Below are 56,762 nucleotides of genomic sequence, written 5' to 3'. Positions count from 1 at the left end.
GTCTCCAACTTCCGAGGTTTCGGGCGCGCCAGCTTCTTCCGTGCCCGACGATCGGCCGCCATCGCCCGATACCCATCCCGTCCGCCGTTCCGGGCCACCTCACGAGCGATCACTGAATGATGCCGTCCCAGCATCAACGCGACCGACCGAAAAGAGCGACCCGCCCGCAACTCCCGCGAAATCACTTCCCGATCGCCCGGACCCAACACGACACCACGCACAGAAACAATCTCCGATCACTCCGACACGAAGATCATCCCACACATGGCGCATCCACCGATTGAGACCAAGGGGCCCCTGAATAACCCGTGGCAGGACCGCAAGCAGGGGCCGAAAAGCGTGGCCCTGTCCGCGAACGACGCTACGGGTCATTCTCCCCCACGCAAAACAAGTCCGCCCCATCGAGCTGGGTTGGTACCAGCGACTCCGAGGAGCGTTGTTCGGCCAACGCCTCAGGGGGCGTACGAGGGCCAATGACTGTGTGGGGCGCGTTGGGGGCAACGTTGCTGGGGGCGTGTGGGGTGGGCTGGCGGTCGGTGGTGCGCTGGGGGTGAGGACTGGCGACCTGGCGGTTCTGGGTTGGGGATGGTCGCGGTTGTCGGGGGGCGGTGGGATGATCATTGGTATGAGCGAGGGGGAGGAGTTGACCGTCGGGCAGTTGGCGCAGCGCAGTGGGACGTCGGTGTCGGCGTTGCACTTCTATGAGCGGCAGCGGCTCATCAGCAGCAGGCGGACGCCGGGTAACCAGCGGCGCTACCACCGGGACACGCTGCGCCGGGTCGCGCTGATCCGGATCGCGCAGCGGGTGGGGATACCGCTGGTGGAGATCAGGGCGGCGCTGGAGCGGTTGCCCGAGGGGCGGGTGCCCAACCGGCGGGACTGGAAGCGGATGTCGCAGGGCTGGCAGGACGAACTCAGCGAACGGATCCGGCTGCTCGTGCACCTGCGCGACAGCTTCGCCAACTGCGTCGGCTGCGGCTGCCTGTCGATGAGCCACTGCTCCCTGGCCAACCCCGACGACCACCTCGGCGGCAGCGGTTCCGGGCCCCGCGTCCTGCTGCCCGGCGGAACCGGAACTGAAACCGGGACCGGAACCGGGACCGGGATCAGAACCGGCACCAGGACCGGAGCCGAGACCGGCATCGGCATCGAACCCGGCGAGGGGTGAGGGGGCGCCCCGGACAAGGCGCCCCCTCCGGCCCCCACGCGGGCGGACGAGGGACCGCCGCGTGAGCTTGTCGGGCAGGGCACCCGCCTGGCACCCGCCGTCGAACCGGTCGCCGCCGTCGCGTTAGGACACTGGCGGCGCGCACCCAGAACGGTAGGACCTCAACCCAGCTTGAGGTCAACCCGGCTCGCGTACTCCGGCAGCAGATCTGCCGCAAGCGCTTGTGCCAGCGTCGGCGCGGCCTGGTCGCGATCGGTGATCGCCAGCGTCAGCCCGCGCGGGATCGGCAGGTCCAGCCCCGCGTCGACCGGGCACAGCGCGTCGGCGCGGTCGTCGTCGTAGGGGGTGGAGCTCAGCAGGGTCAGCGTGGTCTCCCCGGCCAGCGTGACCGACAGGTGACCGACCCCGGCGGGCAGGTACAGCGCGCGGAAGTGCCGGTCGTCGAGCATCACCGAGTCCCAGCGGCCGAAGGTGGGGGACCCGACGCGGGTGTCGACGACGAAGTCGAGTGACTTGCCGCGCAGGCAGTACGCGTACTTCGCGGTGTGGCGCTGGTAGTGGATCCCGCGCACGACACCCTTGCGGGACCGCGTGGTGGTCGACTGCGCGACCGGGAACAACGGGTGGCCGACGGCGGCCGTGAACGCCTCTTCCTGGTAGGTCGACACCGATAAACCACGCCGGTCGCCCACCGCCTCGGTGGTGAACTCGACGGCACCGTCGACCCGCAGACCCCTCGATAACATGACCCCTCCTCACTGATGCCCCCACCTGATGCTCGAACCTGAACTCGGGTTCAGGTCAAGTCGGTTGACCCCGGTGGCCCAGCCCGGGTGTCGGTCCCGGATGGTCCAATGGGCGCGCACGGGCGGCGGGACGACGGAGGCGGCGTGGACGGGTTCGCGGTGGTCGACACCGAGACGACCGGGATCGATGCGACCCACCGGCACCGGATCGCCGAGGTCGCGGTGGTGCACCTCGACCCGGGCGGCGCGGTGACCGGCGAGTGGTCGACGCTGCTCAACCCGGAGCGCGACCTCGGCCCCCAGGCCATCCACCGGATCACCGCCGCGGAGGCCAGGCTGGCGCCCCGGTTCGCCGACATCGCGGGCGACCTGGTCGACCGGTTGCGCGGCCGCGTGGTCGTCGCGCACAACTGGCCGTTCGACGCGATGCACCTGCGCGCGGAGTTCACCAGGATCGGCCTGGACACGCCGTTCGACGAAGTGGCGGGTTTGTGCACGATGCGCGCGGCGAGTGTGGTCATGCCGCAGTCGAGGCGGTCGCTGATCGCGTGTTGCGCCACCGCGGGCTTACCGGCGATGCGGTGGCACACGGCGCGCGACGACGCGATGGCGGCGGGCGCGTTGCTGGGCCACATGCTCGCCACCGCACCGGGCGTGGTCCAGCCGACCGCCGAGCACCTGCGGGCCGCCGCGTGGGCCTGGCCCGAGTTACCCCGCGGCGTGGTCGCCCCGGCCCAGCGGCGCCCGGCCGACCACATCGAGCCGCACTTCCTGGCCAGGCTGGTCGAGCGGCTGCCCCGGGACGAGGAGCCGGTCGTCGACGCCTACTTCGCGGTCCTCGACGACGCGCTGCTCGACCGCCGGATCTCCGCCTCGGACGCCGACGCCCTGGTCGGGGTGGCCACGCGGCTGGGGCTGCGGCGCGACGACGTGCTGGCGATCCACCACACGTACCTGCGCGCGCTGGCCCAGGTGGCCGCGGCGGCGGGGGAGCGGGACCGCTCCGACATCGACCTGGTCGCCCGCCTGCTGGGACTCGACCCGGTCGCCGCCGCGGGCGACCCGGTGCACCTGGACCCGGCGCCGACGGTGGGTGGTCTGGTGCTGCGGCCCGGTGACAAGGTCGTGCTGACGGGGATGATGACCGCCGACCGCGACGAGCTGACGGCCCGGGCCGCCGCCGCGGGGCTGCGGGTGATGACGGCGGTGAGCAGGCAGACCAGGGTGGTGGCCGCCGCCGACCCGGACACGATGTCGGTGAAGGCGCGCGAGGCCAGGGCGCTGGGGGTGCCGGTGGTCGACGAGGCCGCGTTCGTCCGCGCGCTGGACGTCCTGGCTCCTTAGTGGACCGTCCGGGATGTGGGACGTGGGCCCACCTGGGCCGGATCGGCTTACCCTCGGCAGGGTGAGCGCCGCCGAGACCGCCCTGCCGCTGATCGACATCTCCCGGTTCCGCGACCCCGCCGCCGACCGGGACGCGTTCCTCGCCGACATCCGCCGGGCCGCGCACGAGGCCGGGTTCTTCTACGTGGTCGGCCACGGCGTCCCCGAGGAGTTGACCAGCGGCATCTTCGAGGTCGCCCGCCGGTTCTTCGCGCTGCCCGAGGCCGAGCGGCTGGCCATCGAGAACGTCAACACCCCGCACTTCCGCGGCTACACCCGCACCGGCCACGAGTACACCGGCGGCAGGCGCGACTGGCGCGAGCAGATCGACGTCGGCCCCGAGCGCGAGGCGCTGGACCTGGGCCCGGACGACCCGGTGTGGCTGCGGCTGATCGGCCCGAACCAGTGGCCCGCCGCGCTGCCGGAACTGCGCGAGGTGGCGCTGGCCTGGCAGGCGGAGGCACAGCGGGTCTGCCTGGAGGTCCTGCGCGCCCTGTCCGCCGCCCTCGGCCAACCCGAGGACTACTTCGACGCCTGGTTCGACGCCGAGGCCGCCACCCACGCCAAGATCGTCCGCTATCCCGGCCGCCCCGCCGATGGCACCGACCAGGGCGTCGGCGCGCACAAGGACTACGGCTTCCTGGCCCTACTCCAGCAGGACAACATCGGCGGCCTCCAGGTAGAACTACCGGACGGCGGTTGGGTTGACGCCACCCCGATCCCGGGCAGCTTCATCCTCAACATCGGCGAGATGCTCGAAATCGCCACCCAGGGCTACCTGATCGCCACCAAGCACCGCGTCATCTCACCCCCAGACGGCGTAGACCGCTACTCGGTCCCCTTCTTCCTAGGCCCCCGCCTCGACGCCGTAGTAGAACCCATCGCCCTCCCAGCCGACCTCGCCGCCGCGGCCCGGGGCATCAGCCAAGACGCCAACAACCCCCTCCTCTCCGCCTACGGCGCCAACGCCCTCCTCGGCTGGCTCCGCTCCCACCCCAAGGTCGCCGAACGCTGGTGGTCCGACGCCGTCTGAGTCCACAAGGGACTCACTCTCCAGGCGAGTCGCCGGGGCCGTTCGACGTGCCGCAGGCCCACCTCAGCACAAGGGCAGGCCCCGGCGCCCGTGGGGGACGTCGGGGCCTGCGGTTCGTGGGTTAGCGGATTTGGTAGGCGCGGATGACTGTTTGGTCGACCGTGTTGCCGGTGGTGTCCGTGGCCTTGGCTCGGAGCGAGGCGAAGCCGGTGGGCGGGTGGGTGACGGTGGCCTTCCAGGCCGTGCCGTCGCGGGTCAGGCGGGTTGGGGTCCAGGTGGCGCCGTCGTCGTAGGAGATGTCGACGGTGAGGGTGGTGATGGTGGGGGCGGCGTCCTGGCGGGTGACGGTGACCGGGAACGTGAACTCGCCGCCGCCGGGGGTGGTGTTCGCCAAGTTGACCTGGGGGCGGTAGCCGACGGTCAGCAGAGGTGCCTTCGCGTCACGGGTCTGGGGCAGCTTGAAGGTCCAGTCGGCGGTGATCTTGGTCGAGGTGGGCCACCACGGCTGGTCGCGGGTGACGTCGGTGGTCAGCCGGAAGGTGCTGTTGTCGATGGGGGCGACGAACACGCCGCGGCCCGGACTGTTCTGCGTGCCGACGAGCTTGCCGTCGCGGTACAGCGTCGTCGTGCCGGTGTCGGAGCCGTTCCAGGTGTCCGCGCCCCTGGTGTGCCCGGACGGGTCGGTGAAGAACGGCACCGTGACGTCGAGCAGCTCGTACTGGCGCCACACCCACGCGTGGTCGTTGCCCAGCTCGTTGCTGGTAACCCCAGGGAACGCGGGCGCGAGCACTGATGCACCCCACTCGACGCGGTAGCTCTTACCCCGCTCCAGCGTCAGCCGCTCTTGGCCCTCACCGGCGATACCCCACCAGCTGCCGACCGTGAGCCGCCACTTGCCCGGCGTGTAGTACTCGACCCGCTCGGCCTTCGCGACGGTCGGTAGACCCCACTGGGTGCCGATCTCGGTGCCGAGCGCCTCGACCCACGCGGAGCTGATCGGTGGCTCGGCCTCGGTGCCCTCGTAGTACGCCATCCGCACGGCCGCGAGGTTGGCGGTCTTCTCCTGCCGGACCAGCGTCGCGGGCACCTTGCCCTCGGCAGGGTAAGACAGCTCGTAGCGGTGCTTGCTGGAGCTACGAGTGACGAACCGCGCGAAAAGCCCGCCCGCCTTCGCCGCGGCCGCGAACCGCTTACCCGGCTCGTCATAGAGCTGCACACTTGGCAACGCCGCTAGAGGCTCCTCGTCGTCATCCAGCGCCGAGAGCGAGGCTGACTCCACCGCGAGGAGACCCACGAACTTCCCGCCTGCCTGCTTGACCGCCGCGATCCGCTGGTACACCTCCTCGAAGGTCAGGTCACCGGACAGCTCCAGCACCACGAACGTGCCCTTGGCGTCGATCTTGGCCAGGTCCTCCGCCGTGCCCGCGCCGCCGTGCACGACCGGCAGCCGCTCGTCCAGCACAGGCTCCGCCGAGCCGCGCAGCCAGAACGCGACCGCCTCGAACGACTGGCTGCCCTCGCCGAACAGCTCCAGTCCCGGCTGCTCCAGCCGCACGTTGTCCGCGTAGCCGAAGCCCGCCGAGGTCACGCCGCGGGTGGAGAACGCGAACACCTCGTTGAAGCGCGGGTCGAATCCCCAGCTCTGGGTGTACGGGTACGCGGTCGTCTTGACCTTGTACTGGAACCGGGACGTCCACACGCCGCCGCGCGCCTCGGGCTGGTCGACGCCGATCGCGACCCGCTTGCCCTCCTTGGCCTCGAACGTCACCGACTTGTTCGCCTTGCCCAGCTTGAACGCCTGGTTCGTGAACAGCGTGTACGACGGCACCTGGCCCGCGCGCGGGGTCTCGATGTGACCGCCGAGGGCGTAGTTGCCCGGGGGCAGCCGCAGCTTCTCGCCGGGGGCGCCGAACTCCCAGGCGCCGGTGTCGAGGTTGATGGCGCTGAACTGGCCCCGGGTCGTGGCCGCGCCGGTGCGGTCCTTGAGGTTGATGGTCAGGTCGTAGCGCTCCGACTCGTCCTGCACCGCGACCGGCGTGCGGACCTTCACCGCGTTGTCCGCCGTGGTTGCCGACAAGAGGCCGCTGTAGACGCCAGGTGTGCCTGAGCGCGGAGTCAGCGTAAGCGTCACGTCCGCCTTGCCCTTGGCCGGAACGGTGACCGTGGCAGCCGACAGCTTGGCCAGCTTCGCTGGGGCAACCGCACCCGTCTTATCCCGCAGCGCGAGGTCGAGCTTCAGCGTCACCGGCGTCGAGGAGTCGTTGGTGTAAGTGACCTTCCGCTGGTCCGCGGCGGTCGACGGCCACCTAAGGTAGCTGTTGACCGTGGCCTGCTCGGCCCGCACGGCCTGCGTGGTCGCACGGACCAGGTCGACGCGACCGCCACCGACAGCGTTGACGCCGTTGTCGCCCACCGCGGCGGCAGTACCGACCAGAGCGGCCTTCAGCTTGGCCGCCTGCCAGTCCGGGTGTTGCTGCGCCAACAGGGCGGCTGCGCCCGCGGTGTGCGGGGTCGCCATCGACGTCCCGGACAGCCGCGCGTAGTTCTCGTCTACGTTGCCGCCGAGGTTGGTGTCCTTGGCCTTGGCCGCGACGATGTCGCTCCCGGGCGCGGCGATCTCCGGCTTGACCGCGCCGTCGATCACCCGGGGGCCGCGGCTGGAGAACTCGGAGAGCTCGTTGCCCTTGGTGATGCTGCCGACCGCCAGCGCGGCGTCCGCGGCCGCGGGGCTGCTCACGGCCTCGTCGGACCCGTAGTTGCCCGCGGCGATGACGAACAGCGTGCCGTCGCGCGCGGTGAGCGTGTTGACCACCTGCGACGCCGGGTCGGTCCCGTCGGTCGGGTAGCTGCCCAGGCTCAGGTTCACGACCTTCGCCTTGGCCTCCCCGGACGCCCACTCCATCCCGGCCAGGATGTCGTCGAGCGACCCCGATCCGCCGTCGTCGAGCACCTTGCCGACCGCGAGCGACGCGTCCGGCGCGACCCCCTTGTACTTGCCGCCCGACGCGGCCCCGGAGCCCGCGACCGTCGAGGCGACGTGCGTGCCGTGCCCGTGGCCGTCCTGGACGTTGCCCTTGCCGGAGAAGTCCTTGCTCTGCGTGACCTTCCCGGCCAGGTCGGGGTGGTCGGTGTCGTAACCGGTGTCGAGCACCGCGACCGTCACGCCCTTGCCGGTGTGCCCCGCATGCCACGCCGTGGGCGCGCCGATCTGCGGCACGCTCTGGTCGAGGTTCGCGGTGAACCGTGCGTTCAGCCAGACCTTCTTAGGCCCACCGGACAAGGCGGACCCGTTCCTGGCGATCGACGCCCAGAACCGGCCCGCGTTAGCCTTGTCCTCGGCTACTGCGGTGAACCCGAGCGTTGGCATTGCCCGCTCGACCTTCGCGCCCTCCGGCGCGGCCGCCGCGACGCCTTGCCCGTACTCCACCAGCAGCGGCACGGTCTTGGTGTGCTTGTCGTCGAACTGCTGCCGGACCAAACCGGTGACGTTGAACAGCTCCCGGTCCACCACCCCGGCCTGCACTAGCGCCGCTGCTTCCCGTGGCACCAAGTAGACGTCGGTAGTCTTACCGCGCTGCCTGCTGAAGGTGTTGTACTGCGTGGCGGGCCCGGAAGGCGCCAACCCCACGCTCCACCGTCCCCCGGCGTCACGCACGGCCTCGACCTGGTGTCCTGTCACCAACGTGACCTGGAACCGGCTCGCACCGCCACCATCCGCGTGCGGTCCTTGCGCTACCTGTGCGGGCGGCGCTGCCGAAGCAGGCACCCCCATCCCCACCGAGGCAACCAGAACGGCCACCCCGGCGAGGATCCCTCGCCCGTGTCCTCGCATGCACCCTCTCCTCACGACGACTCTTTGCCCATCCAACGCCGTTTCGGTACCGCGAGGTTGCTCAACTCCCCAAACCTGCCGCCTCTACCCCGAATGTCCCCGTCCTGTTGTCGGGCAAGCGAAACAGTGCGTCGTGTGGCCTCCTACACCGGCCATTCCTCTAGGCGCCACGCCGCGTCCCAGAACAGGTACTCGTACCGAGCCGCCCCCAGGCTCCGCTGCCGCATCAGGATCTCCATCCCGGCCGAGGACTCCCACGCCACCCGCGCGGCAGCCGTCAGCACCTCGTTCGTCACGTCCTGGAACGAGGGATCCGCGTAGGCCTCAATCCACCGCGCGTACAACGGATCCGGTGACCCTGCCGCCCGCAGATGAGTCCCCACCCGCGCATAGAGCCAATAGCAGGGCAGGACAGCCCCTACCGCTTCCGCGTAAGAACCACGGTAAGCCGAAGCCATCAGATAGCTCGTGTAAGCCAACGTGGTGGGCATGACCGGCACATCAGCGGCGTCGTCAGCCGTAGTGCCCAGCTCGGCGAGCAGCCACGCGTGCAATTCCTGTTCAGCGGCGACCGCGCCAGCGCTGTGGGACGCGAACATCGCCACGTCCTCCTCGTGCGCGGCTTTCGTGGCACACAGGGTAAGAACCCGGGCGTAGTCGCGGAGGTAGTGGGCGTCCTGAGTGATGAAGTGCTGAAAGGCGGGGCGGGGGAGGGTGCCGTCGGCCAGGCCGGTGATGAAGGGGTGGGCGAGGATGGCCTGGTAGATGTGTTCGATGTCGGACCACAGGGCGGCTTTAAATTGGTTCCCGTCAGTCATGGGGCAAGACTAGCCTGCGCGGATGGGCGACAAGCGGGACAAGTTCCTGTTCTTCTGGGGGCACCAACCCGAGCGGGACGGGACGATCGGGCGCGGGTGCCTGAGCCAGTGGTGGCTCGCGGCCTTTGAAGTCGACGGCGTCCGGTTCACCACCGCCGAGCACTACATGATGTGGCGGAAGGCCGAGCTCTTCGAGGACGACGACCGCGCGGAGCAGATCCTCCGAGCCGCCCACCCCGCGCAGGCGAAAGACCTGGGGCGGACGGTGCGCGGCTTCGACGCCGCGCAGTGGGCGGCGCACCGGTACGACATCGTGCTGGCGGGCAGCGTCGCCAAGTTCGAGCAGAACCCGGACCTGCGCGCCTACCTGCTCGGCACCGGTCAGCGCGTCCTGGTGGAGGCCAGCCCGCTCGACGCCGTCTGGGGCATCGGCCTGACCGCCGACGACCCGCGCGCCGAGGACCCCACTCAGTGGCCCGGCCTGAACCTGCTCGGCCGCGCCCTCGGCCAGGCCCGCGACATCCTCAGCATCTGACACCTGACCAGCGACGACGCCGGTGAGATACTGGCTCGTCGCCGCCGACCACGGGAGCACGCATGTCCGCCTACCTCGACCAGCTGTTCAGCCTCGCGGGTCGTCGCGCCGTCGTCACCGGGGGCAACTCCGGCATTGGCCGCGGCATGGCTCTCGCGCTGGGGCGGGCAGGGGCCGAGGTGGTCGTGGTGGCCCGCCGCGAGGACACGCTGCGCGAGACCGTCGACGAGCTGCTCGTCACCGGCAAGGCCGACTGGATCAGCGCCGACCTGTCCGACCGGGCCGAGGTCCACCGGGTCGCCGACGAGGTCATCGGCCGCCACGGGGCGCCGGACATCCTGGTCAACGCCGCCGCGGTCAACCTGCGCCCGCCGATGGACGAGCTCACCGAGGCCGACTGGGACCTGACCCTGCGCGCGAACCTGGAGGCGCCGTTCGTGCTCGGCCAGCGGTTCGGCCCGCTGATGGCCGCGGCGGGCTGGGGGCGGATCATCAACGTCACCTCCCAGCAGGCGATCCGCGCGTTCGGCAACAGCGGCGCGTACGGGGCGGCGAAGGCGGGCCTGGCCGGGTTGACCCGCTCGCAGGCCGAGGCGTGGTCTCCGCGCGGGGTGTGCGTCAACTCCGTCGCCCCCGGGTTCGTGCGCACCCCGCTCACCGAGAACGTCTACAGCAGCCCGGCGCAGATCGAGGGCCTCGCCGCGCGCACCATGGTCGGGCGCAACGGCGAGGTGTCCGACTTCCTCGGTGCCGTGGTCTTCCTTGCCTCGCCCGCCGCGGCCTACGTCACCGGCCAGACGCTGTTCGTCGACGGTGGTTTCTCGGCGAAATGACCGTTCAGCCTCCGACTGTTGACCTAAAACTCCACTCCGGCACCGGAATCCGAAACCGTTGCTGGCGCTTGTTATTCCCAGTTGGTGGCCCGCGGTGCCCGCCGGGTGGACCGCCCGCCTTGGCGCCCGGACCGGGTTCGCCAGTTGGTCACCGGGATGGCCGTCACCCGGAGGGCCGATAGCACCCGGCCATCCCCGCGCCGTGATTGGTCTCCCCGCGCGGCCCGGTCCGAGACTGGACCGACTGGTGGCCGTGCAGCGGCCATGACCGCCGAGCCTCCCGAGGTCGAGTCGGCCCCACCGGCGGCTCACGAACCCAGAGGAGTGCCTGTGTCGCACCGAAAACGCCGCGCGCTGGCGTTGACCGCCCTCGCGGTGCTGCTGGTCGGCGGCCAGACCGCCGCCGCGGGCGAGGAGACCGGCGGTCACCGCCCCGGTGACTGGCCGAGCTGGACGGGGGACAAGGGCGGGTCCCGGTTCGCCGCGGCTGAGCACCGGATCACCCAGCGCACCGCGGGGAAGCTCTCGCTCAAGTGGGCGTTCGCCTACCCCAAAAACGGGTTCCCGGCCAAGAGCCAGCCCGCTGTCGTCGGCGACGCCATCTACTTCGGCAGCCCTGACGGCAAGTTCCACTCGCTCGACGCCCGAACCGGTGCCGCCCGGTGGAGTTTCGACCTGGGCACAGTGGTTCCCGGGGCGGTCGTCATCGACGGACCGTCCGTGGCCAGGGGCAAGGTGTACTTCGGCGACACCAACGGTTACGTCTACGCGCTCGACCAGCGAACCGGCAAACTGGTGTGGGCCAAGGACACCGAGCCGCACGTGGCGGGCCAGCACACCAGCTCCCCGCTCTACCACGACGGGCGTGTCTACATCGGATCGTCCAGCGGCGAGAACATCAACCCGGACCGCAACTACCCGTGCTGCACCTTCCGCGGCCACATCGACTCCCTCGACGCGGACACCGGTGAACTGGCCTGGCGCTACTTCACCGTGCCCGAGCCCAAGGCGGTCGGCACCTGGCCCAGCGGCGCCACCCGCTACGAGCCGTCCGGCGCGGGCGTGTGGAGCAGCCCGGTCATCGACGAGCGCACCGGCACCCTCTACGTCGGCACCGGCAACCTCTACTCCGGCACGACCGGCGACTTCGACACGCTGCTCGCGCTCAACGCCCGCTCCGGCGCGGTCAAGTGGAAGCAGCAGGTCACCAAGGCCGACACCTGGCGGTTGCTGTGCGGGTTCCCCGACGCCGATGGCTACTGCCCGGGCCAGAAGGAGGGGACCGCGCTGGACTACGACCTCGGCGCCACCCCCACCCTGTTCCAGGTTCGCGGCCGCACCTACGTCGGGATCGGCCAGAAGAGCGGCGTCTTCCACACCTTCGACGCCCGCACCGGCGAGCCCTCTTGGCGCCGTCAACTGTCCGTGCCCATGCCGGGAGGTGGGCTCTCCGGCGTTCAGTGGGGTACCAGCTTCGATGGGCGCAACATCTACGTAGCCACCAACTGGGCCAACCCGGGCACTCTGTTCGCTCTTAACCCGGCCAACGGCGACGTCGTGTGGCAGACCGAGAGCCCTGCCGATGGATGCACGACAGGCGGCGCTGCCCAGCACCCCACGGTCTGCAAGCGCGCCCACACGCCAGCCGTGACGTCCAGCCCCGGCCTTGTCTACGAAGGCAGCGTCGACGGCAAGATGCGCGTATACGACTCCAAGGACGGCAAGGTCCTGTGGACCTTCGACACGATCCGCGACTTCCAGGGCGTGAACGGATTGACGGGTCGAGGTAGCGCTATCTCCGGCAACGGAGGGGCCGTAGTGGCCAACGGGATGCTTTATATCCAGTCCGGCTACTGGCCCTCTTACCCGTCCGACTACGGCAACGTCCTGCTCGCCTTCGGCCTCTGACCTAGTCGCTCCGGCGCCGGGGGACTGCCCTGGCGCCGGAGCGCGCCATGGAGCGACATGACCTCACCGACCTTCCGCAGGGTCGGGGGCGCGGCACTGGCGTTCACCCTCGCCGTGCTGCCGACGTCCACGGCCCGCGCAAGCCAACCCGAACCCGTGTCAGTTGACGTCACCGTCACCGAGGGCACCAACCTGGCCGTGGCTACCTCACCTCGCGACGGCACCATTCTCTTCGACCTTCAAGGCCAACTGTTCACCGTGCCCCGCGACGGCGGTACAGCTACCGCGATCGGTGGCACCAACCTTGACCCGTACTGGCCGTCGTTCTCGCCGGACGGCAAGCTCATCGCCGTCCAGTCCCTCGCGGACGGAATGTTCCGCATCCGTCTCGTCACCGCTGACGGCCGATCGTCCTGGCCGCTGACCCGGGGCGAGCACGACGACACCTACCCCGCGTGGTCGCCGGACGGCACGAAGATCGCGTTCAGCTCCGACCGGGCGGGCGGGGAGGACATCTGGAGCGTGGACGTGCGGGGCGGCGAGCCCCGGCGGATCACGACCGCGACCACCGCCGAGAACCAGCCCACGTGGTCCGCTGACGGGCGCAGCATCGCCTACGTGCAAGGCAACACCATCGAGAGCATCGATGTGGCCACCGGGGTGGTGACGACGCTCGTTCCCGCCGGGCAAGGCACCGTTGCGGCACCATCCTGGTCACCGGACGGCAAGTTGTCCTTCCTGCGCACCGGACAGGGTGGCCGAACGGTGCAGGTCTGGCAGGCCGGAGTGGTACGCCAGGTCGGCGCCTACACCGATGTGTTCCCCTTCCCCGCGCGGTGGTCGTCGCCGACCGAACTCGTCTACGGTGCGAATGGCGCCATCGTGGTGACGGACGTGGTCAGCGGGTCGAGCACGACGGTGCCGTTCCGCGCAACGTTCACCCTGCACCGCGACCGGTACCAGCCGAAGGCGCGGGACTTCGACACCGAGCGGCCACAACCGGTGCGGGGCATCGTCGGACCCGCGCTGTCGCCGGACGGCCGGTCCGTGGTGTTCAAGGCGCTCAACGACCTGTGGGTGGCGCCGGTCGGCGGAACCCCGAAGCAGATCACCTCGGACGCCGCCTACGAGATCGACCCGGCCTGGTCGCGCGACGGCAAGCAGATCGCCTACGCCTCCGACAAGGCGGGCACCGAGGACCTCTACGTGCTCGACGTCGCCACCAACCAACACCGGCGGATCACCTCGCTCGACGGCGCGGAGTTCGCCCCCGCCTGGTCCCCGGACGGCAGGACCCTCGCGTTCCAGGACCACGCCAACCAGACCCTCACCGTCGACATCGCGTCCGGCGCGGTGACCACGGTGCTGCCCGGATCCTTCAGCGTGCCGGGCAAACCGAGCTGGTCGGCGGACGGGAAGGTGCTCGCGCTGACGGTGAACTCGGCTGAGCGCAACCAGATCCAGCTCGTGACGCTCGCGACCGGGGCGAGCAAGGTCGTCGAACCCGCGCCGTTCGGCTCCGTCTCCACCCGGGGCGACGACGGGCCGGTGTTCTCCCCGGACGGCCGGTGGCTGGCCTTCTCGATGGACGGCGTGCTGTGGGTCCTGCCGGTCGCCCCGGACGGCACACCCACCGGACGCGCGCGCCGGATCACCACCGAGGCCAGCGACGCGCCGAGCTGGGCAGGAGACTCACGCACCTTGCTTTACCTGCGCAACGGTGCACTGAGGACGACCACAGTGGACGGTGGCGGCAAGGACGTGCCGCTGCGGTTCACCTACCGGCAGGAACATCCCGACACCCGGCTCGTCATCCACGCCGGGCAGCTCTGGGACGGCCGCGACCCGCGGCCGCGGACCAATGTGGACATCCTCGTCGTCGGGAACCGCATCCAGCGCGTCGAACCCCATCGCCCCGACCGGCCGCGCGACGGGTGGACCTTCCTCGACGCGAGCGGGTCGACGGTCACCCCCGGGCTGGTGGACGTGCACAACCACCAGCAGATGCGCTCGAAGACCTTCGGCGACCGCCAAGGCCGCCTGCTGCTGTCCTACGGCATCACCGCCACCCGCTCGACCGGCGACGCGGTGTACCGGGCGGTGGAGGACCGGGAGTCGCTCGCCGCGGGCACCCGGGTCGGCCCCCGGTACTTCATGACCGGCGAGATGCTGGAGGGCACCCGGCTGACCTGGGAGTTCGCCCGGCCGGTCCGCGACGAACGCCAACTGGCCCTGGAACTGAGCCGCGTCCGCGACCTCGACTACGACCTCGTCAAGACCTACGAACGCTTCCGCGTCGACTGGCAGGCGAGGGTCACCACCCAGGCCCACCGGCAGGGCATCGGCACCACATCGCACTACCTGTACCCGGCGGTCGCCAACGGCGTCGACTCGAAGGAGCACCTGTTCGGCCCGTCGAAGTGGGGCTTCGGCTTCGCCCGCGAGGCCTCTTTCGGCGGCCCGTACGACGACGTCCTCCAACTCGCGGCGCGCGGCCGGATGCCGTTCAGCACAACGTTGTTCAGCGCCAGCACACTGCTCGCCGACGATCCCGGCATCGTCGACGACCCGCGGGTGCGTGCCCTGTTCACGACCCAGGACAAGCAGGCCCTGCACGCGAAACTCCTGTGCGCCCAAGGCCTCGGCCCCTGCGGCTTCCTCGACGGCACCCCGGCCCAGGCCCGCCGCGACATCGACGTGATCAAGCGCTTGCTCGCCGCGGGCGCTGTCGTCGTCGCGGGCACCGACGCCCCGCTCGACACGACCGCGGTGAGCCTGCACCTGAACCTGCGGTCCATGGCCAAGTACGGGGTGCCGCCGTTCCAGGTCCTGCAGAGCGCGACCCTGCTCCCCGCCCGCCAACTGGGCGTGGAGAAAGACCTCGGCACGGTGGAACCGGGCAAACTGGCCGACCTCCTGATCGTCACCGGCGACCCGACCCACGACATCTCCGCCCTGGCCAACGTCCAGTGGGTGGTCAAGAACGGCACCCCGCGGACAGTCGACGACCTGATCGGCCCCTTCCACTGACCACCGGCGGGGGCGCGGTCTCGGCCGCGTCCCCGCAGGCCTTCGCTTGGCGAGAACCCGGGTGTCAGCCGGGGACGTGGTGGTCGGTGAGGGCGTTGAGGATCGTGGTGGCCGCGGCGACGGTGGTGGCGCGGTCGCAGTGGTGGCGGGTGACACGGTGGTCGCTGGTGCGCAGGCCGCCGAGGGACAGGTCGGCGGTGCCGGGGCGGCTGTTGCCGAGGGCGACGGTGGCCACGAGGGGTTCGGTGTCGGGGATGACGGTCTCGTGGAAGATCCCGGCGGGCAGGGAGTAGCGCTCGCCCGCGTGGTGCTCGGTGGTGGCGGTGACGCGCGCGCGGACCAACCGGTCGGTCGCCTCGATGGTGTCGCCGTCGGGGTCGCTGCGGACCTGGAACACGCGGTGGGTGGCGTCGGCGCCGTCCTCGACCTGGATCGTCCGGTTGCGCAGACCGCCGAGCAGCACCCAGCTCACCAGGTCCCAGCTGTGGCAGTGCGTCGGCGACGTCGTCAGCGGCGCCTGCCCGCGGCCCGGCTCCCACAGGTGTACGCACACCCCGTCGTCCCCGCCGCGGTACACCGGCACGCACAGGAACCCCAGCGGGTGGCTGACCGCCGCCACGGGCCGGACTCCGCTGACCACCTCGCCCAGCGCCGTCCGCGCCCAGTCGGCGACCCACCCGCCCGCGCCCCGCTCGATCGCGTCGAACAGCTCGGAATACATGGTGAACGCCCCGGGAGTTAGGCTCGACTGCCCCGCCGAGGGTAGCAACGCCCGTACACCGCCCGGTAGGTCATCAGGACCCGCTGTCACGGATCTGTCCGGAACCCGTCGCCCGCCCCGTCCGTTGAGCGGTGGTGAACACCGTCGAGGTCGTCCTCTCGCTGAGCATCCCCGGCTCAACGGTCGCCCTGGTCGCCCTCGGCACCTACGAACTCCGCCGCCGCCGCACCAAGGGCCTCGACGGCACCCGCGTGACGGCCACCTACGTCAACGAGTTCACGGCGCTGTTCTACGGCAGCAAGCGCATGGAACTGGACCACCGCGACACCATGTCCATGATGCGCGAGGAAGACTCCTCCGCCGCCCGCCCCTGGGACCTCACCAACGGCATCACCCTCGCCCGCCCCACCACCACCAAAGACCCCACCCCACCATCCTGACCCCGGCTTCGAAGGTCACCGGGCGCCCCTGCGCAGATCACCCCACCACCCACCGGTACGTCTACCACCGTTGACCACGCTCACCGCGCCAGGACATCTCCACCGCGCCAGGACATCTCCACCGCGCCAGGACATCTCCACCGCGCCAGGACATCTCCACCGCGCCAAGACATCTCCACCGCGCCGGGACATCACTACCGAGCCAGGACGCCACTTCCGCGCCAGGACGTCACTACCGAGCCAGGACGCCACTTCCGCGCCGGGACATCACTACCGAGCCAGGACGCCACTTCCGCGCCAGGACGTCACTACCGAGCCAGGACATCACTTCTGCGCCAAGACACCACTACCGTGCCAGGACACTCTTTCCGCGCCAAGGCACCTCAACCGCCCGCTCCAACCCCCACCGCAACCGCCTCGCGCGCGCACGCCAGTCCGGCCCCAGCCCCCACCCTCTCCGGGGGGCGTCCCAGGTCCCAGCCTACCGGCACCCCCCGACAGACGATCGTGGAATGGCCGCGCGAAGATCCAGATGTGGATAACTTCTGTCCCTGAACCGGGTGAATCCGAGTGTCCAGATCGGCGAGAGTCCGCAGGTCGCCGTGCGCGGAAGAGGTACGGGCCCCAGGGCGGGGTTGACTTGATTCGATCATGAGCGTTCGGCTCGTGAAACAGGGCGGCACGTCAATCGAGCAGAGCCACAAGCCGGGCAGTGAGGGCCGAAGCGGTCTAGCTCACCAGCAGCAGCGTGGCCACCGTCGCGGTCAGTGCGGTGATCGCGAGGCCCGCGCTGGTCCACACGAACCGCTTCATCGGGACCCGCACCCCCGTGGCCACACACCGCTCGTACCACAGCAGTGTCGCCAGCGAGGCCCACGGTGTCACGATCGGGCCCACGTTCGTGCCCACCAGCAGCGCCAGCAACTGGTCGTGATTCCCCAGCGGCACAACGGATTCCCCCGCCACATAAGCAGGCAGGTTGTTCACCAGGTTCGACAGCACAGCCCCCGTGCCCGCCGCCCGCGCCGCCCCCGCCGCGTCGTCCGAGGAGCCCATCAGGGCGTGCACCAGGTCCGCCAAGCCGTGCCGGTTGATCGTTTCCACGACCAGGAACAGCCCGATCACGAAGACCAGCAGCCGCCAGGGCAGCAGCGCGGGGCGCAGGGCCGAGCGCCGCCGGAAGAGGAACGCGATCACCAGGATCCCGGCCGCCACCGAGGACGCGATGCCGATCGGGACGCCGAGCAGGATCCCGGCCACGAACAGCAGGCACGCCACCGCCGCCACCCGGAACAGCACCCCGTCCCGCGGTTGGTGACGCTGCGGGACCTCATAGCCCGAACGGCTTTCGGTGCCGCGCCAGTAGAACACCCACAGGAACACCGCCGTCACCACGATCGCGGCGAGTTGCGGTGCCCACATCCGGGCCGCGAACTGCGCGGGTGCCAACGCGACCCGGTCCGCGGCGAGCAGGTTCGTCAGGTTCGACACCGGCAGCAGCAGGCTGGCCGTGTTCGCCAGCCAGACCGTCGTCATCGCCAGCGGCAGGGCCGCGACGCCCAGTTTCGCCGCCAGGGCCAGCAGGACCGGGGTCAGCAGGACCGCCGTGGTGTCGAGGTTGAGGCCCATCGTCGTCACGGCGGCGAGGGCGACGCACAGCAGGAACAGCAGCACGTACCGGCCGCGGGCCAGGATCGACAGGCGGGTCGCCACCACGTCGAACACCTCGGCCACCGCGGTCAGCTCCGCCAGGATGATCACCGAGCCCAGGAACAGCAGCAGCGGCACCAACCGGGTGACGGTCGCGCGGGCGTCGGCGACCGGGAGGGCACCGAGCAGCACGCACAGGCAGCCCGCCAGCAGCAGCCCGAGCGCGACCCAGTCGAGCACGTGGAGCTTGGGCAGCCGGCGCGTCGCGCCATCCAGCCGCTTGTCTGGCATGCGCGACATGCTGCCACACCGGCGGCCGGGTCCCCGGAATGGGCTATCCATTCCCCCGAACGCGGCAACAAAACGGGAAAACGGCGATGCGGACTTTTCCGGAACCGCTGTCACCGCGCTCCCCGGCGGCACTACCCTGGCCGCGCGAAGCCCGCTATTCCCATTCGGAGGAGACCCGCCGATGGAGACGGTCGACATCGTGGCGGTTCTGCCACGGCACCTCGACGACACCGCAACGACCCTCAGCGACCGGCTCACCGCCAGGATGCGCGACGGCGGCAGCCCGTCCTGGTTCCGGCTCGGCGACCCGTTCGACCACGCCGGTCCGTGCGCGCCGCACGTGTCGCTGTTCATGCTCGCCGTCGAGCCGGACGAGGTACCCGGGGTGGTCACCGCGACCCGCGCGCTGGCCGCCGGGATGTCCGCGCTCGTCGCCGAGGGCGCGTTCTACCGACACAACCCGGTCGGCGCGCCGGAGCTGTACTTCCGCAAGACAGCGGAGTGGATCGAGTTGCAGCGCGCCGTGGTCGAGGCCGTGGAACCGTTGCGGCGCGGTCGGTTGCGCGACACCGACCCGGCAGGCGAGAGCGTGGCGGGCATCATCGGCGACCCGACCCAGGACCCGGTGCGCCGCGAGCAGCTGACCCGGTTCGGCTACGACGAGATCACCGAGGTGTGGGACGGCGGCGCGACCGACCGGTTCAACCCGCACGTGACCCTCGCCTGGCCGGTCGACCCGGGGTTCCGCATCGACCTGACCGACCTGCCGCCCGCGGCCGAGTTCAGCGGCGTGCTGCCCGGGCTCGCCGTTTACGGGATGAGCCGCTACGGCACCTGCACCACATTGTTCGGTGCCGCCCCTTTCGCCATGTCCCCGATCGGGGGATCCGGTGGCGGAAATACGACGGGTAGGCTCGATATCCATTCCGCGCGGCGGGCGGGCGGAGAATAGCGGGCGGGGCGGCTGACGTCCTCGCCCGCCGTCCGGCCGAACCGGTGTCGGCCGAACGGGTCCACCGAGCTGTGGGAGGCCTGGGTGAGCCGAGTCGAGTCGGAGTTCGCCACGCGCGTCACCGAGGCACGGCGGCGGCGGGGCTGGTCGCCGGGCCGGGTGGCCGCCGAGTGCGCCCGGCTGGGGTCCGACGCGCTCGACGCCACCGCCATCGCCGCGATCGAGACCGGCGCCAGGGGGGTCACCGCGGCCGAGGTGTCGTTGCTCGCGCTGGCGCTCGGCGTGCCGGTGGCGGACCTGGTGCCGACACCGCTGCCCGGTCCGCGGCCGCCGGTGCGCGGCCCCCGCCCGCCCCGTTCGGGACCGGTCGACTTCTTCATCAGCTACTCGCTGCTCGACGACGCGTGGGCCACCTGGATCGCCCACGAGCTCGAGTCGGCGGGCTACGAGGTGATGATCCAGGCCTGGGACTTCGTGCCGGGCACGCACTTCCTCGACTTCATCGACCGCGGCATCCGCGAGTCGTCCGCGGTCATCGCCGTGCTGTCGAGCAACTACCTCGCCTCGCAGTACGGCAGGCTGGAGTGGATGGCGGCGATGCAGGCCGCGCACGACCGGCCGGACCAGAAGCTGCTGCTGCCGGTGCGGATCCAGAACATCTTCCCCGACGGCCTGCTCGGCCAGGTCACCTTCGTCGACCTGGTCGGCATCGACGAGCCGAGCCTGGCCAGGGCGCGACTGCTCGACCGGCTCGAACACGCGTTGACCGGCCGCGCGAAGCCAGGCGAACACCCGCGCTTCCCCGGTGCCGCAGTCGTCAAGGAGAGCATTCCCGCCCCGCGCGCGAGCCAGCAGGACGACCACGCCGCTTCCGAGTTCCCGCCCGCGACAAAGCCGACCGGCAGCCCCCGGCACGAGTTGGGGATCTTGCACGTACCTGGCCCGAGGTTCGGGAGGGACTCAGGTAGCCCTGTAGACCGGCTGGCAGCGCTGGACGCAGGTCTGGCCCGCCTGGCGGAGTCAGGTCTACCTACGCCCGAACTCGTTGTCGTCAGCGGCAGTCTCACCGACTCCGGTAGCCGCGAGCAGTTCGACCAAGTACGCAGTTTCCTCATCGGTTTGCGCTCACTGCTGGGTATCGACGCGGGCAGGCTGGTAGTCGTACCCGGCGGTGGCGACATCACCGCGGCCGCGTGCGAGGCGTATTTCGCGCACTGCCGCGCCGAGAGCCTCAACCCGGAACCACCGTACTTCAGCAAGTGGCTGCACTACGAGCGCCTCCACCGCGAGCTCTACCCCGGCGGCAACGGCACGGTGTTCGACGCGAACCAGCCGTGGTCGCTGGTCGAGGTCGCCGACCTGCGCGTGGTCGTGGCCGCGTTCAACTCCACGGTCCCGCACACCCACCAGAACCTCGACCAGCCCGGACGCCTCGGCGCGGATCAACTCGCCTGGTTCGGCGCCGCGCTCGCGCCCTTCGTCGAGTCCGGGCACCTGCGGATCGGCGTGGTCGGCCACACCCCCGGCGCCGAGGGCAGTGCCGCGCTCGCCGACGCCGCCGCTCTCGACAACGCGCTCGGCTCCCGGCTCAACCTCCTGCTCAGCGGCGACGGCCCCGGTTCGGCCGAGGTCGGCGCACTGGCGGGCGGCCTCACCCTCGTCCCGCCTGCGGGCGGGCCGCGACTGCTGCACCTGACCCGCGACGGCGTCGACACCTGGTCCCTTGTGGACGGTCCGCGCCGGGTCGGCCGCGCCCGAGGACCCTGGCACGCCGCCGCGCAGACGTTCACCCCACCGGCGGGCGCCGGGCCCAGGGTGCGCCAGAACCGGGTCCGCCCGGCCGATGAGGCGCCCTCCGAGCAGCCGGTCGACCAGCTGCTGCGCCGGATCACCGAGGTGCTGGAGGTCCGCCACCCCGGCGCCGCGGTGCGCAGACTGCCCGGCAGGCCGCCGGTCCTGCGGGTCAGCTACCCCGACGGCGACCTGGTGCCCCAGTTCCTCATCGCCGCGCACGTCGGGGAGCCGACCGCGGCGGACGTGGCCGCGCTGGCCACGGTGCGCAGGCGCAACGCCGAGGACCTGACCTCCGAGCTGGTCTACCAGGGGCCCAACCCCGGCGTCACCCTGCGGGCGGCCGCGCTGCGCGATGGCATCCGGCTGCGCAGTTTCATCGAGTTCCAGGGGCTGCTCGACCTGCGCGGGTACGTCAAGGCGCAGACCGAGCGGTTGCGGCAGGACCGCGTGTACCCGCCGGAGCTGTACGTCCCGCAGCGGTTCCGCGAGACCGAGGGCGCCGCGGCGTCCGACGCGGGCGTGCGCGAGGACGTGGTCGGCGAACTGGTCGACCTGCTCGCCGCCGACGAGGGCCGGTTCGTGCTGCTGATGGGCGACTTCGGCCGGGGCAAGACCTTCGCCATGCGCACCCTGGCGATGACGCTGCCCGCCAAGCTGCCCGGGGTCTCGCCGATCCTGATCGAGCTGCACGCGCTGGACAAGGCGCACAGCGTCGACGGCCTGGTCGCCGCGCACCTGGCCAACCACGGCGAGTCCCGCATCGACCTGCGCGCCTTCCGCTACCTGCTGCGCCAGGGCCGGGTCGTGCTGCTGTTCGACGGGTTCGACGAGCTGGCCAGCCGGGTCAGCTACGACCGCGCCGCCGAGCACCTCACCACCCTGCTCGCCGCCGCCGAGGACCGCGCCAAGATCGTCGTCACCAGCCGCACCCAGCACTTCCAGAACGACGACCAGGTCCGCACCGCGCTCGGCCAGCAGGTCGGCGCGCTGGCCCAGCGCCGCATCCTGCTGCTGGAGGACTTCACCGACCAGCAGGTCGACGCCTACGTGGCCAACCGCTACGCCAACGACGAGGAGGTCGCCAGGGAGCGCATCGAGCTGATCAACCGGGTCGACGACCTCGGCGGCCTCTCGCGCAACCCGCGGATGCTCAGCTTCGTCGTCGGCCTCGACGCCGAACGCCTCGCCGCCGTGGCCGCCCGCGACACCATCAGCGCCGCGAGCCTCTATGAAGAGATCCTGACGTCCTGGCTCACGCACGAGCACGACCGCGCCAACCCGCCCGGCTCACAGGCAGGCCTGACTCTCCCCGAGATGTGGTCCGCGGTCACCACGCTCGCGTTGCGCGTGTGGGAGTCCAACGACGTGCTGCTGCGCCTCGACGACGTCGCCGAGGTCGCGGAGGCGTTGGCCGGGCTCGCCGAGGCGCCGCTGTCACCCCAGCAGGCCACGCACGCCGTCGGCGCGGGCAGCCTGCTGGTGCGCACCGAGGACGGCCTGTTCGGCTTCATCCACAGCTCGGTCGCCGAATACCTGCTGGCCAGGGAGATCGCCCGCCAACTGGCCACCGGCGACGGCCGACCCGCGCTGCTCGGCCGCCGCAAGCTCTCCCAGCCGACCGTGGACTTCCTGTGCGACCTGGCCGAACCGAGGCGCCTGCTGCTGTGGGCCGCGCGCCCCGGCGGCGACCCGGTCACCGCGGCCAACGCGCTCAAGATCAGCAAACGGCTCAGCGCCCCGGCCAAGACCGACATGCGCGAGGCCGTGCTGCGCGGCGAGGACCTGTCCCAACGCGACCTGTCCGGCGTCGACCTCACCGGCGCGGACCTGACCGACGCGCTGCTCATCGGCACCAAGCTGTCCAGGGCCGTGCTGCGCGGCGCGAGGCTGCACCGCACCCGGCTCGACCAGGCGGTGCTGCGCGACGCCGACCTCACCGACGCCGACCTGACGGGGGCGCGGCTGGTCGAGACCGACCTGCGCGGCGCCGTCGTCACCGGCAGCACCTGGGCCAGGGCCGCGTTGATCAACGTCGACGCCGACCGCGAGCTGTGGGCGGCGCCCGAGCTGCGGGCCGCGGCCGTGGCGCCGGGGCAGCCGGTGCTGACCGGGTTGCGGCCCGCCAGCGTCGGCGTCCAGTTCGGCTTCGAGGACGGCAGGCTTCCCAGCCCGCTGGCCTACAGCCCGGACGGGTCGCTGCTCGCGGTCGGCAGCGGCGACGGCGGCGTGCTGCTGTGCGACACCGAGAAGGGCCTGCCGCTGCGCACCCTCAACGGCCACCTGGACCGGGTCTACGCGGTCGACTTCGGCCCGCCGGGCAGCGCGCTGGTCACCGCCGCCGCGGACGGGACGGTGCGGTTCTGGGACCCGGCGACGGGGGAGCAGACCAAGGTCGTCGCCGACGGCGTCGAGCACACCGCGCCGATCTGGCCGCTGCTGATCTCACCGGACGGCGGGCTGGTCGCCTACGGGGACAACGCGGGCACCGTCGTGGTCCGCACCGTGCCCGCCGGCGAGGTCGTGCACCGGTTCGACGGGCACGTGGAACGGGTGTGGGCGCTGGCGTTCCACCCGACCGACCCGCTGCTGGCGACCGCGGACGAGTCCGGCGCGGTGCGGCTCTGGGACCTCGACACCGGCGCCGAGCGGCACGTGCTGGCCAGCCCGGGGTCGGCGGTCTACACGCTGTCGTTCAACGCCGATGGCCGGTTGCTCGCCGCCGCCGGTCAGCACGCGTACCTGCGGGTGTGGGACGTCCAGTCCGGCGCCGAGGCGCACCGGCTCGACGGGCACACCGAGCACGTCTACGCAGCCGTGTTCCACCCCGAGCACGACGTGCTGGCCAGCGGCGACACCGCCGGGTCGGTGCGGCTGTGGACGGTGCCGCGGCACGGGCGGGCCACCGGCGCGCCGCTGCAGCACCGGCACGCCACCGCCGTGTACCACCTGGCCTTCAGCCCGGACGGCCGCACGCTGGCCAGCGGCGACAGCGACGGCACGCTGCGGGTGTGGGACACCGCGTCCGGGCAGGAGACGCACGAGGTGCTCGCGCACCGGGGCGCGGTGTGGCCGCTGGCGTTCCGCGCCGACTCCGCGCAGCTGGCCACGACCGGGCGCGACGGCGCGATCCGGCTGTGGGACCCGGCCACCGGCAGGCAGCGCCACGAACTGCACGGCCACGGCCGCCGCGTCGTCCAGGTCCACTTCAACCGCGACGGCGACCTGCTGGCTGCCGCGGGCAACGACGGCGTCGTGCGGGTGTGGGACCCGGGCACCGGCAGGCAGCTGCGGGTGCTGACCGGCCGCGACGACCAGCTGACCGGCGCCGTGTTCAACCCGGTGCGGCCGCTGCTGGCCACCCCGAGCAACGACGGCGGCGTGCACCTGTGGCACCTGAGCACCTGGCGCGCCGACCAGGAGCTGGACGTGGAGACCGAGTACGTGTGGGCCAGCGCGTTCGCCCCGGACGGGGAGGTGCTGGCGACGGCGAACGACGACGACACGGTGCGGCTGTGGTGGCAGGCGACCGGCCGGGAGGTCCTGGCCCTGCTCGAACACCGCGGCCGGGTCCGCTCGATCGTCTTCAGCCCGGACGGGTCCCTGGTGGCCACCGGCTGCGACGACACCAAGGTCCGCCTGTTCGACCGCGAGACCGGCGCCTGCCTGGCGACCCTCGACGGCCACACCGACCGCGTCTACGACGTTCGTTTCACCGCCGATGGCCGACTCCTGGCCAGCGTCAGCAACGACGGCACGGCGGTCCTGTGGCGCGTCGCCGACCACGCCCGCCTCCGTGTGCTGCCCGCCCAACGCGGCAAGCTCTGGTGCTGCGCGTTCAGCCCGGACGGCCGCGTGCTCGCCGCCGCGGGTGACGACGCCGTCATCTACCTGTGGGACACCGAGACCGGCACCTCCCTGGCCAGGATGCCCGGCCACAGCCGCCGCGTCCTCTCCCTCGCCTTCAGCCCGGACGGCACCACCCTCGCCAGCGGCTCCGCGGACGGCACCACCCGCCTCTGGAACATCCCCCGCCGCACCCTCGGCCTGACGATGATCGGCCTCCCCGAGGCCTGGGCCGCGGTGACCCCGGACGGCCGCTACAAAGTGGACGGCCCACCGAGCGGCGAGTTCTGGCACGCGGTCGGCCTGTGCCGGTTCGAGGTGGGCGAACTGGACACGGTCCTGCGCGAGGTCCGCGCCGTCCCCCTCACCGAACCCTTCTGACATGCCCGCGCCAGGCTCAACACCCCCGCACACCCGCGACGATGAGGGAGCCGCCGAGGGTGGGCCAGTGGTGGGCGGCCCGGGTGGAGCGGTACTCGCGGCGGCGGGTGCGCCAGATGACCTGGTTGGAGCGCGGCGGCGACGGGGTGAACCCGGCCTGGCGGAGGCCGGTGGCCAGCAGCGGGTAGGTGAACGGGCGGATGTGCAGGTGCAGGTACTCGTGGAACGGGTCCACCTGGCGGGGCGCGCGGCCGAGCAGGAAGCGGAGGCGGTCCTGCGCGGGGGCCAGGTTCGGCGTGGTCAGCACCAGGATCCCGCCGGGGCGCAGCACCCGGTGGCACTCGCGCAGCAGCAGCGCCGGGTCGTAGACGTGCTCGATGATCTCCCCGGCGAGCACCCCGTCGAGCGACCCCGAGCGGAACGGCAGCACCTCGCCGACGTCGAGCCGCACCGCGGGGCACCCGGCGGCCCGGCACGCGTCGTGCACGACGTCGCAGGCGATCGGGCGCAGGCCCGCCCCGGCGATCAGCGCGGTGACCTCCCCGCCGCCCGCGCCCAGGTCGGCCACCAGGGCGCCGGGGTCGAGGTGGCCGATGAGCAGGTCGAGCGCGTGGTCGAGGCGCAGCCGGTGGTAGGGGTCGCGCAGGTAGCCCGCGACCTCGTCCCCGGAGTAGCCGCGCTGGTTGGCCGCCGTTGCCCTCGACTGCGCTCGCCGCACCCCGCCATGATCGCAGACCGAGCGCGCGGAGGACGGGCATGCCGGTAGACCACATCGTCTGGGACTGGAACGGAACCCTGTTCGACGACGGCGACGCCCTGGTGCGGGCCACGATCGAGGCCTTCTCCCGCAGCGGCCTGCCCGAGGTCACGGTCACCGGCTACCAGGAGCACTTCACCCGCCCCATCACCGCCTTCTACGACCGCCTGGCGGGCAAAGCCCTGACACCGCAAGAGCAAGCCAGCGTAGACAAGCACTTCCAGCTCTCTTACGCCGACCTGATGGGCCGAGCCGCAGTGCACTCCCAGACGGTGACAGCGTTAACGGCCTGGCGCGACGCGGGTAGGACTCAGTCCCTGCTGTCGATGTACCCACACGACCAACTGGTTGACCTACCGCAGTTCCGCGCCATAGCCCACTTCTTCGACCAAGTCGACGGCCTGCGCTCCGACGAACAACACCACAAAGAACCCCACCTGCGCCGACACCTCGAAGCCGTAGGAGAGCGCAACGTCCTCGTAGTAGGCGACAGCGACGACGACGTGCACGCAGCCAAAGCCTGCGGAATCCCTTGCCTGCTCTATCACCCGTCCAATGGCGCACTGGTAAGCCAAACCCGCGTAGCAGGCCTCCAAGTCCCCGTAGTGCGAGAACTCCCCGACGCAGTCCGCTGGGCACTCTCCACCCCTGGCGGCAGGTAGCACTGACTCCGACTGGTCGCTCGCCGAGGCCGAGTCAGGAGGCGCTGAGGGCGGGGAGGAACCGTTCGTAGCGGAAGGGGCCGAGAGTGTCGTCGTGGTTCTCGCCCAAGACCTCGGCGGCGACGAGATCGCCCGCGTGGACGCTGAGCGTGGCGCCGCTGTGGGAGACGGCGAAGTGGAAGGCGGGGAGGTCGGCGACGCGGCCGAGGACCGGGAGGCCATCGGCGGGGATGGGGCGCTCACCGACGCGGACGCTCTCGACCGTGGCGTCGCGCAGGCCCGGGTACAGGTCGCGGCCCGCGGACAGGACAGCGTCAACGGCGCCTTGGTCCACCTGCGTCCTGCCCCTGCTGACCGTCGCCGCCGCGTCGACCTCGCTGGTGTGCAACAACAACCGGCCACCGCCATCCGGCCGCAGGTGGACGTCCGGGGCGTGCACGACGCGCGAGACGGTCACCGGCACCGGCGAGGTGTAGATCAGCACGCCGAGCGTATTGCGCATCGGCAGGTCCAGCCCGGCCAGCGCGGCGATCCGGGTGGCGTGCGGTCCGGCGCAGTTGACCACCGCGTCGGCGGTCAGCCGCTTGCCCGAGGTGAGCCGGACCGCTGCCGTCCGGTCGATGTCCAGGTCGACCACCGCGTCGTCCCGCAACAATCGGGCGCCCCGCGAGAGCGCCGTGGCCAGCAGGTGCCCGACCAGCCGGGTCGGCTCGACCCAGCCCTCGCGCGGGAAGTACGCGACCTCGTCGGCGGGCAGCGCGGTCGGGTCGAGGTCGGGTTCGAGGGCGAGCACCTCGGCGCGCGTCAGCCACCGCGCCGCGTACCCGTACTCCAGGACGGTGGCGACCTTGCGCCGTAACCGGTCCACGCCGTCGGCGGTCGCGGCCCACTCCAGGTTGCCGCCCTCGTGGTACCAGTCGCCGTGCGGGACGCGGGCGGCCAGCCGCCGGTGCGCGAGCATGCCCGCGACGCTCAGGTCGTGGTAGCTGCGGGGTTGCTTGCCGCACGAGTTGGTCCACGAGAAGGTCGCGCTGGACGTGCCGCCCGCGGGCGCGCCCGCCTCGACGACGGTGACCAACGCGCCCCGACTGGCCAGCCCGGCGGCCACGGCGGCCCCGTAGACCCCCGCCCCGATGACGACCACGTGCCCGACCATGGCGATCCACCCCAACTGCGACGACAGCGGTCGACACAGTGGTACCGGCGCGGCCCACCGGGGGTCAACCGCCAGCAGGGGCGGCCCGCTCAGCCGATCAGGTGCCGGTGACCCTGCCGATGAGCGTTGTCACCCGGACCTCTTCCGCGAACATCGCCTGGCCCTGGAAAGCCTTGTCGATCCGGCATTCGAGGAACTCGCGATTCTCCCGGGAAGGCAAGCGGTGCACGGGTAAGGCCGAGTAGATGCCGCCGACGATCTCAGGCAGAGTCAACTCTCCGGCATAGGTGACAACGGACTTGTCGACGGTAAGACCGGCAGCGGTCATTGCGGCCAGGTAGCGCTCTTGACTGGCGTCGTCAGTCCCGCAGGTGGCGCTCAGCTTGGTGGTGAACCACTGTTCGAGCACCTCGCGCAACCTCCGAGACCAGTCAGAGTCCTGTAACCACAACGGTGTGCCGTTGGTGACGATCGCGATGCCGCCTCCCGCGCGCACTGTTGGCTCTATCTCGCCAAAGAGGAGTTCGTGGTCCATCCAGTGCAATGCTTGGCCGACCGTGACAGCCGCTACTGGGCCGGTAGCAGCGCGCAGAGCGGGTAAGTCGGTGTCCGTACCCACGACCCAGGTGGTGTTCTTGGCGCCGTGCGCGGCTGCGTGCGCCAACATGTCCGGCTCCGGATCAACACCGACGACAGCCTTGACTCTGGCGGCAAGCGGAACGGAGAGCTGGCCCGTACCGCAACCGAGGTCGACCACCACGTCATCGCCGGTCAACGCGAAGGCCTCGACGACGCCGTCGATCACCTCGGTCGGGTACCCGCGTCGGTACCTGTCGTAGAAATCGGCTACCTCGCCGCCAAATCCCAGCTCCATTGGGCCAGGTTGCCACCGCCGGAGTCAGGGGGACATCGGATTTCGCCCAGGGCTTGGCCGACCGCCCGGTCAGGCGACAACGACCCACTGACGTCACGCACGGTTCACGGGCGCGGCCACCGAGGTTCATGATCACGCTGCCGTGCGGTCCGGCGTGCTGGGCACTCTGGGGCCGTGCAGGCGCTGGTGGTCCACGCGGTCGAACTCGCCTCGACCCTGTTGTCCCCCTTGGGCGACCGCTGGAAGCACACCATCGGCGTCGCCCACCGCGCCGAGAACCTGGCGGCCACGGTGCCCGCCGCGGACCGGGAGACCCTGGTCGCCGCGGCCTGGCTGCACGACATCGGCTACGCGGTCGTCGACACCGGCTTCCACCCCGTCGACGGCGCCCGCCACCTCGACACCCTCCACTGGCCGCCCCACCTGACCACCCTGGTCGCCCACCACTCCGGCGCCCGCTTCACCGCACAAGCCTTGGGTCTAGGCCACCTCATGGACCCTTACCCGCACGAGGACACTCCGCTGTCCGACGCTCTTACCTACGCCGACCAAACCACGGACCCTCGCGGCACCCAGGTCTCCCTATCCGCCCGCCTCACCGAGATGCTGTCCCGCCACGGCCCCACCTCAGCCAACGCCAAAGCCCACCACCTCCGCGCCCCCTACCTCCACGCCACAGCCTCCCGCGTCGAATCCCGCCTCTAGAGCAGCCCTCCCGACGCCCACGCACTAGATCCGGCCTGCGGCGGCTTGAGGCGTAACGGGATGGGCCTTCACCCACTGATCTCGTAGATGCCGCCGTGACTTGTCCTTTCAACGCCGGTACACCAGGTCCGGCCTGCGGTGACGTGAGGCGTAACGGGAAGGACCTCCGCCCACTGATCTGGCAGATGCCGCCGTGACTTGTCCTCTCGCCGCCTGTGCGCCAGATGCGGCCTGAGGCGTAACGGGTTGGCTTTCATCCACTGATCTCGCTGATGCCGCCGCGACTTGTCCCCAACCCCGCTGGCTGTCCACAGCCTTTCCGCGCCCCTATTGACAACCCGCCGAACGCGATAGGTTCAGAGATGGGGCCCCGGGCCCCGGGAGGGTGGGCCCCGGAGCGAAGTTGATCTTGATCGGCGGTTGGCTGCGGTGACCGGCCGCGGTGGTTGGCTGGGGTGACTGGTTGCGGTGACTGACTCCGGCGGGCGGTTGGCCGCGGTGGCCGGCTTGAGGGCGGCAGGTGGACAGTCTGGGGAGAAGGCGGCAGGTTCAGCCGGGGAGTGAGAGCCCGCGACGGTTGTGGTGTTGAGTGGGTGGTCGGTTTGGTGGGGTAGCGGGGAAAGCTGAGGGGGCTGGGGTTGTCGAGGCGTGTGTTGTTCGTGACGTTGGCAGGGGCCGGTCATATCAACCCGACGCTGGGGGTGGTGGCTGAGCTTCAGGCGCGCGGGCATCGGGTGCGGTACGCGTCGGGGGAGGAGGTGGCGGGGGTCGAGCGGGTCGCACTGCCGCGGTTGCCGCCGTTTGTGCCGCCTGCCAGGGAGTTCCTCGACATCCTTGGCGCCTGGTACCTGCACTACTTCGCCGCCACCTCAGCCGCGTACCCGGTGCTGCGCGCGCACATCGCGACCGATCCGCCCGATGTCGTGTGCTACGACGCCACCAACTGGCCCGCGAGGCTGATCGCCGCCGAGTTCGGTATCCCCGCCGTCCGCACGGTCCCGCATCTCGCCTCTAACGGCTACTACCAACTCAACCGCGGCCTACCCGACGACCACCCTGCTGCGGTAGTGCTAGCTGACCAGTGCGCGCGCTTCGCGGCCGACAACGCTGTCGACATCAACCCCGTCAGCATCTTCGACGCCATAGAGGACCTGAACCTCGTCTTCATCCCACGCGAGTTCCAACCCGCGGGCGACACGTTCGACGATCGCTTCCGATTCGTTGGCCCTACCGCGCGCCAACCACAAGAGTCGTGGGAACCACCCTCCGACAAGGTGCTGTACGTCGCCCTCGGGTCCGTCCTGACCGACGTTGCCCTCTACCGCCGGTGCATCGCCGAGTTCGCGCACTCCGACTGGTACGTCGCCATGACCATCGGCGATGTCGACCCCGCCGAGCTCGGCGACATCCCACCCAACATCGACGTCCGCCCGCACTTCCCCCAGGTCGCCGTCCTCCGCCACGCCGCCGCGTTCCTCACCCACGCGGGCATGAACTCGACCATGGAGGCGCTCTACCAGGGCGTCCCCCTGATCACCTCGCCCCGCATCCCGGAGCAAGCGGCCAACGCGGCCAGGATCCACGACCTCGGCCTGGGCATCCCGCTGCCCGAGCAAGGGCTACGCGATGCGGTGGCTGCTCTCATCGCTGACCCGACGACGAGAGCGAACCTAGACCGCATGCAGCAGGTAATGCGTGACACCGGTGGCGCAGCCCTAGCCGCAGACGAGATCGAGGCCCGGTAGCCCTACCAGCCCTCAGTCAGCGTCAATCGGCCCGAGCGGCGTCCGCTCTACCTTCACACCGAACAGCAGCGCCGTGGCAATCATCGCGACGCCCAGGCCAAGGTGCAGCCAGTTGTCGGCAGCGTTAACAGGCACGAAGTTCGCGCGGCTGTCGTAGTCGACCACCATCCCGTACACCCACAGCACCAGATAGATGACGCCGCCCAGCAATAGGAACTCACGCGCCCCCTTACTACTACGCGCCATGGCCATACCCGCGGCCCCGAACGCCAAGTGGACGAGGTTGTGCAGCACCGAGACCTCGAACGCCCCCAGCAGCATCGCCCCCGAGTGGTGCCCGGCGAAGGTGATGTCGGCGAAGTCCCTGGTCACGCCCGGCACGAATCCCAGCACGCCCACGACCGCGAATACCCCCGCCACGATGACCGCGGCCGAGCGGACCGGTTGCAACACGGTTGTATCGGATTGCCGGTGCGGCAAGTGGTGTGCGGTGGACATGGCTGCCTCCTCCGGGTCTCCCATGCGGCTACCACGCGCTGTCGGGCACAAACCCGGCGTCACGAACTCCACCCGCCTGTGCGACCGCCTCATCCGCCTGCGCGTCGTGTCGATAGCGAGGACGTGACCACGGATGGTTTGCAGGGTGCGGAGGACCGCTCGGGTCCCCGCGCGCCCTCAGCCAGGTGGTGGACGCTGGGGCGCCTGCTGGCCGTGGGACCCACTCTCGCGGTGCTCGTGCTGCTGGTTGTCGGCGCGGGAGCGGCGGCCCTGTTCGGCCCTACCGCGACCGTCGGTGTCGCCTGGGTGTGCCTGGTCGGGGTCGTCGTGGTGACCGTCGGTACCTGGTGGACGGTCCGCCAGGTCAGCACCGGTGTGCGCGCGGTGACCGAGGCCGCGGCCCGCATCGGCGCCGGTGACCCGGACGTCCGGGTACCCGTCGTGGCCGTCCCCGCGGAACTGGCCAGGATGGCCGCCGCGCTGGACGCGTCCGCGACCGCCCTGCGCACGTCCAGTGCCGCCAGGTCGACGTTCCTGGCCACCATGAGCCACGAGATCCGGACGCCGATGAACGCGGTGGTCGGCCTGACCGGCGTGCTGCTGGACACCGACCTGACCCACGAGCAGCGCGACCTCGTGCAGACCGTGCGCGACAGCGGCGCCGACCTGCTGGGCGTCATCAACAACATCCTCGACTTCGCCAAGCTCGAGTCCGGGCAGTGGGGGCTCGAGCAGGTCAGCTTCGGGCTGCGGGACCTGGTCGACAGCGCCACCGAACTGGTCGCCGACGAGGCCCGCCGCAAGGGGTTGAGCACGGACGTCGTCGTGACCGGCGGTGAGCGGATGCGGTTGGTCGGCGACCTGGCCCGGCTGCGGCAGGTGCTGGTGAACCTGCTCGACAACGCCGTGAAGTTCACCGAGAACGGCCGGATCCTCACGACCGTCGAACTGCGCCCGGCGCCCGGTGGGCGCGTGTGGCTGCGGATCGCGGTGAACGACACCGGGTGCGGTGTGCCCGAGGACAAGATGGCTGTGCTGTTCGTGCCGTTCCGCCAGGTCGACAGCTCCACCACGCGCACGCAGGGCGGCAGCGGCCTCGGTCTGGCCATCGGCAGGCGGCTCGCGGTCGCCATGGGCGGTGACCTCACGGTGCGCAGCACGCCGGGCACCGGGTCGACGTTCACCTTCAGCGCCCTGCTGGACGTGGCCGCCGAGCAGGCCACCGACCCGCGCACGGCACCGCTGACGCAGACCGGCCCGTTGCGGGTCCTGGTCGCCGAGGACAACCACATCAACCAGAAGGTCGCCCGCCTCATGCTCGCGGGCCTGGGCCACCACGTCGACACCGTTGCGAACGGACACGAGGCCGTGCAGGCGATGCACGCCGTGCCCTATGACGTTGTCCTGATGGACGTGCGCATGCCGGTCATGGACGGCCTCGACGCAACCCGCGCGATCCGTGCGCAACTTCCCGCCGAGCGCCAGCCGTTGATCGTCGCGCTGACGGCGAGCGCACTGGTGGAGGACCGGGCCGCCTGCCTGGCCGCGGGCATGGACGACCACCTGGCCAAGCCGGTGCGCGTGCCGGACCTGGTCGCCGCCCTCGCCGCCGCGACCGGTGCGTCGTCGCAATCGGCGCCGGTCGCCGTGCTCGACCGGGAGTCGCTCGACCGCGAGTCCCGGATCCGGGCCCGCATGCTGGAGATCAGCGGCTCGAACCCGCCGCAGGAGGAGCTGGACTTCCTGGCGCACCTGCTCACCTCGTACACCACCAAGACCCCGGCGGCGCTCAACGCCCTGAAGTCGGCCATCGCGATCCGCGACACCCACTCGACGGTCGTCCAGGCCCACACCCTCAAGGGCTCCGCCGCCAACATCGGCGCCACCGCCCTGGCCGCCCTCTTCGCCACCATCGAACAGGACGCGAAGGCCGGCACCCTCCCCACCACCCTCACCGAGGTCCGCGCCGAGTTCGCCCGCGTAACCACAGCCTGCAACGCCGTAGCCACCAATTTCCTCCAGCGCTGACGCTCTTGATGTCCACTATGGACACCCGCTCGATCCCCCCGATTCACCCCCTTCCCTCGCGACTTATCCCACCTAGACGCCCCACCCCGGTCGATTCGCCCCCGACCAGGCATCCCCCCGCGGCCACCCCTCGACTTTCACCCGTCCCAGCGACAAAAGTTATCCACATGTGGATCTTCGCGCGCCTGTTTCAAGATCGTCTGTCGGGGGGTGCCGGTAGGCTGGGACCTGGGACGCCCCCCGGAGAGGGTGGGGGCTGGGGCCGGACTGGCGTGCGCGCGCGAAGCGGTCGCTGCGGCGTAGGAGTCCTGGTGCGGTGTAGGGGATTCTGCCCGCAGTAAGGGTTCCGGCTCGGGCTGAGAGTGTTCCCTCGACGGTACTGATCGGGGCCGTCTCAGCCTGCTCGCGGACTGGACAACTTGGTCGTCGGCGTTGGGCGTGGCCCCTGTCTGGGCGCCGGGTCGCCGCCGAACAATCCACTGTGGACGATTGGCCGGTTGGAACCCCACTAAACGATCACCTTTCAACCGACTTGCCCCGATCCGACGCTCCGACCGCGCCGCAATGCCCCTGACCAGGAATTCTCCTCGCTATCGACCCCTGACTTTCACCTGTTCCAGCGACAGAAGTTGTCCACATCCCGATCTTCAGCGGCCCGTTCCAAGATCCACTGTCGGTGCCTCCCGATAGACTGGCACTGGGACGCCCCCCGGAGAGGGTGGGGGCTGGGGCAGGACTGGCGTGCGCGCGCGAGGCCGATCTTCCGGTGCTGGTCCGGCGGGCCTCTTTTGGCCGCTCAGCAGCACTTTCGACTCGGTAGCACTCTCATTTCGGGCAGCGCGAACACCTCAGGCGGCACACACCCCAGACAGAGCGAGCACCCTAGGCAGCGCGTCCACCCCGACAGCGCGCATTCCCGGCAGCGTTTGCACCCCGACAGCGCGCATCCTGGACGGTGCGCACTCTGACAGCGCGTGCGCCCTAGACAGTGCGCACCCCAACAGCGCGTGCACCCCAACAGCGCGTGCACCCCAACAGCGCGTGCACCCCAACAGCGCGTGCACCCAAGGCAGCATCTCCCCCGGACAGTGCCTCCCTCGGACAGTGCCAGCGTCCCGGCCTGCGAGCACCCCGGCGAGCATCACAACGCAGTGCTGCCAGCGGTGACAAGGCGGCGCTACGGAGGCGCGGCAGTTGGGCCGGCCCTACGAGCAGGCAGCGGCCTCTAGCGAGAAACCAAGCTCACCGAGGACTAGAAGCTGCTCACCGGTAGTGACTCGCCTGGTCTGGGTGCCAGGCGTGGGTGAGGGAGGTGGTTCGTTGGGGTGGGGCGGTTTGGTCTACCAGGGGCACGGTGAAGCGGACCCGTGTCCCCCCGTCCACCCCCGGTTCGATCCAGATCGTCCCGCCGTGGCGTTCGACGATGCGGCGGCAGGTGCTCAGGCCGATGCCGGTGCCCTGGTAGCCGGAGCCGACCTCGGCGCGGTCGTAGAGGGTGAAGACGCGTTCGCGGGCTTCGGTGGGGATGCCGATGCCGTTGTCGGTGGTGGTGATGGTGACCGCGTGGTCGGTCCACTCGGCGTCGACGTGGACGCGGGGTTGGACGCCGGGGTTGACGTACTTGACGGCGTTGCCCAGGAGGTTGGCCATCACCTGGCGCAGCAGGGTCGGGTGGCCGGGGACGGCAGGGAGCGGGGCGCGGGTGATCTCGACGGGGCGGCTGCCCGCGCTGAGTTCGGTGGCGAGGTCGTCGACGATGCCGTCCAGGTCGACCTCGCGCAGGCCGAGCGGCTCGTGCGAGGCGCGGGCGTGCGCCAGCAGGTCGTCGATCATGACGGCCATCCGGTCCGCGGCGCGGGAGATCGCCGACAGGGCCTTGTGGGCGCCGCGGTCGTGGACCATGTCGGTGACGACCTCGGTGTACGCGGTGATCGCGGTCAGCGGGCTCTTCAGGTCGTGGGCGACGGTCGCGGTGAACCGGTCCAGCTCGTCGTTGGCGGCGGCCAGCTCGCTGTTGGCCAACGCCAAGCGCTCGCGGGCGGCCTCGCGCTCGGTGACGTCGCGCAGGAACGAGTGGAACCGCCGCTCGCCCTGCCACGTGAACGACGCCAAGCTCAGCTCCACCAGCAGAGCACTGCCGTCCCGACGCCGCGCGGGAACCTGCACGACCCCGTCGTGCAGCCGCGCCTGACCGGTGCGGGCGCGGTCGGCGTAGCCGCGGTTGTGGGCGTCGGCCAGCCCGGTCGGGATGATCAGCTCGTCGAGCCGCCGCCCGATCGCCTGCGCGCCGGTCCAGCCGAACATCGCCTCGGCGGCCGGGTTCCACGCGGTGACCGCGCCCCGGGCGTCGGCGACGATGACCGCGTCCGGCGCGGTCTCCAGGACGGTGGCCAGCAGCCGCTCGCGGTCGGCGAGTTCCTGGCGCTGGGCGCGTTCGACGGTCACGTCCCGCATGGACACCACGGCGCCGAGCGGGGTCCCGTCGGCGCGGTGCAGCGCGCGACCGGCGCACACCACGCGGACCGGCTCCCGGCCCTCGGCGGCGATGACCATCTCCACATCGGCCACCGAGCCGTCGCGCAGCGCGACCCGCAGCGGCACCTGCTCGGCGTCGAACGGCGTCACACCGTCCTCGGCGTAGAGCGAGTAGTGGGTGGGCCACTGCGCCGGGTCGAGGCCCGCGTCGGCCTCCATGCCGTGCCAGTCCCGGGCGGCGCGGTTGAACAGGGTGAGGCGGCCGTTCTCGTCGCACGCGACGATGGCCACGTCGATGGACTCGTGCACCGCGTTGGTCAGCTCCTGGCGGGCTTCCAGCTCGTTGGCGTAGTCCTCGGCCAGCGACCGCGCCGACTCCGCCTCGGCGGCCAGCGCCGCGGTGGCCCTGCCCTGCCTGCGCCGCTCGAACAGCGCCAGCACGACCACGGCGAGGTCCTCCAGCGCCGTGATCTGGGTCTCGGTGAACTGCTTGGGCTCGGAGTCGAACGCGCACAGCGTGCCCAGGACGTGCCCGTCCGGGGTGATGAGCGGCACGGAGGCGTAGGCGCGGACGGCGGCGAGCTCACCGGTCACCCACGGGCTGGCGGCGAACCGGGAGTCCCGGCTGGCGTCGGCGACGTGCACGGTGGCACCGGTGGCGACGACGACCTCGCACATCGAGTCCTCGCGCGCGGAGTCGGCGCCATCGAAGCCGACCGTGGTCAGCTGGCACTGCCGGTGCTCGTCGAGCAGGTTGAGGGTGGCCGTGGGAACGCCCGCCACGTGCGCGGCCACGCGCACGACCGCGGCCAGTTCGGCGTCGGCGGGTGCGTCGAGGACGGCGTACTCGTGCAAGGCGGCCAACCGCGCGGTCTCGCTCACCGCCGTCCCTCCAGTCACCTAATCGGGGTTCGCTGCGGCCTTGTCATCGACCGAGAGTGACCCCCACCTGAAGGTAATCCGCGTCTCCGACCGGCCGGGCGCGGCAACCCGACCGCACCCGAACCGGACCCGAATCCCACCTGTAGCGCGGTATCGGCGACCCCTAATGCGCCGGATCATCCTGTGGACGGACGCCGGGTCACGCGGGCCGGACCCAGGATTTCCGCCATGCGGAGAAAATGGATGGCCGCGGTCATTCCTGTCGCGGTGGTCGGCGCGCTGCTGACGACGGGAACGGCCCAGGCCAAGGCAAAACCGATCGACTGGCGGACCTGCGGGACCGGCGCCGAGTGCGCCGACCTCGAGGTCCCCCTGGACTGGTCCCGCCCCGGCGGGCAGAAGATCACCCTGGCGGTGACCAGGGTCCGGGCGACCGATCCGGCAAGGCGGATCGGCGTCCTGCTGTTCAACCCGGGCGGTCCCGGTGGTCCTGGCACGCCGGTCGTGCGCGACCACGCGGCCGAGCTGTTCCCGGCCGACCTGCGGGCCAGGTTCGACCTCATCGGGTTCGACCCGCGTGGTGTCGGCGAGAGCAGGCCCGCGATCACCTGCCCGGTACCGCCGACCGACCCGGCGGTGACCCAGTTCCCCAGCACCAGCGCGGAGTTCGACAAGCTGGTCGCCTACAACCGGCGCGTCGCAAGGGCGTGCCGGGAGGCGACCGGGCCGCTGATCGACCACGTGGACACGGTGAGCGCCGCGCGCGACATCGAGGTCCTGCGGCAGGCGCTCGGCGAGTCGCGGGTCAACTGGCTCGGGCTGTCCTACGGCACGCTGCTGGGGGCGACCTACGCGGGCATGTACCCGGACCGGGTGCGGGCGGCGGTGCTGGACGGCGCCATGGACCACACGATCGGGACCAAGCGGCTGGCGTTCGACGAGATCCGGTCCACAGAGGACGTGTTCGACCACTTCGTCTCCTGGTGCGCGGCGGAGACCTCGTGCGCGCTGCACGGCAGGGACGTCGCGGCGGAGTACCGGTCGCTTGTGGACAGTGGTGTGCCGGGGATGACCCCGGAGCAGGTCGGGTTCGCCGCGTACACCTTCCTGAACCTGCAGGAGTACTGGCCGTACCTGGCCACCGCGATCCGCGACCGCGCCGGGTTCGAGGGCGAGTCGAGCTCCGCGGCCTACCGGGTCATCGGCTGCCACGACTTCCCCAGTGACATCCGCACGTTCGGCGACCTGCGGTCCAGGATCACCGCCGCCCGCGCCATCGCCCCGAACACCAGGGGCTACGTCGAGGGCTGGGACATCCAGGCCGGGTGCGCCGGGTGGCCGATCCCCGCGGCGAACCCGTGGGGCCCGACCCCGGTCCGCGGCGCGCCGCCGATCCTGGTCGTCAGCGGCGAGCACGACCCGGCGACCCCGCACGTGTGGGGCATCGGTCTGGCCCGCCAGATCGCCTGCTCCCGGCTGCTCGCGTGGACGGGCGTCGGCCACACCGCGTTCCTCAACGACCCGCCGACCCGGCAGCGCTCGATCGACTACCTGATCTCCCCCTGATCGCCGGGGTACCGCTCACCCGGCTCCGCGCCGGGTGAGCGGTACCGCCTAACGGATGTCCACGCGGTTCCAGAAGTACCAACCGGGTCCGCGACCCTGGTTGCCCGGATCCCCTGTGTAGTAGTAGCAGTCGTAGGAGTACCAGTAGGGCGGGTCCCAGAGGTTGTCCGAGTCCTCGTCGCACACCGTCTGGCTGGTGTAGGCACCGATGTAGTACCTCGCCCAGTAGTCAGCGCTGGCCGGGGTCACCCCGGTCACCGCCGCGCCCACGGCGATCACCGCGGCGGCCACCGCTGTCGCTTTCCTCATGCGCTCCTCCGTTCGGGTCGGATGAGCGAACGATCACACGTCCCCAGGTCGCGCGGAATCCCCGTCACCCCAACGAACCAGCGTGGTCCCGGGTGTCGTCGACCGCTCGGCCGCGCCCACTCGTGCGTCTGGTCGACCGTCCACAGTGCTCGCGCCGCCCGGTGTGCCACGGCGCCGCGCCGCCGGGCCCCGCCCCGGTGTCCGCCGTCCGGCCCATTCGGCGACGGCCAGGTTGATCACCCACGCCGCCCCGAGCAGCACCGCCCTGGTGGTCCCGGTCGGTGTCCCGAACAGCACGACCCACGGCACTGTGACCACCACCTGCGTCCCCGCGGCGATCCCGATGGCGTAACCGCGGATCATCCACATGCGATGCGCGCGGAAGTCCCGCCGCCGGATGGCGAGGAATCCGAGGACCAGGGCGGCAGACATGAGCGACCCGAAGAGCAGTCGGAACGCGGCCAACAGGACGCCGTCACCCGGCGGATCGGGGTAGCCGACGGTCATCCACAGCCCGGACAGCGCCGCGACCAGTCCACAAGGGAGGGTTATCCGGCCCGAGACCCGGTGCCAGCTCCGCCGCCGGAGAGCGGGGGAGAACTGGAGGGCGCCGAGCAGGCAGAAGACCGTCGCGCCGACGATGTGCAGGACGATCGGCACCGGCGCGGCGACGAACCGGGCGTTGTCGGCGGTCACCGGCGCGGCCAGCGCCGACACCCGGGCGGCACCCGCGATCACCGGGACGGCGCTGAGCAGGATGAGCGAGGCGGGCAGGAGCTTGGTTCTCAGGGGCACCGGGCAATCGTGCTGGTCGGGACCCGGCGGGCACCTCAGGACCGGGTACGGTTCCCGCGTAGTACTTTCGGCTCAGCGGACCCGGTTCGTCTCGTACGCCCACATCGCGACCTCGACCCGGTTCCGCGCGCCCAGCTTCGCCATCAGGCTGGCGATGTGGGACTTGACGGTGCTCAGCGTGATGTGGAACTCGGCCGCGATCTCGTTGTTGGTCCGCCCGCGCGCCACCGCGACCAGGAGTTGCTCCTCGCGTTCGGTGAGCGGGTCCACCGGCTGCGCGGGCGTGGCGGGCCTGCCGGAGGCGAAGGTGGACAGCAGGCGCGCGGTGACGCTCGGCGCGATCAACGCGTCCCCCCGCGCGGCCGCGTGGACGGCCTGGGCGAGCATGTCGGCCCCCGCGTTCTTCAGCAGGAACCCCCGCGCCCCCGCCCGCAACGCGGCGTGCACGTACTCGTCGAGGTCGAACGTCGTGATCACCACGACCGCGACCTCGTCGGCCAGCGCCCGGGTCGCCTCGATCCCGTCCATCCCGGGCATCCGGATGTCCATCAGGCACACCTCCGGCCGGACCCGCCGCACCAGCTCCACCGCCGCCGCCCCGTCCGCGGCCTCCCCGACCACCTCGATGCCCGGCTGCGCCCCGAGGATCATCGCCAACCCCGTCCGCACGATCTCCTGGTCGTCGACCACCACCACCCGAACACTCACCCCGCCACCCCCACACCGGCTAGCGCCGTCCCGCCGAGCAGGTGCTGCCCAAGGAGGTCCCGGTCGTGCCCGGTCATGCACAGCCGTGGAGTTGTCCACAGGCGGCTGCTCGCTCGGGCTGTTCTGTCGGTGAACCCCGGTAGGCTGTACATCGGGGGCTGCTCAGCGCGGTTTGATCTTGTGGAGCCGAGGCGGCCACCGGCATCGGGCTCACCGGCGCGCCGGTTCTGGTCGTTCACCGCGCCGCTCCCGTCCTGGGCAGGTCGGCTGCCACCACCCAGCCGCGCTCCGGAGCCGGACCCGCCGTGCAGGTGCCGCCGAGCAGGGCGGCGCGCTCGATCATGCCGGTGAGGCCGAGCCCGGGCGGTCGGGCCGGTGCCGGGCCGCCGTTGTCCGTCACTCGCAAGTGGACGGTCGTGGGGGTGACCTCCACGCGGACCTGGACCGACGTCGCGTTCCTGGCGTGCTTGCGGGCGTTGGTGACGGCTTCCTGCGCGAGCCGGAACACCGTCGCGCCAACCGGGGCGGGCACGTCGGCGGTGCTCCCGACGACCTCGACGTCGACCACGGGATGTCCGGTGGCGGCGAGTCGCGCCAGGTCGTCCACCCGGGGGCCGGGGCCCATCTCCACCTGCTCGCCCGCCCGCAGGACGCGGACCAGCGCGCGCATCTCGTCCAGCGCCAGCGCCGCTTCCTCGTCGATCACCCGCAACGCCGCCACCGCGGCCGCCGGGTCCGTGGGCGCCAGCGCGATGCCGGCCTGGGCGCGGATCGCCATCGCCGAGACGTGGTGGGCGACGGTGTCGTGCAGGTCGCGCGCCAGCAGCAGCTTGACCTGGTCGACCTCCCGCGCCCGGGCCCGCGAGCGGTACCGGACGGCCGCCCCCAGCGCCATGACCGCGACCAGCACGACGGTCCCCGCGAGGGCGTCGGACGCGGACTTCATCCCCAGCAGCGTCACCAGCCCCACCTGCGCCACCATCACCGCCGCCCCCAGCGCGGCCTCCCGCCCCGACCCCCACCGCAGCAGCGCGAACGGCAACAGCACCAGGTACACCACGGCGTTCAGGTCCGGGAAGTCGTGCCCCACCAGCACCGACGCGACCGCGCACGCCCCGAACGCGACCCCCACCGCCAGCAACGGCTCCGACCGCCGCAGCAACAACACCGGCACCAACCCGACCGCGACGACGGTCGACAACACCCCGCCCCGCACCACCCCCTCCACCAGCACGACCGGCACCAGGACACCGACCAACACCCAGTCCCACCACCTCAGCGGCGGCACAGGCAGCGGCCGGGGTTCCCGCCAAAGCGACCGAGGCAACTCGTACACCGCGTCAGTCTAGGCCCCCGACCAGCGCAAACGGCTCAGCCGAAAGTACAGTCACCGCTCACCCACCCCATCCGCGCGGTCCCCTGGATCCCGCGCCCGGGGAACCCCGTCGCCATGGCGAAGACCTGCTTGGCCAGCCCACTCGGGCTGTACGCCTTCCCGTCGACCTCCCACACCAACGGCCGCGTCGAGTTCACCCACCTCGCCCGCTCCCCGGCTCCGATCCACCGAGAGCCACGCCCGCCACCCGCGCAGGCCCGAGGGTGAACTCCTCGGCGTTGGGGACCGGGTAGAACTAGTGACGTAGTGGTGGTCCCCAGCGCGTCGCCATCAATGTGATTCGACAGCTTCTCCTTGTGCTGTAACGAGACGACCTGCACGTTTGATGGCCTTCGGTACCTAGTCGGAGTCCGGAACGGGCCGTGCCCCTGTCCCGTGGACAGGGGCACGGACGATCGCGCTCGTCGAGCTCGGGCCGCTTCCCGGAGCGGCCAGGGCCCTTGGCAACTCCTTGCGGAACGCAGGACTTCACGGACCGGCCGCAAGGCGAACAGGCTCCGCCCCACGGAAAGAGGGCGGAGCCTGTTCTGGTCGGGGGATCAGACCGTGATCGACCAGGTGTCGATGGTGCCGGTGTCGAAGCGGTACACGTCGGTGACGCTCAGCTTCCAGGTGCCGTTCTTGGCCTCGCTGGACAGGTTGACCGTGTAGGTGGCGCGCACGTCCGCCGCCGGGTCACCGGCCGAGGAGGCCTTGAGGGGGTACGCGGTGCCGTCGGGGGCGATGAGGGAGACGGCGAGGTCGCCGCGGTACGGGTGGGCGATGCCGACCTCGATCGAGGCGGTCGAGGAGGCGTTGCCGGTGCAGCCGCTCAGGGTGATGGAGCTGGTGGCGGCGGCGCCCGCGTCCGGGATGGCGACGTCGTCGGCGTTGGTCTGCTTGGCGCAGGTCGGGTCCGGGCCGGGGCCGGGGGTGGCGGTGATCTCCTTGGTGTAGAGCAGCTTGTTCGGCGAGCCGGTGCCGGGGTCGGTGACCTTGTTCGGCGTGGCCATCGAGGTCAGCGCGTTGGCCACGTCGGCGGGGCTGGCGTTCGGGTGGCCCTGCAGGTACAGCGCGGCCGCGCCCGCGACGTGCGGGGTGGCCATCGAGGTGCCGGAGTTGCCCGCGGTGCCGGTGTCGCTGCTGTAGGACAGCGAGGTGATGTTGGCGCCCGGCGCGTAGATGTCCACGCAGGTGCCGATGTTGGAGAAGCTGGAGCGGCGGTCACCCTGGTCGATGGAGGCGACGGTGATCGCCTCGGGGACGCGGGCCGGGCTGTAGTTGCACGCGCTGGCACCGTTGTTGTTGCCCGCCGCCACCGCGTACACGAAGCCGGCGCGGATCGACGCCTGGATCTGCTCGTCGCCGATGCCGGTCTCGAACTGGCCGATGCTGATGTTGACCACCGCGGGCTTCACGCCGTTGGCGGTGATCCACTCGACGGCGTCGGACAGCAGCGAGTCCGGGCCGTTGTTGTCGCAGCCCAGCACCCGCAGCGCGACCAGCTTCGCCTTCTTGGCCACGCCGTAGGTCTTGCTGACCGCGGTGCCGGAGGTGTGCGTGCCGTGGCCGTTGCAGTCGGAGGCGTCGTTGTCCTTGTCCAGGAAGTCGTAGCCGGACCTCGCGCGGCCCTCGAAGTCCTGGTGGCTGATCCGCACGCCGCTGTCGACGCTGTAGACCGTGACGCCCTCGCCGGTGGCGTTGTACTCGTACTTGCGGTCGAGCGTGGTGTCGCGCTGGTCGACCCGGTCCAGGCCCCAGGTGGGGTTGGTCTGGACGTCGCTGCCGCGCATCTTGCCGTCCTGGTACACGGTGCGCACGGCCGGGTCCGCCGCGAGCCGCTTGGCCTGCGCCTCGGTCATGCCGTGCACCGAGTAGCCGCGCGCGGTGAGCTTGTAGAGCGAGGCGATCGTGCCGCCGTAGGTGTTCACCAGCGACTGCGCGCTCGCCTCGACGGCGGCACCGGAGGCGGCGGCGTCGCGCAGGACGACGATGTACTGGCCCGCGTAGTGCTCCTTCGCCTGGACGACGGTGCCCACGGCGGGCGCCGCCCCGGCCGGGACGGCGATGGCCGCCACGGCGCAGGCGGCACCGAGCGCGAGCGCGGCCAGGCCTGCTTTCCGACTCAACATTGTAGGACTCCTCTGCGCGCGGTGAAAAGGGGCAGGGAAATGTCAGGGACACACCGCCGCGCCACCACAATGCGTCGCGCGCGCCCGGCCGTGAACTGCTGAGTGGATTGATGGGTACCCCTATTCAAAGTCCCGGAATGGGAATGGGAACGGATCCGGCAATGGCCGGGCGGCGGGTCGCGCATCGACCGGATACCGTCCCCGGAGGTACCGTGCGCTGGTGACCCAGCTCCCCCCGGTTCGACTGCCGACGTCGGTGTTCGTCGGTCGCGCGACCGAGCTCGCCGAGCTGGCGGGGTGCGTCCGCCGCCCGCCCGCGGTGGCGTTGCTGGAGGGGGAGGCAGGCGTCGGCAAGACCCGGCTGGTCCGCGAACTGTTGCGACTGCCGCAGGTCACGACTCGAACGGTGCTCGTCGGTGCGTGCCAGCCGATGCGGACACCGTTGCCGTACGGCCCTGTCGTCGACATCCTGCGCGAGACCGGCGACCTGCTGGCGGGCGTCGCCGACAAGTTGCCGCCGGTCACCGGGGTGTTGCGGTCGTTGCTGCCCGAGTTGGCACCGTTGCTGCCGCCGGAGCTGGAACGCGGTGACGTGGCGGTCGAGCGGCACCGGGTGTTCCGCGCGGTCCGCGAGTTGCTGGCCGCCTACGGACCCACGCTGCTCGTCGTCGAGGACCTGCACTGGGCCGACGAGGGCACCCAGGACCTGCTGCGGTTCATCACCAGCCCGCCCCCGCCCGAGCTGTCGGCCGTGTTCTCCTACCGCAAGGAGGAAGGCGCCGCGCTGCCCGGCTCCGGCTACCGGCTGCTCGCCGACGCGCGCAACTCGTTGCTGCGGCTGCGTCCCCTCGAACCGGGCCCGGTCGCCGCCCTCGCCGCGGACCTGCTCGGCACCGCCGAGGTCCCCGAGGACTTCGCGCTCGCCCTGCACCACCGCACCGCGGGCATCCCGTTCGTCATCGAGGAGGTGCTGCGCGAGGTCAGGGAGACCGGCGACACCGCGGCACCGCACCCGACCGTGCTGGACCTCGTCGACATCCCCGACCTGTTGCGCGACACCATGTCCGACCGCCTCGCCCGGCTCGGGCCGACGGTGTCCGCCGTCGTCCACGCCGCCGCGGTGCTGGACATGCCCGCGACCGAGCACGAGATCGGCACCGTCGCCGGACTGCCCGCGCGCCGGGTCGGCAGCGCGCTGATCCGGGCGCTGGCCGCGGCGGTCCTGCACGAGACCGACACCGGCCGCTACGCGCTGCGCCACCCCCTGGCCAGGCAGGCCGCCTACATCTGCGTGCCCGGCCCGCAACGGCGCAGGCTGCACGCCAGGGCCGCCGAACTGCTCGCCGCCGCGCCCGACCCGCCGGTCGTCCGGCTCGCGCACCACCACCGGCGCGCCGGCGACCTGACCAACTGGGTGCGCAAGACCCTCGCCGCGGTCGACCAGGCCACCGAGGTCGGCGACACCGCGCTGGCGTTGCACCTGCTGGAGGAGGCCCTCGTCGACGACGCCCTGCCCAGCCGGGCCCGCAACACCCTGGCCGTGCGGCTGAGCCGGGTCGCGCTCAACGCCATCGCGCACAGCAGCACCGTTGAGCGCCTCGGCGCACTGTTGCGCGACGGCAACCTCGGCCGGTCGGCGCGCGGTGAGGTCCGGCTGAACCTGGGCAGGCTGCTGATGAACCAGGCGGGCCGGATGGAGCTGGGCCAGAACGAGATCGAGATGGCCATCCACGACCTGCGCGACCGGCCGCTGCTCGCCGCCCGCGGGATGGCGGCGCTGTGCGTGCCCAGCTTCGGTGCGCGTCCGGTCGAGTTCCACCTGCGATGGCTCAACGAAGCGGTCCTGGCCCTCGACGGTGCGCGCGACCTGGAGCTGATCGCATCGGTGCGCGCCAACGAGGTCACCGCGCTCGCCCAGACCGGCGACCCGGCGATGTGGGCGGCCGCGGCGGACCTGCCGGAGTCCGCGAGGTCGTCCCGGGTGCGCAGGCAGTTGAGCCGGGCGTACAACAACCTGGCCGACGCGGCGGCGTGGCTCGGGCACTACAGCGCGGCGCGGGAGTACCTGCGCACGGGCGGGGCCCTGCTCGTGGACGCTGACGTGCCGTTCTTGTCGATGTTGGCCACTGGCACGGGTTTGCGGCTCGACGTCGCCGCTGGGCGTTGGGATGGCTTGCCCGCGGCGGCCGCCGCGTTGATCGAGCAGGCGGGGGAGATGGGGTACCTCGCTGCTGACGCCCGGCTCGCGCTGGCCTGGCTCTCACTGGCCCGCGACGACCGCGACCTGGCGTCCCGGCACCTCGACGACGCGCTGGTCGCCGCCCCGGAGAACGCACCGGTGTCCCTCGCGGTCGCGACCGGGCGGGTGACGATCGCGTTGGCGCGCGGCGATGTCGCGGCGGCCGCGGTGGGCGCCGAGCGGGCCGTGGGGGAGGCCCGGCACAAGGGGAACTGGGTGTGGGCGGCTGATCTGGTGCCGTGGGCGACGCGGGCGTACGTGCGGAGCGGTCGGGTCGAGGAGGCCGCTGACCTGGTCGCGGAGTACGTGCGGGGGATCGAGGGCCGGGACGCGCCACTGGCCGTCGCGGGCGCCGAACTGGCCAGGGGGGTCCTCGCGTCCGCCCGCGGCTGCCACGAGGAAGCCGTCACCCGCTACGCCTGCGCCGCCGACCACTACAGCGCCCTACCCCACCCCCACGCCGCCGCCTCGGCCCGCGAAGCCGCCGCCCGCTCCGCCCTCGACCACGGCGACACCGCCACCGCCACCCGCCACCTGACCACCGCCACCACCACCTTCGCCGACCTGGGCGCCTCCCGCGACGAGGCCCGCTGCCGCCAGATGGCCCGCCGCTTCCGCCGGGGCACCCCCCGGGGCAGACGGGGCTACGGGGACGACCTCTCACCCCGAGAACGCGAGGTAGTAGACCTAGTGGCCGCCGGCCGCACCAACCGCCAGATCGCCCAAGAGCTCTACCTCTCACCCCGCACCGTCGAACACCACGTGGCCAAGGCCATGCGCAAACTAGGCCTGACCTCCCGAGCCGCCTTCGAACCCGCCACCGACTGACCTCGCTCAGCCACCGGCCACAGGTCGCACATCACCCGCCAACCGACAGGGTCTTCCTCGCCTTGCCTCTTGTTCGGCCGCGGTGGCCCTCTTTATGACTTCTGCACGCGCATATTCGACAAGGCGTGGATGAAGGCCAAGCCTTACCGCCCACCCGGCAAAGGTGGCCTCTAACTCGATCCCGGGTCCGCACCCCAGGCTGGAGTCAGCGGAAGGTGCCGAACAAGAGTGGGGCCGGGTGGGAGGTCCTGCAGCCTCCCACCCGGCCCCCGGGCGCGATCACCTAGCGACAGTTAGCGGATCGTCAGGGTGTAGTCCGCAGTTCCTGACTTGCCGCCGCCGGTTGCCGTGACCTTGATGGTGTAGGTGCCTGGGGCCGCGGAGAAGGAGGCGGTCAGGAACAGCATCGAGGTCTGGCTGCCGCTGATGGTCGCGGGGACCAGTTGCGCGGTGACGCCCGAGGGGACGCCGCTGGTGGAGAGGGTCACCGAGCCGGTGGCGCCGGTGACGCGGATGGACGGGAAGGCCGCCCCGCCGCGGGAGAGCGTGCCGGAGGACGGGGACAGGGCCACCGTGAGGTCGCCCGGCTGCTGGCCGCCGTCGCCGACGGTCAGGGTGAGGGTGGCCTGCTTGCTGACCGAGCCGGAGGTGCCGGTGATGGTGATCCGGTACTCGCCCTTCGGGGTGCTCGACGTGGTGGTGACGGTGAGCTTGCCGGTGCGACCGGAGGTGATGGTCGTGGGCTGGAACACCGCCTCCGCGCCGGAGGGCAGGCCGCTGGCGGTCAGCGAGATCTGCGCCGGGTTGCCGCCGACGACCTCGCTGGTGATGTTCGTCGACGCCGACTTGCCCGGGTCGACCTTGAGCGCGGCGGGGCTGACGCCGAGGCCGAACTCGCCGCCGGGACCGCCCTGGCCGATGGTCAGGGTCAGGTTCGCCGTCTTCGTGCCGGACGCGGTCTTGCCGGTGACGGTCAGCGTGTGCGTGCCGTCCGGGGTGCCGGAGGCGACGCTGAGCGACAGCTTCGCGCCCTCACCGGTCTTGATCGACGTCGGCTGGAAGGTCGCCGTCACGCCGGAGGGCTGGCCGGACACCGACAGCGCCACGTCCTCCGGGGTCGCCCCGGCCGTGGTGTTCACCGCGACCGACCCGCTCGACCCGGCGTTGACCCGCACCGAGGACGGGTTCACCGCCACGCCGAACTCGGTGGGCTGCGGCGCGGAGCCGACCTTCTCCTTGACCCAGTCGCCCATCTCGTTGTCGAGCCGGGCCCAGATGCCGTACCACTTGAAGTCCGACCGGCTCCACGACGCGACGCCGACGAGCCTGCCGTTGACCACCAGCGGGCCGCCGCTGTCGCCGGGCAGGATGGTCGAGCGGCCGTCCGGGTACCCGGCGCAGATCATGTACGCCGACTTGAACCCGGCGCCGACGCCCTGGCAGACCGAGTCGCCGTTGACGATCGGGAAGTTCTGCTTGTCCAGCGAGACGTCGGCCGGGTTGTCGTCGTGGGTCTTCTTCCCGTAGCCGATGCTCAGCGCCGAGTCGCCGACCTTCCACACGTTGCCCGCGTCGGCGGAGGTGGCGAACTTGGCCCACTTGTCCTGCGAGAGCGGGATGTCCTCGTTGGTGGTCACCACGGCCACGTCGTAGCCCTGGTCGAAGTTGACGTACTTCGGGTGCTTCTCGTACGACTTGACCGTCAGCGTGGTGCCGGTGCCCACGGACAGGTCGTCGAGCCCGTAGAGGAAGGTCTTGGTGCCCTCCAGGTCGTAGCAGTGGGCGGCGACGAGGATGCTCCGCTTGCCCACCACCGAGCCGGTGCAGGACTGGCCCTTGGGGCGCGACCCGCCCTGGCGCAGCGCGCCGATCACCGGCGGGTAGTCCGACAGGGTGGCGTCCACGCCCTTGTAGATCTGGGCGGTGGCGTCGGGGACGGGCACCGGGGTGTCACCCTCGAAGTTGGCTGCCTTGGCGTTGGCCGGGGCCGCGCTGGCGACCGCGACGACCGCGAGCGCGCTCACCGCGACACCCACCGCCACCGCGCCGACGCGCACGGAACGCTTGGATCTCAACATCGTCTTCTTCTCCAGGTCAGGCGCGGTCACGGGGTCAACGTCCACGAGGTGATGGAGCCGGTGTCGAAGCGGTAGACGTCGGTGACCCGCAGCTTCCAGGTCCCGTTCTTCTGCTCGCCGGAGGCGTTGACGGTGTAGGTGGTGTGGATGCCGTTCGCGTCGCCGAGGCCGCCGGAGGGCCGCAGGCTGAACACCGCGCCGGACGGGCCGACCAGGTCGACGGCGAGGTCGGCGGTGAAGGTGTGGTCGATGTCGACCTTCACCGTGGTCGACGCCGAGGCGGTGCCGGTGCAGTTGGCCATGGTCACCGGGGAGTCAGCCGAACTGGCGTCGGGGATGGCGACGGCGCCGGAGCTGGTCTGCGGGGCGCAGGTGCCCGGGTTGGGGGTGCTGCCGCCGAGCTCCTTGACGTAGAGCAGCTTGTTCGGTGAGCCCTTCGGGTCGCTGATCTTGTCCGGGGTGCTGGCCGCGAGCAGCGCCTGGGTGACCTGCGACGGGGTGCTGCCGGGCTTGGCGGTCAGGTACAGCGCCGCGGCGCCCGCCACGTGCGGGGTGGCCATCGAGGTGCCCGACATCTGCCCGGACGAGCCGTTCTGCAGCGTCGAGGTGATGTTGGTGCCCGGGGCGAACAGGTCGACGCAGCTGCCGTAGTTCGAGCCCTGGCCGTTGGTCCACAGCGAGCGCTTGTCGGCGTTGTCGGACGCGCCGACGGTGATCGCGCTGGGGGTGCGGGCCGGGCTGGTCTGGCAGGCGTCGCCGTTGTTGTTGCCCGCGGCGATGGTCGAGGTGATGCCCTTCTGCACGACCTTGGCCACCGCGTCGTCCACCGAGGAGTTGGAGCTGCCGCCGAGGCTGGCGGTCATCACCGAGTTCGCGCCCGCGTTCGCCGCGACCCAGTCGAACCCGCCGATGATCTGCGACCACTGGCCCGAGCTCTGGCAGTCCAGCACCCGGACGGCGACGATCTTGACCTTCTTGGCCACGCCGTAGGTGGCGCTGCCGACGGTGCCCGCGACGTGCGTGCCGTGGCCGTGGCAGTCCGAGGCGTCGGCGTCGTTGTCGATGAAGTCGCGCCCGGAGGTGACGCGGCCGCCGAAGTCCGAGTGGCCGCGGTAGACGCCGGTGTCGACGACGTAGACGGTCGCGCCCTCGCCGTCGTTGGGGTAGGCGTACTTGTTGTCCGCGGGCAGCGAGCGCTGGTCGATCCGGTCCAGGCCCCAGGTCGGGTTCGGCTGCTCGCCGAAGCCGTGCGCGGTGCCGTCCTGCTCGACGTAGGCGACCTTCGGGTCGGCCGCCAGCCTGCGGGCCTGCTGCTCGGACATCGAGGCCGAGAAGCCGCTCAGCGCCGCCGAGTAGGTCAGCTTGCGCTGGCCGCCGTAGCGGGTCACCAGGTCGGCCGAGGCCGCGTTGACGGCCTGGGCGCCGACGGTGTCCTTGAGCACGACGATGTAGCTGCCAGCGACGGAGCCGGGGACACCCGCGCTGCGGATGGTGCCTTCGGCCGGGGCGGCGGTGGCGGGGGCCACCGCGGCGACGAGCGCCGCGCCCGCCACCACGCCCGCCACGGCCAGCGACCGCATCGAATACCTGTAATTCATCGAAACTCCCATTCACTGCACCGCGGGCGACGCCACTGCGGCGAGTGGTCGCGAGCAGGGTTGGAACGGGCGACCACTACCGCCCACCTTCCCCGAACGGACCCGCGCGCCAATCCGCACGCCATTAAGTGGAGATACCCATTTATTCGCCGCGCCGCTGCCGGTCGCGCTACCTACGTAGGCTGGGAAAGGCACGAAATCGCGAAAGGGGAATGCGGTGACCGGTGTGCTGGTGCAGCGTCGTGCGGAGCTCGTGACCGCGGTCGGGGCCGTCCGCGCGGCCGGTGCCCCGCTGCACGTGGTCGGTGGCGCGGGTCATGGCAAGACCCGGTTCGTCGACGAGCTGCTGGCCGACCCGGCGGTGCGCGACCGGCGGGTGGTGCGCGGGGTGTGCCAGCCGCCCTCGGTGGGGGCGTTCGCGTACGGGCCGGTCGTCGACGGGCTGCGGGTCGCGGTGGCCGAGATCGGCGCGGTGCGGTTGAACCCGGTGGTGGGCGTGTTGCGCGCGGTGCTCCCGGAGGTCGCGGAGTTGCTGCCGCCGATGCCGGATTGCGTGGACGAGGCTACCGCGCGGCACCTGGTGTTCCGTGCGGTGCGGGAGTTGCTCGTCGCGCTGGCGCCGGTGGTGCTGGTCGTCGAAGACGCGCACTGGGCGGACGAGGACACCAGGGCGTTGCTGCGCTTCCTCACCAGCACCGTTGCGGATCGGGTCGCGGTCGTGCTCACATACCGGCCGGGGTGCGGCTCGCTCGGTGTCCCGGGTACCCGGGTGGACCTCGCGCCGTTCACCCGCGAGGAGTTGGACCCGCTGGTTCCCGACGCCGACGCGCTGCTGGCGCACACCGGTGGCGTGCCTTATCTGGTGGCGGCCGGGTTCTCCGTGCCCGTGGCGGCGTACGACGACGTCGCCACTCGGTTGGACGGGGTGTGCGCGGACGCGCGGGCGGTGGTCGTCGCCGCTGCCGTGGTGGACGTGCCGGTGTCGACGCAGGTCCTGGCACGGATCGGTGGGGTGTCGGGTGGGCGCGACGCGGTGGTGGCCGCGTTGCGGACCGGGGTGCTCGTGGAGCACGCGCCGGACGCGTTCCGGGTGGCCAACGGTGTGTTCCGGCGGGTCGTGTACGACGAGTTGACCGGGCCGGAGCGGGTGGAGTCGCACCGGCGCGCGCTGCGGGCGCTGCGCGGGATGCCGGGGGTGTCGCCGCGGGTGCTGGCGGAGCACGCCCGGTTGGGTGGGCGGCTGGGGGAGTGGGTCGAGCAGGTGGAGGCTGTCATCGCGGCTGCGCGTGATTCCGCCGTTGGTGCGGGTGGCTCCACTGTGGCCACGGGTGATTCCGCCGTGGTCGAGGCGATCGAGCCGTTGCTGGCGGAGCCCGCTCTGCCTGCCGCTGACCTGTGCCGCCTGGCGGTGCGGTACGCGGGGGTGGTCGGCGCTGAAGGTCTACCGGTGTTGACCAAGCTGGTCGGCGACGCCCGGTTGACCGAATCAGCGCGTGCCGAGGTGCGGCTCGGCAGGGGGTTGTTGTTGGTACGAGCAGGGGTCTACGAGGGTGTGGGGGAGGTGCGGCGGGCCGTCGCGGGGCTGCGGCCCGAGGTCGCCGCTCGGGGGATGGTCGTGCTGGCCGCGCCCACGCTCGGGTCGCGGTCGCTGGAGGAGAACCTGGAGTGGATGGACCGGAGCGAGCGGGTGCTGGCGCGGTACCCGGAGGGCCCGGGGCGGACGACGTTGCTCGCGGCCGTCGCGACCAACCGGCTGCACACCGCCGACCCGGTCGCCTGGGACATGCTCGCGATGGTGCCCGCCCAGGCGGACGCGGCCGACCACCGCGCCATCGCCGAGGCGGCGTGCTGGATCGGTCACCGCGACCTGGCGCGCGCCCACCTGCGCCGTGCGCCGGGTCCGACCGCGCTGGTGCTCGACTTCCACAGTGGACACTGGTCCGGCCTCGCGGCGCGGGCGGCGTCGTCCCGGTCTGCCGAGGGGGCGCTGGTCCTGGCCTGGCTGGCGTTGGCCACGGGCGACTGGGAAGGGGCGGAGCAGAACCTGGCCGCGATCTCGGCGGACGCGATCGTGCCGGTGCTGCTCGCCGCGCACGCCACGGCCATCCGCATGTGGCTGCACCGCGACCGGTCGGAGGAGGTCGACGACGCCGTCAAGCTGGGCCTGGGCTTGTTGCGGGACAAGGGGAACTGGGCGTGGGCGGGTGAGATCCTGCCCGCGGCGGTCACCGCTCTCTGCCGCCTGGGTCGGCTGGACGACGCGCGCGGCCTCGTCGCCGAGCTGCTGCGGTGCACGGCGTCGATGAACCTACCGTCCACAGTGGCCGATGAGTGCCGCGGCCTGGTGGCCGAGGCCGAGGGTGACGTGGAGACGGCGGCCGCGCACTACCTGTTGGCCCGCCAGGACAGCCCCCGGTACACCGCCGCGCGCCACGCCGAGTCCGCCGCCCGCTGCCGCCTGCGCACCCACCGCACCGCCGCCACCGCCGACCTGCTCACCCTCGTCGACACCCTGGAACACCTCGGCGCCACCCTCGACGCCAACCGCTGCCGCCACCTCTTGCGCGACAACGGCTCCATCCCCCACCTCCGCCGAGGCCGCCGCAGCTACGGCGACCAACTCTCCCCCCGCGAACGCGACGTCGTCCGCCTCCTGGCCCAACACCGCTCCAACCAGGACATCGCCGACGTCCTCTTCCTCTCCCGCCGCACAGTCGAACAACACGTCGCCAACGTCCTGCGCAAACTCCACCTCGACTCCCGCCACGAGGTAGCCAGGGCCTTCCCCGACACCCTCGCCGTCAGCCGCCCCTCGGCGTGATCCCCGGTCCGCCGAGGTAGTCGTCGGGCGCTCCCTGCGACGTCGGCAGGGGCAGGCGGAGCCCGTGGTGTGGGTAGGCGACCACTCGGCTGTCCGGGCTCGGCGGTGTTCGCGGAGCGGGGTCCGGTGGTCAGATGGTGCGCAGGACCGACACCACGGTGCCGAGGATGACAGCGTTGTCGCCGTCGATCACGTCGTAGGCATCGTTGCGCGGTTCGAGGTACACGTGCCCGTTGCGGCGGCGGTAGACCTTCACCGTGGCCTCCTCGTCGATCATCGCGGCGACGACCTGGCCCGAGTGCGCCTCGGGGCCCTGGCGCACCACGACGATGTCGCCGTCGCAGATGGCGGCGTCCACCATCGAGTCGCCGCGCACCCGCAGGGCGAACACGGTGCCCCGGCCGGTCAGCTCGCGCGACAGGGTCAGCACGTCGTCGACGTGCTGGTCGGCGGTGATCGGCGCGCCTGCCGCGATGTCGCCGACGATCGGGACGCCCACCGAGTCCGCGGGCACCGACTCCTGGGTGCCGAGGAAGTCGCGCACGTCGATCGGCCGCGACACCGAGGTGCCCCGGCGCAGGAAACCCTTGTCCTCCAGGCTCGCCAGGTGCCGCGACACCGCCGAGGCCGACCGCAGCCCCACCGCGTCGCCGATCTCGCGGGTGCTGGGGGAGTAGCCGTGCCGGACCACCCAGTCCTGGATCGCGAGCAGGATGCGCTGCTGCCGCTCGGGCAGGGTCGAGGCGTCCAGGCCCCCGAACAGGTCGGTAGTCACCGCGCGATCGTAGCGGTGCGGTCAGCGGAGGGTCACCGCGACGTCGTCGAGCACGAAGTCGGTGATGTTCGCCGTGTCGCCCCAGGTGGTGAACCAGATCCGGACCGTCTTGCCCGCGTACCCCGCCAGGTCCACTGTGTACTGCTGGTACCCGGCGGGCGCGGTCTTGCCCAGCACCGTTGCGAGCGTCTTGCCGTCGATGCGCACGTGCAGCTTGTCCCAGTCGTCCTTCGCACCCTGGTAGGTGACCTTCACCCAGAAGGTGAGCGTCGACCACGCGCACTCCTGCGGGATGCGGACGTCCTCCGGGGCCGCGTGGTTGCCGAACGCGGTGAACGCCGGGATCTTCACCGCCCAGCTCCCGGTGCGCGGCGCGTTCACGCCCGACCACCGGTCGACGTAGTACCCGCTGGTCCACCACACCGTGTCACCGCTCTCGAAGCCGGGGTTGGCCAGCTTCTGGCCGCCGGACGGGCAGGCCCACCCCGGCGGGACCACCGTGACCAGGAACCGGACCGCCGTGGCGCGGTTCGCGCTGTCCTTGGCCGAGACCGTCACCGGGCTGTTGACCAGCGTCTGCGTGGGCGTCCCGGAGATCAGGCCGGTGCTCGCGCCGATGCTCGTCCCGGTGGGCAGCCCGGTCGCCGACCAAGTGTACGGGGCGGTGCCGCCGGTCGCCGTCACCTGGATGGTCATCGGCGTGCCGGTGCGTTGCGCGCGGTAGCCGGGGTTGGCCACGATCGGGTACCCGGGCCTGCTGCCGGTGCCGACGACCACCAGTCGGTTGGGTGAGTCCGTCCCGGCATCGGTGATCTTGCCCGGCGTGGCGTCGAGCACCAGGTGCGCGGCGACCTGCGCCGGTGTCGTGGCCGGGTCGACCGCGAGCAACAGTGCGGCGGCGCCTGCCACGTGCGGCGCGGCCATCGACGTCCCGCTCAGCGTGTTGGTCGAGTCCGGGTAGCTCTTCCAGGCCGATGTGATGCTCTCGCCGGGCGCGAACAGGTCGACGCAGGTGCCGGTGTTGGAGAACGAGGACCGGGCGTCGCCCTCGCTGGTCGACCCGACGGTGATCGCCTCCGCCGTCCTGGCCGGGGATTGCAGGCACGCGTCAGCGCCGCTGTTGCCTGCCGACACCGTCGTGGTGATCCCGTCCGCGATCAACCGCCGGATCGCCGCGTCGAGCACCGGGTCCGCCTCGCCGCCGAGGCTGAGGTTCGCCACGGCGGGGCCCGAGGTGTGGTGCGCGATCACCCAGTCGATGCCCGCCGCAACGGTCTCGGTCGTTCCGTTCCCGTTGCAGTCGAGGACCTTCACCGCGACAACGTTGACCCCCTTGGCGACGCCGTGCCGCGTACCGCCGATGGTGCCCGCGACGTGGGTGCCGTGGCCGTGGCAGTCGGCGTCCTGGCCGTCACCGGAGGTGTTCGTGCCCCAGGTCGCGCGACCGCCGAAGTCGGTGTTCGCGGTGTAGACGCCGGTGTCGATCACGTAGGCGGTGACGTTCGACGCGGTGGTCGAGTAGGTGTAGGCGTCGTCGAGGTCGCCGTCGCGCTGGTCGATCCGGTCCAGCCCCCAGGACGGCGGGTAGGTCTGCGTCGTGTCCGCGCGGATCCGCTTGTTCGGCTGGACATGGGCCACCGCCGGGTCGGCCGCCAACGCTTGCGCCTGCCTGGGCGTCAGATCCGTGGAGAACCCGTTCACGGCGTGGTGGAAGGTCTGTCGCGCGGAGTACTTGGCCGCGGGTGCCCGACCGTCCTTCAGGACCACCACGTAGCTGCTGCTCATCTCCGCCGCCGCCACCGGTGTCACACTGACCAACCCGACCACGACGGCCATCGACAGCGAAAGTGCTTTGCCCACCCCGACCTCCCCGTTCGCGCTGTATCGCACGCTAGGAACGGCCGTGCGGGCGGGAGCGGTGATCAGTGGGCCATCACCGGAATGCCGCGGCTCGTCACCCGTTCAGTCCAGGACGACTTCCGAGACCGGACGCCGCGGCGTCGTCACACCCGGGTGGCCGTAACCGATCCGCAGCACCAGGTGTGCCGCCGCGCCGACGAGCAGACCGAGCGCGTCCCGGGTCGCGGGCACCTCGATCGGTTGGGACAAAGGCGACACGGCAAGCCCGGCCACGCACGCCTCCAGCAGAACCGCCTGGAGCGCTTGACCTGCCGCGAGGTGGTCGCTGTGGGTGTCGCCGACCGTGGTGAGCACGCCGAGCAGCGGCAGGCGCTCGAACGGGACGGCGGGAGCGGACGAACCCAGTTCCCGCAACACGATGAGTGTGTCCGGTGTGGAGGGACGCCCGGACGCGGTGACCGGGATGCCGTCCGATCGGCCCTGGTGACCGATCCAAGCCCGCACCTCGTCGACGTGCGCCAGGTCTTGGCCGAGCACG

General features: G+C 71.4%; 39 protein-coding genes (1 of these 39 only partly in view). 17 read left to right on the top strand and 22 right to left on the bottom strand.

Annotation, left to right across the window (positions count from 1 at the left end):
- Window positions 1-209: helix-turn-helix domain-containing protein (locus BMY07_RS36240; RefSeq protein WP_425426333.1), on the bottom strand; the 209-nt coding region annotated here is incomplete at its 3' end.
- Window positions 210-625: 416 nt separating this feature from the next.
- Here BMY07_RS36240 and soxR point away from each other — a divergent pair.
- Window positions 626-1,168 (top strand): redox-sensitive transcriptional activator SoxR, encoded by a 543-nt coding sequence (gene soxR, locus BMY07_RS20820; RefSeq protein WP_092781010.1) that lies wholly within the window; start codon window positions 626-628, stop codon window positions 1,166-1,168.
- Window positions 1,169-1,329: 161 nt separating this feature from the next.
- Here soxR and BMY07_RS20815 read toward each other — a convergent pair whose 3' ends face one another.
- Window positions 1,330-1,914, bottom strand: a complete 585-nt coding sequence (locus BMY07_RS20815) for a dTDP-4-dehydrorhamnose 3,5-epimerase family protein (protein WP_092781008.1) — start codon at window positions 1,912-1,914, stop codon at window positions 1,330-1,332.
- Between the two features lie 144 nt (window positions 1,915-2,058).
- On the opposite strand from BMY07_RS20815, the gene BMY07_RS20810 reads away from it, so the two are divergent.
- Together BMY07_RS20810 and BMY07_RS20805 are read left to right on the top strand one after the other, a co-directional pair.
- Window positions 2,059-3,258 carry an exonuclease domain-containing protein gene (locus BMY07_RS20810; protein WP_245782522.1) on the top strand — a complete coding sequence of 400 codons (1,200 nt, stop codon included), beginning with the start codon at window positions 2,059-2,061 and terminating at the stop codon, window positions 3,256-3,258.
- 61 nt (window positions 3,259-3,319) lie between these two features.
- Window positions 3,320-4,330: an isopenicillin N synthase family dioxygenase gene (locus BMY07_RS20805; protein ID WP_245782521.1), complete on the top strand. Its 1,011-nt coding sequence runs from the start codon at window positions 3,320-3,322 to the stop codon at window positions 4,328-4,330.
- A 121-nt stretch (window positions 4,331-4,451) separates the two neighbouring features.
- Here the strand turns inward: BMY07_RS20805 and BMY07_RS20800 are convergent, their stop codons facing one another.
- Both BMY07_RS20800 and tenA read right to left on the bottom strand, forming a co-directional pair.
- A complete protein-coding gene (locus BMY07_RS20800) occupies window positions 4,452-8,009 on the bottom strand; it encodes a S8 family serine peptidase (RefSeq protein ID WP_177215678.1) in 3,558 nt (1,185 codons plus the stop codon).
- Window positions 8,010-8,305: 296 nt separating this feature from the next.
- Complete coding sequence (gene tenA / locus BMY07_RS20795; RefSeq protein ID WP_092780996.1) at window positions 8,306-8,980, bottom strand: thiaminase II; 675 nt, start codon at window positions 8,978-8,980, stop codon at window positions 8,306-8,308.
- A 22-nt stretch (window positions 8,981-9,002) separates the two neighbouring features.
- On the opposite strand from tenA, the gene BMY07_RS20790 reads away from it, so the two are divergent.
- From BMY07_RS20790 to BMY07_RS20775, 4 genes are all read left to right on the top strand, one after another.
- Window positions 9,003-9,515 carry a riboflavin biosynthesis intermediates N-glycosidase gene (locus BMY07_RS20790; RefSeq protein ID WP_092780993.1) on the top strand — a complete coding sequence of 171 codons (513 nt, stop codon included), beginning with the start codon at window positions 9,003-9,005 and terminating at the stop codon, window positions 9,513-9,515.
- A gap of 62 nt (window positions 9,516-9,577) precedes the next feature.
- A complete protein-coding gene (locus tag BMY07_RS20785) occupies window positions 9,578-10,348 on the top strand; it encodes an SDR family NAD(P)-dependent oxidoreductase (protein ID WP_092780990.1) in 771 nt (256 codons plus the stop codon).
- A gap of 330 nt (window positions 10,349-10,678) precedes the next feature.
- Window positions 10,679-12,256: an outer membrane protein assembly factor BamB family protein gene (locus tag BMY07_RS20780; protein WP_245782520.1), complete on the top strand. Its 1,578-nt coding sequence runs from the start codon at window positions 10,679-10,681 to the stop codon at window positions 12,254-12,256.
- Between the two features lie 57 nt (window positions 12,257-12,313).
- A complete protein-coding gene (locus BMY07_RS20775) occupies window positions 12,314-15,286 on the top strand; it encodes an amidohydrolase family protein (RefSeq protein WP_092780984.1) in 2,973 nt (990 codons plus the stop codon).
- 64 nt (window positions 15,287-15,350) lie between these two features.
- On the opposite strand, the gene BMY07_RS20770 is transcribed toward BMY07_RS20775, so the two are convergent.
- Complete coding sequence (locus BMY07_RS20770) at window positions 15,351-16,007, bottom strand: hypothetical protein (protein WP_092780981.1); 657 nt, start codon at window positions 16,005-16,007, stop codon at window positions 15,351-15,353.
- A 134-nt stretch (window positions 16,008-16,141) separates the two neighbouring features.
- On the opposite strand from BMY07_RS20770, the gene BMY07_RS20765 reads away from it, so the two are divergent.
- The gene (locus tag BMY07_RS20765) at window positions 16,142-16,447 is read left to right on the top strand and encodes a DUF6191 domain-containing protein (RefSeq protein ID WP_177215677.1); all 306 of its coding nucleotides are present in this window, start codon (window positions 16,142-16,144) and stop codon (window positions 16,445-16,447) included.
- A 729-nt stretch (window positions 16,448-17,176) separates the two neighbouring features.
- Here BMY07_RS20765 and BMY07_RS20760 read toward each other — a convergent pair.
- On the bottom strand, window positions 17,177-18,388 hold the full coding sequence (locus BMY07_RS20760) for an ArsB/NhaD family transporter (protein ID WP_177215676.1): 1,212 nt from the start codon (window positions 18,386-18,388) through the stop codon (window positions 17,177-17,179).
- A gap of 181 nt (window positions 18,389-18,569) precedes the next feature.
- Here BMY07_RS20760 and BMY07_RS20755 point away from each other — a divergent pair, with 181 nt between their 5' ends.
- Together BMY07_RS20755 and BMY07_RS20750 are read left to right on the top strand one after the other, a co-directional pair.
- Window positions 18,570-19,340 (top strand): hypothetical protein, encoded by a 771-nt coding sequence (locus BMY07_RS20755; RefSeq protein WP_092780975.1) that lies wholly within the window; start codon window positions 18,570-18,572, stop codon window positions 19,338-19,340.
- A gap of 84 nt (window positions 19,341-19,424) precedes the next feature.
- Window positions 19,425-25,358, top strand: coding sequence for a WD40 domain-containing protein (locus tag BMY07_RS20750; RefSeq protein WP_218150706.1), 5,934 nt, complete (start codon window positions 19,425-19,427; stop codon window positions 25,356-25,358).
- A 16-nt stretch (window positions 25,359-25,374) separates the two neighbouring features.
- Here the strand turns inward: BMY07_RS20750 and BMY07_RS20745 are convergent, their stop codons facing one another.
- Window positions 25,375-26,076 (bottom strand): class I SAM-dependent methyltransferase, encoded by a 702-nt coding sequence (locus BMY07_RS20745; protein WP_092780972.1) that lies wholly within the window; start codon window positions 26,074-26,076, stop codon window positions 25,375-25,377.
- Between the two features lie 38 nt (window positions 26,077-26,114).
- Between BMY07_RS20745 and BMY07_RS20740 the strand changes: the two genes are divergently transcribed.
- On the top strand, window positions 26,115-26,777 hold the full coding sequence (locus tag BMY07_RS20740; RefSeq protein WP_092780969.1) for an HAD family hydrolase: 663 nt from the start codon (window positions 26,115-26,117) through the stop codon (window positions 26,775-26,777).
- A 34-nt stretch (window positions 26,778-26,811) separates the two neighbouring features.
- Here the strand turns inward: BMY07_RS20740 and BMY07_RS20735 are convergent, their stop codons facing one another.
- The gene (locus BMY07_RS20735) at window positions 26,812-27,933 is read right to left on the bottom strand and encodes an NAD(P)/FAD-dependent oxidoreductase (RefSeq protein ID WP_092780966.1); all 1,122 of its coding nucleotides are present in this window, start codon (window positions 27,931-27,933) and stop codon (window positions 26,812-26,814) included.
- 97 nt (window positions 27,934-28,030) lie between these two features.
- Complete coding sequence (locus BMY07_RS20730; RefSeq protein ID WP_092780963.1) at window positions 28,031-28,807, bottom strand: class I SAM-dependent methyltransferase; 777 nt, start codon at window positions 28,805-28,807, stop codon at window positions 28,031-28,033.
- Window positions 28,808-28,981: 174 nt separating this feature from the next.
- On the opposite strand from BMY07_RS20730, the gene BMY07_RS20725 reads away from it, so the two are divergent.
- Window positions 28,982-29,512, top strand: coding sequence for an HD domain-containing protein (locus tag BMY07_RS20725; protein WP_092780960.1), 531 nt, complete (start codon window positions 28,982-28,984; stop codon window positions 29,510-29,512).
- 650 nt (window positions 29,513-30,162) lie between these two features.
- Window positions 30,163-31,257 (top strand): macrolide family glycosyltransferase, encoded by a 1,095-nt coding sequence (locus tag BMY07_RS20720; protein ID WP_342741548.1) that lies wholly within the window; start codon window positions 30,163-30,165, stop codon window positions 31,255-31,257.
- A gap of 12 nt (window positions 31,258-31,269) precedes the next feature.
- On the opposite strand, the gene BMY07_RS20715 is transcribed toward BMY07_RS20720, so the two are convergent.
- Complete coding sequence (locus tag BMY07_RS20715) at window positions 31,270-31,755, bottom strand: DUF4383 domain-containing protein (protein WP_092781192.1); 486 nt, start codon at window positions 31,753-31,755, stop codon at window positions 31,270-31,272.
- Between the two features lie 123 nt (window positions 31,756-31,878).
- Between BMY07_RS20715 and BMY07_RS20710 the strand changes: the two genes are divergently transcribed.
- Window positions 31,879-33,783, top strand: a complete 1,905-nt coding sequence (locus BMY07_RS20710; RefSeq protein ID WP_177215675.1) for an ATP-binding protein — start codon at window positions 31,879-31,881, stop codon at window positions 33,781-33,783.
- A gap of 1,263 nt (window positions 33,784-35,046) precedes the next feature.
- Here BMY07_RS20710 and BMY07_RS20705 read toward each other — a convergent pair.
- On the bottom strand, window positions 35,047-37,140 hold the full coding sequence (locus BMY07_RS20705) for a GAF domain-containing sensor histidine kinase (protein WP_177215674.1): 2,094 nt from the start codon (window positions 37,138-37,140) through the stop codon (window positions 35,047-35,049).
- A 228-nt stretch (window positions 37,141-37,368) separates the two neighbouring features.
- On the opposite strand from BMY07_RS20705, the gene BMY07_RS20700 reads away from it, so the two are divergent.
- Window positions 37,369-38,706: an alpha/beta fold hydrolase gene (locus BMY07_RS20700; protein ID WP_245782519.1), complete on the top strand. Its 1,338-nt coding sequence runs from the start codon at window positions 37,369-37,371 to the stop codon at window positions 38,704-38,706.
- 48 nt (window positions 38,707-38,754) lie between these two features.
- Here the strand turns inward: BMY07_RS20700 and BMY07_RS20695 are convergent, their stop codons facing one another.
- From BMY07_RS20695 to BMY07_RS20675, 6 genes are all read right to left on the bottom strand, one after another.
- Window positions 38,755-39,015, bottom strand: a complete 261-nt coding sequence (locus tag BMY07_RS20695) for a hypothetical protein (RefSeq protein WP_143073567.1) — start codon at window positions 39,013-39,015, stop codon at window positions 38,755-38,757.
- Between the two features lie 33 nt (window positions 39,016-39,048).
- Complete coding sequence (locus BMY07_RS20690; protein WP_092780942.1) at window positions 39,049-39,810, bottom strand: DUF2306 domain-containing protein; 762 nt, start codon at window positions 39,808-39,810, stop codon at window positions 39,049-39,051.
- Window positions 39,811-39,882: 72 nt separating this feature from the next.
- Complete coding sequence (locus BMY07_RS20685; RefSeq protein WP_092780939.1) at window positions 39,883-40,518, bottom strand: response regulator; 636 nt, start codon at window positions 40,516-40,518, stop codon at window positions 39,883-39,885.
- 235 nt (window positions 40,519-40,753) lie between these two features.
- Window positions 40,754-41,854 carry a sensor histidine kinase gene (locus BMY07_RS20680; protein ID WP_092780936.1) on the bottom strand — a complete coding sequence of 367 codons (1,101 nt, stop codon included), beginning with the start codon at window positions 41,852-41,854 and terminating at the stop codon, window positions 40,754-40,756.
- A 35-nt stretch (window positions 41,855-41,889) separates the two neighbouring features.
- Entirely contained in the window at window positions 41,890-42,051 is a 162-nt protein-coding gene (locus BMY07_RS34450) for a hypothetical protein (protein ID WP_177215673.1), read from the bottom strand.
- A 402-nt stretch (window positions 42,052-42,453) separates the two neighbouring features.
- A complete protein-coding gene (locus tag BMY07_RS20675; protein ID WP_092780933.1) occupies window positions 42,454-44,025 on the bottom strand; it encodes a S8 family serine peptidase in 1,572 nt (523 codons plus the stop codon).
- Window positions 44,026-44,245: 220 nt separating this feature from the next.
- On the opposite strand from BMY07_RS20675, the gene BMY07_RS20670 reads away from it, so the two are divergent.
- Window positions 44,246-47,092 carry a helix-turn-helix transcriptional regulator gene (locus tag BMY07_RS20670; protein WP_092780930.1) on the top strand — a complete coding sequence of 949 codons (2,847 nt, stop codon included), beginning with the start codon at window positions 44,246-44,248 and terminating at the stop codon, window positions 47,090-47,092.
- 293 nt (window positions 47,093-47,385) lie between these two features.
- On the opposite strand, the gene BMY07_RS20665 is transcribed toward BMY07_RS20670, so the two are convergent.
- Window positions 47,386-49,200, bottom strand: a complete 1,815-nt coding sequence (locus BMY07_RS20665) for a trypsin-like serine protease (protein WP_092780927.1) — start codon at window positions 49,198-49,200, stop codon at window positions 47,386-47,388.
- Window positions 49,197-50,768, bottom strand: coding sequence for a S8 family peptidase (locus BMY07_RS20660; RefSeq protein ID WP_092780924.1), 1,572 nt, complete (start codon window positions 50,766-50,768; stop codon window positions 49,197-49,199). Before BMY07_RS20660 ends, BMY07_RS20665 begins: the two co-directional genes overlap by 4 nt.
- A gap of 217 nt (window positions 50,769-50,985) precedes the next feature.
- Between BMY07_RS20660 and BMY07_RS20655 the strand changes: the two genes are divergently transcribed.
- Window positions 50,986-53,589, top strand: a complete 2,604-nt coding sequence (locus BMY07_RS20655; protein WP_092780921.1) for a helix-turn-helix transcriptional regulator — start codon at window positions 50,986-50,988, stop codon at window positions 53,587-53,589.
- Window positions 53,590-53,719: 130 nt separating this feature from the next.
- Here BMY07_RS20655 and lexA read toward each other — a convergent pair whose 3' ends face one another.
- The 3 genes from lexA to BMY07_RS20640 all read right to left on the bottom strand — a co-directional run.
- Window positions 53,720-54,364 (bottom strand): transcriptional repressor LexA, encoded by a 645-nt coding sequence (lexA, locus tag BMY07_RS20650; RefSeq protein WP_092780918.1) that lies wholly within the window; start codon window positions 54,362-54,364, stop codon window positions 53,720-53,722.
- 21 nt (window positions 54,365-54,385) lie between these two features.
- Window positions 54,386-56,224, bottom strand: coding sequence for a S8 family serine peptidase (locus BMY07_RS20645; RefSeq protein WP_245782518.1), 1,839 nt, complete (start codon window positions 56,222-56,224; stop codon window positions 54,386-54,388).
- Window positions 56,225-56,326: 102 nt separating this feature from the next.
- A protein-coding gene (locus tag BMY07_RS20640) for an Acg family FMN-binding oxidoreductase (RefSeq protein WP_092780912.1) crosses the window boundary here: on the bottom strand, window positions 56,327-56,762 show its 3' end. It continues 506 nt past the right edge of the window; the window shows 436 of its 942 coding nt (coding positions 507-942); its start codon lies off the right edge, out of view — the gene reads right to left on this strand; the stop codon is at window positions 56,327-56,329.

The organism is Actinokineospora terrae (assembly GCF_900111175.1).
Lineage (GTDB): Bacteria > Actinomycetota > Actinomycetes > Mycobacteriales > Pseudonocardiaceae > Actinokineospora > Actinokineospora terrae.
Note: the sequence above shows the minus strand (reverse complement) of the source record. Positions and strands in the feature narration are given on the sequence as shown.

Coding starts and splice junctions, on each gene's coding strand:
- soxR (WP_092781010.1), top strand. CDS start 626: ATGAGCGAGGGGGAGGAGTTGACCGTCGGGCAGTTGGCGCAGCGCAGT.
- BMY07_RS20815 (WP_092781008.1), bottom strand. CDS start 1,914: ATGTTATCGAGGGGTCTGCGGGTCGACGGTGCCGTCGAGTTCACCACC.
- tenA (WP_092780996.1), bottom strand. CDS start 8,980: ATGACTGACGGGAACCAATTTAAAGCCGCCCTGTGGTCCGACATCGAA.
- BMY07_RS20790 (WP_092780993.1), top strand. CDS start 9,003: ATGGGCGACAAGCGGGACAAGTTCCTGTTCTTCTGGGGGCACCAACCC.
- BMY07_RS20785 (WP_092780990.1), top strand. CDS start 9,578: ATGTCCGCCTACCTCGACCAGCTGTTCAGCCTCGCGGGTCGTCGCGCC.
- BMY07_RS20775 (WP_092780984.1), top strand. CDS start 12,314: ATGACCTCACCGACCTTCCGCAGGGTCGGGGGCGCGGCACTGGCGTTC.
- BMY07_RS20770 (WP_092780981.1), bottom strand. CDS start 16,007: ATGTATTCCGAGCTGTTCGACGCGATCGAGCGGGGCGCGGGCGGGTGG.
- BMY07_RS20760 (WP_177215676.1), bottom strand. CDS start 18,388: ATGCCAGACAAGCGGCTGGATGGCGCGACGCGCCGGCTGCCCAAGCTC.
- BMY07_RS20755 (WP_092780975.1), top strand. CDS start 18,570: ATGGAGACGGTCGACATCGTGGCGGTTCTGCCACGGCACCTCGACGAC.
- BMY07_RS20740 (WP_092780969.1), top strand. CDS start 26,115: ATGCCGGTAGACCACATCGTCTGGGACTGGAACGGAACCCTGTTCGAC.
- BMY07_RS20735 (WP_092780966.1), bottom strand. CDS start 27,933: ATGGTCGGGCACGTGGTCGTCATCGGGGCGGGGGTCTACGGGGCCGCC.
- BMY07_RS20730 (WP_092780963.1), bottom strand. CDS start 28,807: ATGGAGCTGGGATTTGGCGGCGAGGTAGCCGATTTCTACGACAGGTAC.
- BMY07_RS20715 (WP_092781192.1), bottom strand. CDS start 31,755: ATGTCCACCGCACACCACTTGCCGCACCGGCAATCCGATACAACCGTG.
- BMY07_RS20700 (WP_245782519.1), top strand. CDS start 37,369: ATGCGGAGAAAATGGATGGCCGCGGTCATTCCTGTCGCGGTGGTCGGC.
- BMY07_RS20695 (WP_143073567.1), bottom strand. CDS start 39,015: ATGAGGAAAGCGACAGCGGTGGCCGCCGCGGTGATCGCCGTGGGCGCG.
- BMY07_RS20675 (WP_092780933.1), bottom strand. CDS start 44,025: ATGTTGAGTCGGAAAGCAGGCCTGGCCGCGCTCGCGCTCGGTGCCGCC.
- BMY07_RS20660 (WP_092780924.1), bottom strand. CDS start 50,768: ATGAATTACAGGTATTCGATGCGGTCGCTGGCCGTGGCGGGCGTGGTG.